The organism is Paenibacillus sp. CECT 9249 (assembly GCF_918697855.1).
GTDB lineage: Bacteria > Bacillota > Bacilli > Paenibacillales > Paenibacillaceae > MSJ-34.
Map to the genome: position 1 here is coordinate 57672 of NZ_CAKKLI010000013.1, position 57671 is coordinate 115342.

Below are 57671 nucleotides of genomic sequence, written 5' to 3' on the forward strand. Positions count from 1 at the left end.
AGAATGAGAACATTGTTCCGAATAGACTCATTCATGGCTACGGTTATGACGCTTATTTTGTTGCTCTTGAACAAGAATTCGTGTTTGAGGATATCGATGGCAGATGGATTAAAAGGTTATATTTTTAATGATGCGGAGCATTTGTCGACGGACATAAAGGAGAGGCTTACATGCAAGTGAAAATTAGCTTGACCGACGAAAGTACCAAATTCATCATAAACAATCTATACCCGTTATACTTGCATGATTTGTCTGAGATATGGGGATGGAAACCGAATCAATACGGTGTTTATGAAGACGATGACACGTTAACGTTGAGCGATCAAAATAAAGTTTTTGATATATGGTGGACGAAGCCGTCCGTACTATTTCCATACCTGATTAGAGTAGATAATATTCCGGCAGGATTTGCGTTAGTGGCGACGCCGCCATACACTCCTCATGGCAGTGATTATTATATGAATGAATTTTTTATATTAAGGCCGTACCGCGGCATGGGGGTGGCTCAAACCGCGGCGGTCCAAGTGTTTCACAACCACCGAAGTTCTTGGGAGTTGCAAACGAATCCAACGGAAAAGAATACGAGGGCGCAATCTTTCTGGAGAAAAACAATTAGCAAATATACTTCCGGATCATATCAAGAAGATTTCACAGAAACCGAAAATAACGGATATATGTTAATGTTCAGATTTAATAGCCCATCTTAATGCTCTTTGGATCATGCGGATCAATCGTAAGTTGTCTATATTGACCAGCACGATTCCGCCGATGATCACGATTCCCCCGATCACAGATAACAAGGAGATCGGCTCATGGTACAGGTAGGCGCCCAGGGCGAGGGCGATGAGCGGCGAAATATAGAGCCAGGTTGAGGGAAACACGGGATTCGTTTTGGCTACGAGCCAATAATAGATGGTGTGACCCGTCATCGAACCGGCGATGATTAAATACAGAAGCGAGAGCATCGCATTTGGAGCCAGCATCGATTCGAGGCGAACGTCTTCCGTTAGGAACGACAGAGCTAGCAGCAGACCTCCGCCATACATCATTTGTACCGCATTCAAGGCAATGGGCGAGGTATCCTGGAAGCGTTGTATGACGCGACGGGAATATAACGTGCCGGCAGCATAAGAAATTTGGGCTAACAAGATGACGATGCATCCGAGCGTCCATAGTCCGTTGAATGTGACGGCAATATCGGGCAAGAGCAGCAAGATCACGCCGGCCGAACCTGCGAGACAACCGGCCCAGGAGCTGCGGGACAGCTTTTGGCCTGAAATGCGGGTTTGAAGCAGCAGTATGAGGAGCGGCGCCGTTGCCGACAAGACCGCCGCAATGCCGGAGCTTACATGCTGTTCCGCCCAATACAACGGCCCGAATACGCCGAAGGTCAATGCCGCGCCGGTCAGCAACAGCTCTTTCCGAAACAGAAGCGACAGCTTTGCCCTTCTTTTCGAGACAGCCATCCACACAAATAAAATACTTCCCGCCAGAAAAAAACGAATGCCTGCGGAAAAAAAAGGCGGCGCACCCGCATCGACTCCTACCTTTACAGCCAAAAAAGTGGCCCCGAAAATGAGGCACATGACAATATAATTGATCAGAATCATTTCTACTCCTCCTATCTTTTGCCTTATTATAAATACGAGGAAGTAGAACAGATGAAAAATAACAGAACAGATTCCGAAAATGTCCTTTATAATAGTGGGGAGGAGGCGGGGCCTGTATGAGAAGCAACGATCTTGCCCATGTTCATTCGGATAAGCTGTTCGAACAAGTTTACGATTATATTCTGGAACGGATCCGACGCGGAGAGTGGAAGGCCCACGAGAAACTCCCTTCGATTCGAACGTTGGCGGCGGAACTCCATGTGCATCGGCTCACGGTGTTCAAAGCTTATCAAATGCTGAAAGGAAACCGGGCCGTATATGTAAAGGATAAATCCGGTTATTATGTTCAACCAGGCGGCAGTCTGCCCGTTGAAACGCAGCACGATCCGATCGTCTCGGCTTTCGTGCAGGAAAGCGGCCTCTCTGAAATTCATCAGGTGCAAGCCGTGTACCAATTTTCCAAAGCGCTGCTCGATCCGAATCTGTTGCCGAATCATTATTTTTCGGAATATGTGAAGAAAGTATTCGATATGTATCCCAAAGTGCTCGGCACCTATTCTACCGTCCAAGGAGATTTGGAGTTGCGGGAAGCTTTGTGCCGTTATTTTACGGATCATTATCGGTTCTATTTGTCTGCGGATGAACTGTTGATCACATCGGGAGCGCAGGAGGCGATCGACCTGATCGCCAGAGTTCTGGTCAAAGCGAGGGATGTCGTTTTGCTGGAGCGCCCAACGTACGCCCCCGCGATCGATGTGTTCCGAAGACAAGGCGCCCGGATGATCCCGGTCGAGATCGACCGGGACGGGTATCCGCTGGATTGGGTGGAGCGGCTCATGCAAACCTATAAACCGCGTCTGTTTTATCTCAATCCTACCTTTCACAATCCGACAGGTTACACGGTTCCGGCCGAGCAACGAAAGAGATTGGTAGAGCTCGCGCATCAATACCAATGTTTACTGATCGAAGACGATCCTTGTCCGGATATTTATTTTGAACAAAAACCTCCCTTGCCGTTTTTTGCCTACGATACGGCGGGATATGTCATTTATATTCGCAGCTTCAGCAAATATATCGCTCCGGGTCTGAGTATTGCCATGGTCGCATGCCGCCCGTCCGTTATGAAATACGTTGTCAAAGCGAAAGCATTATCCGATAGCGGGGCGCCGCTCTTGAACCAGAAAATCTTCTTGCATTATTTCTTCTCGGAACGGATGCAGCAGCATTTGGCAAAGCTGCGGACCGCCCTGGCGATTCGCAAGGAAATTATGGAAGACGAATTGTCGGCCGCCGGTTGGCAATGGTCCAGCCCAACGGGGGGATTTAATTTATGGATCAGGCTGCCCGAGTCGGTCCCGGTAGATACGCTTTTATCCAAGAGCATGGAGCAATCCGTTTCCTTCGTACCAGGCTCCATCTGCGATCCGCTCAGGTCCTATCAATCATGGATCCGATTGAGCTATTCCTATCTGAATGAACAACAGTTGCGGGAAGGCTTGAAACGATTCGTCAGCTTGTATCGTTCGTTGAAGTAGACGATTCTCTCAATAAGCGGCAACGCTAAACGGATGAAGCGTCCCTTTGATGGCGAACGACGCTTGACCGGTTTCCTCGGATACGACAAGGACGAGCGCATCGCATCGTTCGGTCAGGCCGATGGCCGCACGATGCCTTGTCCCCAATTTACGATCCGTTACGATCATATCGGTTAACGGGAGGATATTGGCAGCGGACACAACCGTTTCGGAGCGAACTAAGACGGCGCCGTCATGCAGCGGGTTTCCCGGATAAAAGATCGATTCGACGAGGGGATGGGATAACATCCCGCCAATCGGAACGCTGGAGCGAATAAGCGAATCAAGCGGATCGTTGCGTTCCACCACAATTAGGGCGCCATGCCTGCGTTCGGATAAGTTGCGGACGCAAATTGTCAAATCCTCGTATTTGGAGGTGTATGGGGATAGATAACATTTTAAGTAAAACGAAGCCGCCGTCGTAACAATATCTGTCATCACGGTTTTCATGCTTTCGAACTCTTGAAGGAGACATATGTTTTCGTTATTCAACCGATCGATATTGCGCTGTGCCAATGAAGATATTTCAGCAAGCCGGTTTAATAAATGTTCTTTTAATAAGGAAGTATTGCAATTCTGATTAAGCATCTGCCGAAACCTCGATTTTTCAAAATTAAGTTGTTTTCATGTTTCCCATAAGGGATCCCTGCAATACGCTTTGCCGTATTTCAAGAATGGAGAGGACAATCCATGAAAATCATGATCATTGCAATTAGTCGCGAAGGAAAGATGGATTATAGATGGGCATTACGGAAGAACATTGGACTTTAGAATGGAGGCAGCGGATGTTATTATTTTCTTTGATTTGTCGCCGTTGATTACGACATACAGAGTCATTAAGCGCAGACTGCAATATCATGGCAAGACAAGACCCGACTTGAATGAGGGCTGTCCGGAGTCGATTGATTGGCAATTCATGATGTACTGCTGGAATTTCAGGCGCGACAAAAGGCCCGGTATCACGGAGAAATTAAAACAACATTCAAAGGACAAACAAATCATTCTTATTCGAACCCCTAAAGAAGCCAAATTGTTATTGCGTGACATAACGAATAGCGGGTGCCGCTCTTTCGAAAGGGCCGATGTGTCGGAAATCATTGGACAGAAATAATGTTTTGTTCCCAATAAGTTCCCGCAGGACAAGCGGGGGAAGCCTGCATATACACGATGTTCACAGTGCAATCTAATGATTGAAACCAAACTGTAGGAGGAACATACTGTTATGCAACTGGCGGTACACGAGGCGCAGGATTTGCATGAATTGGCAATGAGCTGCGTGAATTCCATTACGAATATGGCCTGTTTTATGAGCCAGGCGCAAGATCCCGAATTAAAATCGATCTTGGAAAAACATTTCCCGCAACATATTCAAGATTACAACATGAAGGTGGAATACTTGAGTAAACCGGAAGGGGCAACGTCTACATTACCTGTTCCCAATATTCAGCCCAACCTTCAGTCTTTTACGCAAGCCCCGATCAATCCGGTACCGGTAACCCCGAGAACGACGGTTCAACAATTTAATGATAGGGAAATTGCCACCGCTTATTTGCTTACATTGAAGCGTTCCGGCAAAGATTACGCATGGGCGGCCATGGAAATGAGCAATCCCGAAATAAGAAGCTTTCTGGAAGATGCGTTCCGGATGTGTTCGCATCATGCATACGATGTTTGGCAATGGATGGTGAAGAAGGGATTCTACCCGTTGGAAGCCGCTTCGCCGACAACGCTCAATACGCTGGGCGGATTTTATCAAGTGGTTCAGGAACCCGCTGCCGTACACTAATATGTAATGATCAAGCCCTCTTTGATTTGGAAAAGGAGGGCTTATTTTTTTGTCTGTGCTATAATAATTTGTGTTGGGATTGCATCCTTTTGGAGCCGATACCCGACATGCGAGTTACATATGATTGCCACACAATCCGTGCTTTGATTCCGCAAGTGAACAAAGACTAAGGAGGAGATGCAAAATGTCCAAAACGATGGACTGGTTGCACGAAAAGAAACGAAACGCTCAGAAGATTACCATGCTTACGTGTTATGACTACCCTACCGCAGTATTGCAAGACCAAGCGGGATTGGATGTCATCTTCGTAGGCGATTCTTTGGGCACGAACGAGTTAGGTTACGATCATGAAGTTTCGGTTACTTTAGACGACATCGTTCATCATCTTAAGGCTGTCCGGAGAGGAGTCAAGCATGCATATTTGCTGGCGGATATGCCTTACAGGACGTATGAGAATGCCGATATGGCTTTGGAAACGGCACGGAAGCTGCTGTTTCACGGCGCCGACGGCGTGAAGCTGGAAGGGATGCAGGAAGAGATTATATCCTATTTGCACCAACACCGGATTGAGGTTTGGGGGCATCTCGGACATACCCCTCAGCATTATGAAACTGCGGTTGTTCGGGGCAAGACATTTGCTGCTGCCCAAAGTTTGGTGGAAGGCGCGATTGCATTGCAAGATGCGGGCGCTCGTATGATCGTACTGGAGCTTGTACCTGAAGAACTGGGCAAGGTCATTACCGATCAACTTATGATCCCTACCATCGGGATTGGCGCCGGCAGATTTACGGACGGGCAAGTGCTTATCGTTCAAGATATGCTAGGAATAACGCCGCGTCATTTCCGTCATTCCAAGAATTATGGCAATGTAGGCGAAATCATGCTTCAGGCGTTTCAAACCTACGCCGATGAGGTGGAACGCGGCCGATTTCCGCAAGCTGCAAACATACGGAATATGGAAGCAATAGAGCGGGAGAAATTATTGCATTATTACCAAAGCGAATAGGAATTCTAGCCTTTTAGCTCCGCTGAGTGCGGGGCTTTTTAATATAAAGAAGGAGACCTTCTTATTTCCAAGGCGATCCGCGCGAACCTACGCTTCTCAGCTTGGCGCTAAACGAAACTGCCAATCCTTATTGGGCTCGAAACGAAGGCTTTCCCAACCTAACGAAAGTACGAATCGTTATTCATTGGAAATCGGGCGTCTCAGCGCCTTTTCCCCTCATTAGCGTGTTGTAGTTTCGTTACATCCGGGGACAAGGCGATTTACAGGCGAATAGCGTGTCTACGTTTCGTTAGTCCGCCCGGCGGGCTGTCAGCCGTATTATGAAAACCACGACAAGCAAGGCGTGCAAACCAAACCGTTTGCACGCCTCTTCGTATGTCAACGGCGTTACGTCGAGCTGCGGATAACCAATTCCGTCGGCAGGATGACTCTCTTCGGAAGCATCGTATTTCCGTTGATCCGATCAAGCAGCAGGTCGACCGCGACCATGCCGATTTCCTTGGTCGGCACATTCACCGTAGATAACGGAGGATTGTAAAACTTCGAAACTTCAATATTGGACAGTCCCATCACAGCCACTTGATCGGGCACGGAGATGCCGTTGTTATATAAACTGCTGAGGGCGGCCATCGCCATCAAGTCGCTTGCTGCGAAGAAAGCGGTGGGCAAATTTTTCGTTTCGCATAATCGATTCATCTTCTCGATACAGAGCGTTTCGTCCCACATGCAATCGATAATCCAGTCGGGATTTACCGACAATCCGGCCGCATGCATGGTGGAATAATAGCCCCGATAGCGTTGGCTGTCCTTAATGTTTCCGTTCGATCCGCTCCCGCCTATAAAACCGATCTGCGTATGTCCTCTTTCAATAAGATGCTCTACCGCCATGGAAGCGACGCTGTAATGATCGTAGCCGACATTATCGATATCCCAACGTTCCGTGTCGATGCCGACGATATACGGAACCTGCTTGCGCAAATACTCGTAAGTTTCCGTATTAAGCGATTCCATCAGAATCAGGCCTGTAATGGATTCGTTGAACGTGTTATATAAAATCTTCTTATCGTCCAATTCGGGGCCCGTCCGAATAAAAGCGATGTCATGCCCTTGGCTGAACAACCGCTCTTCCGCACCGGACAAAATAGACATAAAGTAAGGATCGTTATATTTATTTTTGGTAACGCTTAGGACGCAGCCGATCTTGATGTTCGTCTTGGAAGCGGACGAATCGTTGTTCGCTGCCTGGCGTTTGACGCTTGAGCTTACCCGATAGTTCAGTTGAGTAACAGCTTGCCAAACTTTGGCGCGGGTTTCCTCCGTAATTTTGTACTTGGAATCGTTATTTAACACTCTCGAGACGGTGGCGGTGGATACGTTGGCCAACTTCGCGACATCTCTAATGGTACTCATGAATCGGTAAACCTCCTTTGTACATGTTACATCATAACATAATAACGCAGTGTTACATGCCGAATTTTTCGGCCAAAACGTTACATGGTACTTTTTATGTAACAAGTACATGCATTATCATTCTTTTGTTACGTTGATGAATCACGATATGAGACAATTGGAAAGCGCTTGATTTGCGTAAACAAGGCGAGTTAGCGCCGATAATCTATATTTTTCCTAAAATAAATCTAGGAAATAACTAAATTGTGACTTGCAAGTTTAGTCATGGGTGTTATAATTACATCATAAAGATTACTAAAATTAATGTAACAAATAACGTAACAAAACTCAAGTGTCCTAAAGAATGAAACCTTAGGAGTGAGTAAAACAATGAAAAAAACAGTCACCGTTTACCCCGTAATCGTAGACCGCCTCATCAGCAATCCAGGCATCGGTTTTACGGCGGCGCCCGGATTAATGAACGAACTCGATGATGTATATGACAATCGGGGAGTGAAGCAAGCAAAATATAAATTCACTAAAGATAGTAAAACCTACAATCATCCTGATTGTAAAGTATTTTTCTGCAGCGCGCGCTGGAAGGACGTTGAGGTCGCGAAAGGCGTCTACAGGTGGGAAGTGTTGGAGGAGAAGTTGGACTACGCCAAATCGCTTGGCTGCACTGCGGTTGTACGCTGCTCGCCGTACGCATTAAGCGAAGACGACGATATTCCGCAATGGTTTCGCAAGGATTATCCGGATGAACCCGAGTTCCCTTTTTGGAGAATAGATCCGGGCACAACGCCGTACGTCGAATATTGGGCCGATTTTATTAGAGCGTTTGCCGAACGGTTCGACGGGCATCCGGTGATCAGCTCCGTCGATATGACGATCGTGGGAGCGTGGGGGGAAGGCGGCGGAACCGAATTTCTCGAGCCGGAACAAATCCGGCGGATTACGGACGCCTATTTGGACGGATTTAAACTCACGCCTTTGCAAGCGCTTTTGCATGACCCGATCTCGATCAAGATCATTACCGATCGCAAGGCCAAAGTAGGCTTCCGCGTAGACTGCCTGGGAGATATGGGCGGTTTTCACGGAGAGAAGTGGTCGCATATGACGGATTTCTATCCGCAAAATATTCAAAACTTTCAGATGGGTGACGCATGGAAAACCGCGCCGGTTCTATTTGAAGCTTGCTGGCACATGAACGACTGGTATCTTCAAGGTTGGGACATTGATTATATCATTGAGGAATCGCTGAAATGGCATATTTCGTCCTTTAACAACAAAGGAACGATCGTACCGGAACCGTGGAAAGAGAACATAGAACGATGGCTGAAGAAGATGGGATACCGCTTTGAGTTAAGGAAATTTACTTACGATGCCGAAGCGAAGGCAGGCGGGGAGTTGCGCGTTGAAGGCCTGTGGGCGAATGTAGGGGTCGCGCCGGTCTATAACCGCTATCCGCTTGTTGTCAGGCTTGCAGGAAACGATCATACTTATACGCTTTCTAGTACGGAGGATATTAGGGGATGGTTGCCGGACCAAGATATCCTTTGGGCAGAAACGTTCACTCTTCCGGCTGAGATACGGGAAGGGGAGTACCGTCTGGAGATCGGGATCGAGACCGGCGTGAAAGAAGTCGGAAACGTGAAGCTTGCGATCGAAGGGTATCGGGACGGTTATTACCCGATGGGGAACATCGCCGTTAAAGGGGGATGAGAACGAAAATGAAGGCGCGGTTGAATTACAAGGAATACATTGCCTATTGCGGGTTCGATTTTGTGCCGGAAGGACTCGAAGAAAAGTATCGGAGCTATGAGTCGGATGGCAGAACCGAACTGATTCCGCGCGATTTTCTGGCCGGTCTGTTCGCCCGGTATCAAATCCCTGAAGATACGCAGCAACGGCTCGTTCGTGGGATCGAGGCCATAGAGAAAGATACGGTATTATTTCATTTTACGGCATTTTTAGTGGAAGATATGTGTTCCGCGCGCAATCGGTGCGATGAAGATTTCTATACGAATATGACCCCGGCTTGCATGAAGGAGAATGGGGAGCTATATTCCTTCCTGTTGCTTCTCGCCTGCATTGTCCCATCCATGAACTTGTTGGAAAAGCGGGGCGTTCCCAAGAAGTATTACGAGGACATTCCGCATCCGTTTTTGAAAGCGCAATTCGAACGGCTCGTTCATCACGGCGATCCTAAAGTCCGTGATTTCCCGTGGGTCATGAATTTTTATACATGCTCGATTTTTTTGTTAGACCGATTTCTCTTTATCCCGTGCCGTCTCGAAGACGATTTCACGATGTTCCGTCACAAGAAGACGCAAGAAGTGATTGCGCTGGGGCATGCCGGGGAAGATTTTCGCAGCGATGGGCAGAGGAATGGAATCAATGGCGTTTATGACGCCGGGGGCCTCTTCAAGACAATATGGAAGGAAGACGCCCGCCGCATCGTTGCGCATCGGATGAATCCAATGGGATTTGTGGAGCGGGAGACGGTTTCCATTGACAAGGAAGAATGGGAAGCGGTGCTGAAGCCGGGGGATTGCCTCTTGGCGCTGCACATTCCATCGGGTCCCGGCTATACTCCGGACAGGTTGAGAACTTCAATGGCGATGGCCGTTGAATTTTATACTACGTACTTTCCCGAGCTAGCCGTGAAGGGGTTCTGGAGCCGAAGCTGGCTGTTCGATCCAAGGCTTTCCTTGGTATTGGATCAAGAGAGCAACATCGTACGGGTGCAAAGGCAAGTTTACAATTATCCGACGTTCGAAGGAGACGGCATGCTGCGTTATGAGCTGTTCGGCGGCTGGGACGCCGATCCTGTCGGCAAGTCCGGCGAATATACGACTTCATTGCAAAAAGCGGCGGCGGAATATATGAAGACGGGCGCGCGGTTTAATACGATAAGCATGATTGTGTTGAAAGAAGAGGTTGGGCAAATAGGAAGCATGCCTTATATTACAGCCGCCGATATCGAGAAATTCGGGCTCATCGTTGACAGCCATATGCATGGGAGGAAGCCGAATGTGTAAATGTCAATATTCATTGGAGCGCTATGAGAAGTATAAAACGGTCAAAATCCGGCCCAGACCGTTGCCGAGGACGCCGGACAATAGCGGAAACGGGAAGTTGGAGTACATCTCATTTGCGTGGAAAGACCTGGAGGCAAGTCGGGGAGAATACACGCTCGAACAGATTGGGAAATCGCTGGACAACGCGAGGAATCCAATCCTTATCCTCAGTCCGGAACCGCCTTCATGGGTGAAAGATCGCGCGGAAGACTATTTTGCCTCCTTCGTAAGGAAGATCGGGAGCTATATCGGTACGGACGGTCGGCTTGCGGGCGTTGTGATCTCGACTCTGGCCGACAGCAAAGAGGAATGGAATGCATACATGGATTCGTTTGAAACCGTGCCTGTTCTTGCCGATCTGCATCATGGCAGACTGATCCGCTATTTGCAAGAACAGAACCGGGAATTCGGTCTGTTGGTACGTTGCGGCGAGAACAATTGGATCGATTGCTGCGAGGCATTTGCGCGGCAAAACTTGCAGCATATATGGAAAACCCAACCTGTCGTTCTTCATATCACCGATCAACATTGCGGCCCTCATATTCGACGCGAGGCGCAGCGCTGGCATGCATGCCTGTCTAATCAGGATATCGGCCTTGGATATGATCTACAGTTGCGAAGATTGACTTTCCCGGAAACGGTTTCAAGCGGGGGAAGCTTGCCGCTTCGTTTCTGGTTTGTGAACGCGGGGAGTTCGAGGATCTATAAGGAATTCGATCTATCGCTCTTGCTAAAGCAAGGGGACCTATCCTATGAGATCCCTATCCATGCGGCTTCGCATTCATGGTTAACCGGCGATCTCGTCCATAACGAGATCGTACCGTTGCCGGATATGCAGCCTGGAACGTATACGGTAAGTCTGGGGCTATTTTTCAAAGATCGCTCTTATATCCGGCTTGCCATACAAGGGGAAGAAGCGGGCGGATATTATGAGCTGGGTACTGTGCAGGTGGAAACGACAGGCGAGGATCCGTTCTCGAATATTTGGGATACCTACTATCCGGAAGGATACTATCCATTGGAAGATCCTCAAGTTCCGGAACAAGATTAGAGACATTAGAGCAGGACAACAAATCGCACCTGGAGGGGAATTGACTTGAAACTAGCATTAATCGGCGCAGGGCAAAGAGGCATGATTTACTCGCAATACGCTCGCGAAAGAGCTGACATCGTTGCGATCGTCGAACCCGACGACGGGAGAAGAGAAGCCGCGGCAGACGCTTTTCAGATTCCTTTGAACAACCGGTTCAAAACAGTGGAGGAATTTTACCGTTTGGGCAAAATCTGCGACGCTGTCATCATCGCTTCGATGGACAGAGATCATTATGCGCAAACGATGGAAGCCCTTGAACTGGGGTATGACATTCTTCTGGAAAAACCTATATCTCCGAGTCCGGAAGAATGTTTGCGAATTCAACAGAAAGCGAATGAAAAAGGCCGAAAAGTCATCGTATGCCATGTGCTTCGGTATACCAATTTCTTTGCTGAAATCAAAAAAATAATAGACAGCAACGAACTAGGAAGGATCGTTACGATTCAGCACAATGAGAATATCGGCAATTATCATATGGCGCATTCGTTCGTCAGAGGGAATTGGAGAAGAAGCGATTTGGCCAGCCCGCTCATGATGCAGAAATCATGCCATGACATGGATATTCTGGCCTGGCTCGCGAACAGCGAAGCGAAGCGCATCTCTTCTTACGGCGACTTGACCTTCTTCAGAGAAGAGAATGCGCCGGCGAATAGTTCGGACCGGTGTTTGACTTGCCAAGCTGCCGCCGATTGCCGGTTCGATGCGCGGAAAGCCTATCTGCCGGTAAGAGGACAATGGCCGGCTACAACCGTTGCGAGCGACCAATCGGAAGAGGGATTGTTGAAAGCGTTGGAAACGAGCCCTTACGGTCGTTGCGTATTTCGATCCGACAACGACGTATGCGACCATCAAGTATCCATCATCGAATTTAAAAACGGCGTGAAGGTGACTTTCAATTTAAGCGGATTTACGAATCATATGAACCGCACCATCAAAATTATGTGCGAGCACGGGGAAATTAGAGGCAACGATAGTTTAAATGTCATTGAAGTAACCAAGTTCGCTTCCAATATGGTTGACAGCGTGGAACAACGAATTATTCATCCGGCTGCCGTATCCGGCGGACATAACGGCGGAGATGCGGGATTGATGGAGGATTTCCTCCACTTGATGGAAACGGACGACAACGATAGCCGATCCTCCATCGACAGATCCGTGGAAAGCCATATTATGGCTTATGCGGCCGAGCAGGCGAGAATCGCAGGCACCGTAATCGATATCGATCAATTAAAAGAACAACTGCGAGAACACATCAAAGCAACCGCTTAATTTATTACGGAAAGGTAGTGGTACGGTTGAACTCGACTGTCAAAGACCTCCCTGCTCCAACTGCTAAGAAGCCCAAGGGTTTTCTTCATGAAATCGCGAGAAATAAAATTTTGTATCTGATGTGCGTGCCCGGACTCATTATTTTAATTATGTTCAACTATATCCCCTTCGCGGGGATATGGATGGCATTTACCGATTTTAACGTAGTAGACGGCATATTCGGAAGCAAATTTGTCGGACTGAATAACTTCAAATTCTTTTTCGCCGAAAACATGGGATGGAAAGTGACGTACAACACTTTAATTATTAACTTTTTCAGCATTATCTTCGGCATTCTCATCCCGGTAAGCATTGCTGTCTTATTAAACGAAATCAGGGTCGCCGCATTTAAAAAGATCACCCAGAGCATGATGTTCTTCCCTTACTTTTTGTCATGGGTCGTCGTAGGGGCGATTATTTACGGCATCTTCTCGTCGGATATCGGCGTTCTCAATAATATGCTCAAGATGTTCGGGATGGAGCCGATCAGTTGGTATTCCGAACCCAAGTATTGGAAAGCGATTATCATTTTGGCCAGCGTGTGGAAGTGGAGCGGTTATAACTCGATTATTTATATGGCCGCCATGGCGAATTTCGACAGCAGCTTGTATGAAGCGGCGAAGGTGGACGGAGCCAGCAAACTGCAGCGCATCATGTACTTGACGGTACCGATGTTGAAACCGACGATGATTGTGTTAACCTTGCTGAGCGTCGGGCGAATCTTCTACGGCGACTTCGGCATGATCTACGGGATTGTCGGCAATAACCCGGTTCTAGGCGAGGCGGTAAGCGTTATCGACACCTACGTGTATTCGTCTATGCGTTCATTGGGCTTTTCCTATGCTACCGCGGTCGGATTGATGCAGTCCGTGATGGGATTGATTCTGGTTACCGCGGCCAATCGTACTGCCAAGAAATTAAATGACGGGGAGGGGCTGTTTTAACGATGGATCAAAATAAATCGCTCGGCGATAAATTGGTGACGGTGATTGCATACGTTTTTATCGGTTTTTTTGCTATCGCTTGCCTGTACCCTCTCTTGTTGACGGTCAGCGTGTCCTTTTCATCGGAACAGGTTATAGCCAAGAACGGGTATTCGATTATTCCTCAGAGCCCGAGTTTTGACACCTATAAATATATTTTTATTCATAGCGGAACCAAAATTTTGCGCTCTTACGTTGTGACGATTTTTGTAACCGTTGTCGGGACATTAGGCGCCTTGTTGATCACAAGCATGATTGCGTTCGCCATCTCGATCAAAAAATTGAAATATCGCAACATCATCGCGTTTATCTGCAATTTTACGATTATTTTCTCGGCGGGCTTGATCCCTTGGTATATCGTTAGCGTGAATTATTACGGGTTGAAAAACAGTATGATGGCATTGATTTTGCCCGCCATATTCAGCGTCTGGAACATGTTTCTGATGCGCACCTACTTTTCAAGCATCTCCCCCGCGCTTTACGAAGCTGCGGAAATCGACGGAGCCAACTATTTTACGATTTTCTTCAAGGTAGCCCTGCCTTTAAGCACGACCCCGCTGTTTACGGTCGGTTTAATGTATGCGCTGCAATATTGGAACGACTGGTGGCATGCGCTGATCTTTATTAACAATCGGGACTTATTCCCGTTGCAATATTATCTCTTCAACATATTGTCGAACGTCAATGCGATCAGTTCCGGCCGGGTTCCCGCAGGCGCTGCGGGCAATCTCACGCTGCCGGCGGAAACGGTCAAGATGGCGGTTACCGTCATTACGATCGGACCGATCATTTTCCTGTATCCTTTCGTGCAAAGGTTCTTCGTTCACGGGATTATGGCCGGCGCAATCAAGGAATAAACGGAATATGGCAATGCGCCTATTCAGGCCTTTGACATAGATAAAGAGATTCATAATGAGGAGGGTGTTCAATGAAAACAAAAAAAAGGTTGACGATTGCATTGATTTTGCTGCTGCTGACGGTATCGATTCTGGCGGGTTGCGGAAAATCAGGCGAGGAAGGGTCGGGCAAAGGCGATTTGCAAACCCTTACCATCTTGTACCCTGGCGAGGAAAACGACCGTTTCAGAGAATTTCTCGATAACGAATTTGCCGAGAAGATGGCTGCCGATCTTGGATTAAAGGTGAATGTGACCTTTGTGCCATGGTCCCAATATTGGGAGCAGAAAGATATCGTACTCGCCGCGAGCGAACCGATCGACTTGTATTGGGACGGTCTTCCCGATCTGGCCGCGATCGTGAACAAGAAACAAGCGATGCCTTTGGACGATTTAATTCAACAATACGGTCAGGATATGCTGAAAGTATTGCCGATGGAACATTTGAATGGGGCCATGATCGACGGCAAAATCTATGGCATTCCTTCCTCGTACGCACCGTCTTCCGCTATGTATCAGCTTGTGAATGTGCGCCAAGACATTCTGGAAGCCGTCGGTATGACGGACTTGAACACGCCGGACGATTTGAAGGAGTTCGCCGTCAAAGCAGCCGAGAAGTTTCCTGAAATGAAAGGACCGGCAGATGTTATCTTTAAACCGTTAACGAGATATTTTGCCGACGAACAGTATAGCTGGATTGCAGTAGAGGATTTAGTCGTTTTTGGAGAAGAAAGCAAGAAAGCTTACAGTTATTATGAAACAAAGGCGTTCCAGGAAGTAGCCAAATTCAACCGGAGCATGTATAAAGACAAATTGTACACCGAGGATCTGACCATTAAATACAATGAAAGAGACACCAGAATGCAAACAGGCTTATACCTTTGGGTTGAAGGATCTTTAGGCAAGGAAATGGAAACGATCGAGAGCGTAAGAGCAAATGCGCCGCAAGCGAAACTGCAAACCTATCTGCTGGCGGAAGACAAGCCGCGTTATGTCAACTCGACAGGGGGAGAAGTGCTCGGCATACCGATGACGGCGCCGAACCCGGAAGGCGCGATGAAGTTTATTAACTGGATTTATAAATCTCAGGAGAATTATTTGTTTGCGCTGTATGGCGTGGAAGGCAAAGATTACGAGATTGTAGACGGAAGAATCAAAAAGCTCGTTCCTGACGAATTCTTCTACGAATGGATGTTTAGAAATCAGAACTATCAACTGTTCGCGCCGGACGTAGATCAAGAAGCGATCGATAAATATAAAAGCTGGGACGAGAAAGCGATTATCTCCGATTCCTTGGGTTTCCGTTTCAACAATGAGAACGTGAAGGATGTCGAAAACGCGCTTAAACAAGTCGTAGGCCAAGAAATCGCGGCATTGCGATCCGGTTTTGTAGATTTTGATACGGAGTATCCGAAGGCGATCAAGAAATTGAAAGCGGCAGGCATTGACAAATATGTAGCTGAAGTACAGCGTCAATTAGATGAATTTTTAGCTAAAAAATAAGGATAAACTTTGACTGTCGGGGAATCATTCCCGGCAGTCTTTCGGTTTGAACGGAAATAAACCGCTGGAATTCCCCCGATTGCAGACCGCGCGTCCCGCCCTGGGACGCAACATCATACAAGAATCCCCCCTAATCTTTGTACTATAATAAGAGCAGATTGACCGAGAGAAGGTGCAAAGATTTGTCTTATGAAGTTCGTGAAATTCGCTACGATCCGGATATCGGAATTGAAGCGTATCGTTTTCAAGGCATTATGCAGAAGTTTCCCAATCATTTTCACGACTATTATGTGTTGGGCTTTATCGAGCAAGGGAAACGCCATCTAATATGCAACAACGAATCGTACGTTATTAACAGCGGCGACGTTGTCATTTTCAATCCTCATGATCCGCACGCTTGCGAACAAATCGACGGGAAGACGCTGGATTATCGCTGCCTTAATGTCAAGCCGGATGTCATGCGCAAATATGCGCTCGAAATTACGGGAGCGGAGAAATTGCCGCGGTTTGCCCCGACGGTTCTCTATCAAAGCGAGTTGGCTGGCATCCTTCGCGATTTGCATCGCATGATTGCGAACGAACAACCCGATTTTCAGAAGGAAGAACTGCTATTGCTGCTGATCGAGCAATTGTTGGTCGATTACTCGGACGCGGAAGCCTTCGATTCCTTCCGGGAGCCTCGTCCCGAAATTAGAACGGTTTGCGATTATTTAGAAGCGCATTACCCCGAGAACATTAAGCTTGACCGGTTAAGCGAACTAACGGGACTCAGCAAGTATCATCTGTTGCGTTCCTTCACGAGACAAACAGGAATCTCCCCTTACAGTTACCTGAGCACAATCCGGATTAACAATGCCAAGAAATTGCTGGAATCGGGCATATCGCCCGGGGAAGCGGCCTTCCGCTGCGGCTTTAGCGACCAAAGCCATTTCACGAATTTTTTCAAGAAACTGATCGGCCTGACTCCCAAACAATATAGCAGGGGATTCGCGAGCGGCCAAGAGGCGGGAAGGTTGGCGCATCATGACAACAGATAAGCGCAATATGACCGCAGGTCACCTGTTAGCTTTCATGACGATCTTGATCTGGGGAAATACGTTTATCTCCACGAAAATTTTATTGGTTGACTTCACGCCCGTGGAAATTTTGTTTTTCCGGTTTCTCATCGGGTATGCGGCCTTGCTGCTGATCGATTCGCAACCGATCCGATTCCGTTCCTGGCGAGAGGAAATGCTGTTCATCGGCGCAGGTCTTTGCGGCGTTGCTCTGTATTTCTTGCTGGAGAACGCAGCCCTTGCTTATACGCTTGCCTCCAACGTAGGCGTCATTGTTTCCATTGCTCCGTTCTTTACTGCGGTATTGGCCCACTTCTTTCTGGAAGGGGAGAAAGTAAACGTTCAATTTATGATCGGATTTGTTATGGCGCTCGCGGGTATTATGGCGATCGGCTTTAACGGCAGCGTTCTGCTGCGTCTGAACCCGGCCGGCGACATTCTCGCCTGCCTGGCGCCCGTCGTTTGGGCCGTTTATTCCGTATTGATGCGCAAGATTAGCGCGCTAGGGTATCCTACCGTAAGATGCACCCGCAAAGTGTTTTTTTACGGGCTGTTGTTGATGGTGCCTGCGTTATTTCTATTTCCGTTTCGTCTGGGGCCGGAGCGATTCTACGACCTCTCGAACGCGTCAAACCTTCTTTTCTTAGGTTTGGGTGCGTCGGCATTATGTTTCGCAACCTGGAACCGGGCGGTCGGAATTCTTGGAGCCGTAACGACAAGCATATACATCTATATCGTGCCTGTCATTACGGTCGCGTCTTCGGCGTTGATTCTGCATGAAAAACTCACATGGGCGACATATCTGGGAACCTTCCTAACGCTGGCCGGTTCTTACATCTCCGAACGCAGCCGCAAACGGCGGGGAAATCGCGACGCTCGTCATGCCGCTCAGGCGGCTTCCGACAGAATATGAGAAGGGTAAGGGGCGATGAGGGAGAGGGCGCCCTATCAAAATGGGGGTTCTCCTCGGGTAAAAGTTGATTCCATTCTAGTTAAGCGGCATAGAATATTTCATAGAAATGTTCGCATTCCCGAAGGAGGGGTGAATGCTTACCCGCAAGAGGAGTGATCGTATGAATCAACTATTATGGATGGCCGTCGGCGCCGGTGCCGTTCTATCGATCGAAGGGCTGTATTGGCTGTATTGGAGATATGTAGGATCTGGTTCTGTGAGAGATTATATTAACGAGGATCAGGAGCCCGAAGGAGATTATCGGATTTTACGCAAAATAAAAACGCCCAACCAGCGGATCGCTCTTGTCGAATATCGCGGCCAAATGTGGATTTACGGCAACGGCGACGTGATGTTCAGCACTACGGAGGATGAGAATATGTATGCCGAAGCGATGGTGCACATTCCGATGGCAGCGGCGGGCAAGCGGAACAAGGTGCTGATCATCGGAGGGGGCGGCGGCGTCACGACCCGCGAGGCGCTCCGATACTCTGAAGTGGAGGAAATCACTGCTGTCGATGTCGATGATGTCATGTTGGAGTTCGGCAAACATTTGGAAGCGATGGTCCGATTTAATCGGGGCTCGTTGAATCATCCCAAAGTGAGGACCGTAATTGAAGACGGGAGAACATTTATAGAAAACACCCCGATGAAGTGGGATGTCATTGTAATCGACGTGCCTGAACCGACCGGTCGATATCCCCGGTTATCCCGCCTTTTCAGCGTAGAGTTCTACCGCCTCTTGAAAGAACGATTGGAACCGGAGGGAGCTATCAATATCGCCTGCTCCACTTCCTTCTGGATGCCCGAATACTTCTGGTCCATACAAGAAACCCTCAAAAAAGCAGGCTTCCAGGTGCTCCCGTTCCATCACTTCGTACCGGAAGACGGCGAAGACTGGGCTTTTTGCCTGGCAACAACATCCCCTGTAGACACGGACGGCTTGCGTATGCTCGTTTCAACGGAATACTTGACCCCGGAACGATTGAAAGATATGTTTTACATGCCGTTTTATTTTGCAAACGGCCAGAATCAAGGCGATATCCAAACGGACGATAACACGGTGCTGCTCGATATCGTAAGCGAAGCGGATTACGAACAGGATGGCAACCGGAAAGAATACAATTGAATGGGTGGGGATGGATTCCTTACAAGGAGTACAGCCTACCCAAGGTTGATGCAAAACCTTTAGCCTGAATTTTTTGCGAGGGGTGATCGTTATCCGTTATTCCAAAAGAGAATTTGTATTTTTCTCTACAGCATGCGCGGTTACAATTTTGCTCTTTTTTCTGATCGATATGATGACATTTCGGTACAAGGAAGGCGGTACGGTTTCCGGCAATGGAAATCCGGCGCTGATCGTTATCATTGTGACCGTGCCCGTATTTTTGTTGTTCGCGATACTGCTATTTCGATGGACTACATATTTGTTTCGTAGAATGGAGCGTCGCAAATATTACCTCCTCTTTATGATTGTCGTTTTGTTGGCTGTTTCGATGTACGGAGAGATGACGGTTCTAATGCGTCAAGCCGGACTCGTCATCCCCGGAGTCTGCGGCCCGGCCAGAGAGCAATGGAGCCAGTTGGGGCAAGAGGCGCCCGAGCTGTAATGCGCATATTGCGCACTGGCGATTGCATTAACTTCTACCGCCCTGCTCCTCAAGTTCGAGGACACAGGAGACGCTAATTGCATTAGCGTTGCATCGAGCGTATTGCTGCTCTTCAAGCCCGAGGAAGCGTTTTTTCTGCCCTCTTCTGTGAAAATCCCCCTCGCTCAGATGCTAGAAAGCCAGGGTTTATTACATACGGAGCGGGATTGGATTGCTGCATGCAGTTCTGAACGATCGTTTGCCGCAGAGGTTATGGAAGCTGTATAGCGTGCTGGCAAGCGATTCTCGTGGGGTAAAAAAGGTAAAGCCTGCGATCAGAGTCCACTTCATCATACCGCTGGCGGCTGACGATCCGCCCGAGCGGGCTAACGAAACTGATACACGCTAATCGCCTGTAAATCATCATGTTGCAATGTCTAACGAAACTCAAGCACGCTAATGAGGGGGAATAGGCGGTACAATCGCCGATTTCCAATGAATAGCGATATGTACTTTCGTTAGGATGACAACATCTTCAATTGGAGCCCAATAAGGATCGTTAGTTTCGTTTGCGAGCCAAAAGTTTCGTCAGCGCCAAACAAGGAGCGCAGGTCCGCGCGAGCGCCTTTGAAATGTAGGGGGAGGTCTCCCCTTCTATATGCGCAATAAAGCCAGTACCATCAACGGTAGCGAATGATGAAGCAGACTCCATTGCGGGTTTTCGAAGCTATCAACTTCTCGATGCAACGCCATTGCATATTGCGGAAACTTCATCCTTTTGGGGCGAAGTTTTTTCTTTGGCCAAAACGAATTTTATGGAAAAATTTGTAGCCTGCGGGTATGATGATTACGCGGCCTTTTATGCTGCCGGTTGACGTAGGGTGGAAATGAAAGGGGAGATCCATCATGCTTCTTGGGGAAATATTCGTATGGCTGATCGGTGTTTTCGGATTCTTCGCCATCTTGTATCAAGTGATCCAATCCGCGATCGATCAGTCCAAAATGGCCAGAAACATTCAAGATATAAGAGACATGCTGCATCAGATGAAAAACGAAAGGGCGGAAGCCGTCAAACAGGCAAGCGCCTTAGCAAATGAATCTGAAAAATTCGAGGAATGCCCCGGATGCGGGAGGAAAGTGAAACGGGATGAAAGAATCTGTCCGGAATGCGGGCTAACATTGATTGATTCGTAACATGGAATGGGGTGGCAAAAAAACTATCCTCCACAACGAACATGATGTTCAGTATAATATCATTGTATTGAAATGAGAAAGGGTGACCTTAAGCCGATGAAGTACTAATCCTATTCGAACAAGCGAAAAACGTGTTTACGTTTTTTCCGGATAGGATTTGTGCGGGCTTTTTTATATACTCATTAGGTTTCATGCGTTTATCTTCATCATAAAGGCATGATCCTTGTTTAAGTATTGCGCCTCCTATCCGGGAACAACGGATAAGGAGGTTTTTTAATGTCTCATCGTGAATTCGGGCTGGAGGGGCCGGCTTCTACCAAATATGACCGGCTGCGCCGTTTCCTTGCGTCCGGGAATGAACCGAAGTTTCGATTTACGCAAATCGCGCAAGCAATATTCAAGCATAAAATACATGATTTCGAGGACATAACGGTGTTGCCGAAACCGTTGAGACAGTCGATCGTTTCGCAATTCGGAAGCGGCATGCTGAATATTAAACCCGTCGTTCATACGCCTTCGCCGCAAGCGGATAAAGTCTTATTCGAAATTCCAGGGGGCGACAAAATCGAAACCGTCGCCATGAAATATCGCGCCGGCTGGGAATCGTTTTGCATTTCTTCCCAATCGGGCTGCGGTTTCGGCTGCAGCTTTTGCGCGACCGGGGCGATCGGCCTGCAACGAAATTTGACGGCCGACGAAATTACGGATCAAATTTTGTACTTCTTATTGCAGCGCCGTTCGATCGACAGCATTTCCTTTATGGGGATGGGAGAAGCTCTTGCCAACCCGCAAACGTTCGGCGCAATAAGAACATTGACCGACCCCGAGCTATTCGGCATCAGTTCCAGAAGAATCACGATCTCCACCATAGGCATTATTCCGGGAATTCAAAAGCTGACCAAGCAATTTCCGCAAATCAACCTCACCTTCTCTCTTCATTCCCCTTTTCAAGAACAGAGGAGCGAGCTCATGCCTATAAACAACAAATATCCTCTGGCGGATGTGCTGGAGGTTCTGGACGAACATGCCCAAATAACAGGCCGAAAAGTGTACATTGCGTATGTATTGCTGCCCGGCGTCAACGATTCTGCGGATCACGCCCAAGAATTGATCGCGATTGTGAAGAAAAGGCCTAGTTACAAGCAGCTGTATCATGTGAATCTCATACGTTACAATCCCGCCATGGGTGCGCCGGAACAATACGGGCGTCCGGATCAGCGCGCCGTGGATGTTTTTTATCGTCAATTAACGAAAGCGGGAGTCAAAGTAACCGTACGCCAATCCTTCGGCGTAGAGATCGATGCGGCATGCGGGCAATTGTACGGCCAATATGAAGCCAAGCAACAGCGGCGCTGCAAATAAAGGAAACGAGAAAATGAAGGGGGAGTGCCATAACCATGTTGGATTGTATACGCGTCTTGCTTGTTATGGACGATGATCCTAGGTTTACGGAGCTTCTATCTTTATTGCGTAGAGAACCGGGGTTCGAGGTATCCGTTACCAATTTGAACGAAGTGAAACAACATGTCGCGCGAGGGACGGCAGACGTTATATTGCTCAGTTCCTCGCAGCATTCCTTATTTTATGCGGGGTTGAAAACGGCGGGCGAGCTGTTGCGGCAAAATCCCGTCAAAATTATCGTGTTGACGACGATCCATGAAAAAGAGGCTGTACTGGACGCATTCACCGCAGGAGTCTTGAATTATTTGCTTAACAAGAGCTACAGAGACATTCCGGCGGCCATTCGAGAGGCGCATCTCAACCGCAGTTCCCTTCATCCGGATGTCGCGGCGTTACTCCGTCAGGAAATTAAACATTTCAGACATGCGGATATGCAGCAGAGACTAACCCGTACCGAAAAACAAGTGCTGCATCTGCTTGCGGAAGGCTGCACGAGAACGGAAATATCGGAGACGCTGCAAGTGTCCCCGAATACGGTCAAATTTCATATGCGGAATTTAATTCAAAAGATCGGCGGCGCCACGGGGAAGGAAGCCGCGGAACGAGCCAAACGGATGGGATATTTGTAGCGCACCCCTGCTTCGAAGATAATAGGAATAACCTATAGAATTAATAGATTTTATATATTTTAATTATAGGAGGAGGTGTGAGATAATACGGGCAACAAATATAGGAGATGATGTAAATGAGTTCCAACCATGCTTGGCAATCCGGATTGTACGACAATAAATTGGGGTTCGTATCCGAACTGGGCAAAGGCGTGGTCGAATGGCTCGATCCGCAACAGGGGGAGCGCATTCTCGATTTGGGATGCGGAACCGGGGATTTGGCCTATGCCATTTCAAAGGCGGGAGCGAATGTGACCGGCATGGATCTATCCGACGCAATGATCGAAAAAGCGCGGGACAAATACCCGGACATCCGGTTTATAACGGGCAATGCCGAACAATTTCAAGTTGCCGAACCGTTTGATGCCGTCTTTTCCAATGCCGCTTTGCACTGGATGAAGAACGCCGGACAGGTGGCGGAATGCGTATGGCATGCGCTCAAGCCGGGCGGAAGATTTGTCGCCGAGTTCGGGGGACGGGGCAATGTGGAGCAAGTGGTAAAGGCGATCGGAGCCGTGCTTGAGGAGAATTACGGCATCGACGCTTCCGGCCTCCATCCGTGGTATTTTCCGAGTATCGCCGAATACAGTTCATTGCTGGAACGGCAAGGCTTCCATGTCGCGTACGCCGTTCATTTCGACCGTCCCACTCCATTGCCCGATGGCGAGGAGGGACTCCGGCATTGGCTGAGCGGATTTGCCGGAGGCTTCTTCGAATCGTTCGCGGAAGAGGAGCGAAGCAAAGCCTTCGCGAACATTGCCGCCAAAGCCCGGGACGATTTGTTCCGGGACGGTAGTTGGCGCTTGGACTATAAGCGGATACGAATCAAGGCTATCAAGCCTTCATCCCGCGCAGCGATATAATCATTTTCGAACGAACGTATTGACCTTCTCGTTGCGTCAACGTTTATTCTCGACTTATCACATGCAACGGGTTGAGGAGGACTACGGAAGATGAATACGCTAATGATCAAAGATGTCATAATCCTGACGATGAAGGAGGATGAAGCTCCGTTTCGCGGGGATATACTCATCGCGGGGGATACGATTCGGCAGATCGGGCCCGGCCTCGCCGCCGAGGCGGACGAAACGATCGAAGGTCAAGGCATGGTTGCGATGCCTGGCCTGATCAATGCGCATCAACATACGCCGATGAGCTTGCTGCGCGGCTTCTCCGACGATTTGAAATTAATGGATTGGCTCGAGCGGAAGATGCTCCCCGCCGAGGCGAACATGACGCCGGAAGATATTTATTGGGGCTGCAAACTGTCGATGGCGGAAATGATCAAGTCGGGCACGACCGCATTTGCCGATATGTACATCCATATGGACGAGATCGCTGCCGCGGTAGAAGAAGCCGGTATGCGGGCATCGTTGTCGCGGGGGCTCGTCTTCCTGCAGGACGACGGAGGGCAGCGATTGCAGGAAGCGCTCGGGCTGGTCGAACGATGGCATGGCAAGGCGAAGGGAAGAATTACGACGATGCTCGCCCCGCACGCGCCGTACACTTGCCCGCCGGAACCGCTCAAACGCGTCGTCAAGCTGGCCGAAGAGATGAATCTGCCGATTCATATCCATTTGGCCGAGACGCAGGAAGAGGTCGTTTCCATCCGTGACAAATATGACGAGACGCCCGCGCAATATTTGTATAATGCCGGTCTCTTTGACAGGACGCATGTGCTGCTGGCGCACGGCGTGCATCTCACCCGGCGCGACATCGGGCTGCTCCGGGGCATGCGCGGAGGGGTGGCGCATAATCCCGTCAGCAATTTGAAGCTGGGCTGCGGCATTGCTCCGGTCGTCGAGATGATGCAACAAGGCATAACGGTCGGCCTTGGAACCGACGGCGCCGGCAGCGCCGCCACGGTCGACATGTTCGAAGAGATCAAGGCGGCAGCCTGGCTGCAGAAGCTTGACTACGGCGATCCGACCAAGCTGCCTGCCGCTCAGGCGCTGCGCATGGCAACGAGGGAGAGCGCAGCCTTGCTCAACATCGATCGCGAAGTAGGGACGCTCGAAGCAGGCAAGCGCGCCGATCTGATTCTCGTCGACATGAATAAACCGCATTTGCAGCCGGTTCATCATGTCGAATCTCTCCTTGCCTACAGCGCGGGCGGGGCCGACGTGGATACGACGATTGTCAATGGCAAGATCCTGATGAGACGCCGGCAATTGCTGACGATGGACGAAGAGGAATTGCTTCGGCAAGCTGCCGTCCGCGCCAAACGAATCGTGGCGGGAGTATGAACGCCTCGAATATGTGGAATCGCTGGACGGATATATCACCCCTCTCGGCGGAGACGAATATCTTTTTTTACGACCCGGGGCCTATTCGAACGGGAAACGGGCGGCTAACAAAACGATTCCTCTGGCCAAAGACGCCAAAAAAACGTACGGAACCATTTTGAGCCTGGGGATCGGATTCGGCGCGTCGGGCAATGAAGCGGGAACGAACGCCCGCAAAGCGTTGCGCAAATCGAAGGAGGCGGGCGGCAACGTTTGTTTTATCGTCCGCGAAGATCAAACGCTGACCGGGCCGCTAGAAATGGCCGACTCGATGCAAACCGTGCTCTCGCCAACCCGCGCCGAATTGATCAAAAAAGCGGAAGACGCCGGAATGACAAGCTCCTATCTCAGCAAGCTTCTGAATCATATGGCGCGTTGCGGCAAGACGGAGTACAACGTTCACGAGTTGGCGTCGGTATTGCAAATTAGGGACCGAAGCGCGCATCGTCTCATTCTGCTATGGATGGATAACGGCTTGGCCGAAATCGCGGGCATGGAAAAAGTGGCGAAGGGCCGGCCACCCAAGCAGTCCAAAGGCGATGAACCATCCCCTTATTAAAGACTTTGCAACGTTTATGCCGCAACGCGGACAGAGGATCCCTTATTTGGCGAAAATGCCCCTTTTGGGCAAGTTGAAGGACAGAGAATTCGTTATCTGTGACAAATCGTCTTATTTGGGGCCTGTTCCGAGTCAAATAAAGGAACGCGTGTCCTTCAAACGCCGAAAAAACGCTCATTTATCCAATTTAACGGAAGCTGTGTCCGCCAAGTCAGACGAAGACGCAGTTTTGCGCATAAACCATTCGCAACGCGGACAGAGGATCCATGATCTGTGTAAACGGTCTTATTTGCATTAACGTTGCATTCTCTTTTTCAAACAAAAAGGTCTTTGCAACGCTAGTTGTCATTTGACATATAGCTCTTCATTACCGCACTCGCCGGTGAGAGGGGCTTTTTTTGATGTTTCGACACGGATAACCCCGTCCGGAGGCGTTATTTAAAGATGATTAAATGACTTGTCTTTATATGTTTCAGGAGGCTATGATGGAATCAAGATGCTATGGAAAGGGGAAAAACGAGATGAAAACGGTTGAGGAACTGGAACAAAAATTGGCGGCTCCTTCGCAAGCGTTAATCGACGACATCGGCGCGATGGACGGCGATCTTGTCCTGCTTGGGGTTGGCGGTAAAATGGGACCGAGTATGGCGAGACTGGCTGCGAACGCGATTCGTAAAAGCGGCCGGCCGAAACGGATCATCGGCGTATCGCGCTTCTCCGACGAAAACGTGCGCAAAGAGCTTGAAGCGGCGGGGGTCGAAACGATTTCCTGCGATCTGCTCAACGACGAAGAATTGAAGGCGCTTCCAGAGGCGCGCAATGTGATTTATATGGTCGGCAATAAGTTCGGGACGACGGGCAGAGAGCATTTTACATGGGCGATGAACGCTTATCTTCCCGGCAGGATTCCTCCGGGGCCGATCGGGGAATATGCGCAATCTTGCCTGGGACGCGAGCGGATTTTCGAATATTATGCTCATAAGAAGGGAACCCCGATGATGTTCTATCGCTTGAATTACGCCATCGATATGCGCTACGGCGTGCTGCTGGAGATTGCCAAGGCGGTTAACGAAGAGCGGACGATCGATCTGACGATGGGCTATGCCAATGTGATCTGGCAGGGAGACGCCAATGAAATGGCGTTGCGCTGTTTGACGAAATGTGCGAATCCGCCGCAAATCGTCAATATTACGGGACCGGAATCGATGTCTGTACGCTGGGCCGCCGGCGAATTCGCCAAACGGCTCGGCAAGGAACCGCGGTTTGAGGGGACGGCATCGGAAACGGCGCTGCTGAACAATGCTTCCAAATCGCATCAGTGGTTCGGATACCCGCGGGTATCGCTGCTGCAAATGATCGAGTGGTTGGCGGAATGGATCAGGGCCGGGGGAACGACCTGGAATAAAGCGACTCACTTTCAGGAAAGAGAGGGGAAATTTTAATGACGTTTCGGAAAACGCTCACGTCCGAACAATCGCAAGCGCTGCATGACGGACTCGTCATTCCCGCCCATCCGCTCGCGCTGGACGCGGACCGCAAGCTGGATGAGAGACGCCAACGCGCGCTCACTCGTTACTACATCGCCTCGGGCGCCGGGGGGGTTGCCGTTGGCGTTCACTCGACGCAGTTCGAAATTCGCGAACCGCAGCATAATTTGTATGAGCCGGTGTTGCGCATGGCTGCGCAAGAAGTGGACCGGGCGAAGCCGGATCGCCCTTTCCTGAAGGTGGCCGGCCTATGTGGGCCGACCGAACAAGCGATGCGAGAAGCGCGAATCGCGGCGGAGCTCGGATACGACGCGGGACTTCTCAGCATGGGAGGCTTGGCGGACTGGAGCGAGGAGGAGATTCTCGAGCGGACGAGACGGATCGCGGAGACGATGCCGGTGATCGGATTTTATTTGCAGCCTTCTGTCGGCGGCCGGATCTTCACTTACGAGTTCTGGCGGGCATTCGCGGACATTCCCAATGTAGTTGCGATCAAGATGGCGCCTTTCAACCGCTACCAAACGCTCGATGTCGTCCGCGCCGTGTGCCATTCGGGCAGACGGGACGAAATTGCTCTGTACACCGGCAACGACGATAACATTATCATCGATCTGCTGACGACATACCGGTTCGAAGTCGACGGAACGACGGTGGAAAAAAGCATCGTGGGCGGCCTGCTTGGCCACTGGGCGGTCTGGACCGAGAAGGCGGTGCGGCTGTTGGAAGAAATGAAAAAAGTGCGGGGCCGGAACGAAATATCCAAAGAGTGGCTTACCCGCAACGTTCAGGTGACGGATTGCAACGCCGCTTTCTTCGATCCCGCACACCGATTCGCGGGCTGCATTCCGGGCATTCACGAGGTGCTGCATAGACAAGGGCTGCTGGAAGGAACGTGGTGCCTGAATCCGGAAGAAACGATGTCTCCGGGGCAGGCGGAGGAGATTAGCCGCGTCTATGCGCAATACCCGGATTTGAACGACGACGATTTCGTCGCCCGGCATCTCGGGGATTGGTTAGCGGAGCCGGACCAATAACGTCGGCTCCGGATGGAATGGAAATGGAGGGGGAGTATGCGTTTCAAAGATGTGTTCTCCATAATCGGGCCGAGCATGATCGGACCGTCGAGTTCCCATACCGCCGGCGCCGTTCGGCTGGGCCGCGCGGCCAGGCGCATTCTGGGCGGAATGCCGGAGCGGGCCGACATCCTTTTCTACGGTTCGTTCGCATCGACGTATCGGGGACATGGAACGGATCTGGCACTGGTGGCCGGTTTGCTTGACTTGCAGGCGGACGACGCCGGAATCAAAGACGCGCTCGAACTGGCCGAGGAAGCGGGGATGTCGGTAAACATTACGGCGTCCGCGCTTCGGCCCGCGCACCCGAATACCGCCCAAATCCGCTTGCGTCGCGGAGAGCGGGAAGATACGGTTACGGGCTGTTCCATTGGAGGCGGCAATATCGAAGTGATCGGCGTCAACCGTTTCGACGTCAAGTTTACCGCGAGTTATCCGACTTTGTTGATCTTTCACGGCGACCGCCCGGGCGTGATCGCCGAGGTGACCGATGTATTCAGGCAGGCCGGCGCGAATATCGGTTACATGGAAGTCGACCGGAAATCGCGAAGCGGCGATGCCTTGACGGTGCTTGAGATGGATGGACCGATTTCCGGTTTATGGACGGAGCGTATACTTCGATTGCCGGATGTGCGGCGCGTTTGCCTGATCGATTTGGCGGCGAAGGAGGAGTGAGGTGGGCATGAGATTTTCAACGTTGGAAAATATCGTTGAGCTTTGTCATCAAGAATCGGTCTCAATCGGCCAACTGATGATTCGGGAGCAAGCGAGGGAAAGCGGCAAGAGCGAGAGCGAAGCGTTCGCCCAAATGGCGGCTTATTATCAAGTGATGAAGGAAGCGGTGCGAAAAGGGCTGGAGGAGGATACAACGTCCCGAAGCGGTCTGACCGGTTTGGATGCGCAGCGCGTACGCACCTATATGGAGTTGGAAGCTCCTTCATTGGGCGAGGCGGCGTGCAGGTCCATGGCTTACGCTCTCGCCGTATCCGAAGTGAACGCTTCGATGGGACGAATTATTGCGACTCCGACCGCCGGATCTTGCGGAATCATTCCCGGCGTGTTCGTTAGCGCGCAGGAACGGTTCGGCTGGGACGACGAAAAGATGGTTACGGGCCTGTTTAGCGCCGGAGCCATCGGATACGTGATCGCCAACAATTCGTTTGTGTCCGGTGCCGAGGGAGGCTGTCAGGCGGAAGTAGGATCGGCGATCGGCATGGCGGCAGGCGCATTGACGGAACTGCGCGGGGGAACGCCGCGGCAGGCGGTGCACGCCGTCGGACTGGCGCTCAAAAATTCGCTCGGCCTCATCTGCGATCCGGTGGCCGGTTTGGTGGAGATTCCATGCGTCGTGCGCAACGGCTTCGGAGCGGTCACCGCTTTGGCGGCCGCGGACATGGCGCTGGCCGGGGTACGCAGCGTCATTCCTTCGGACGAAGTGATCGGGGTTATGCTTGAAGTCGGCAGCGCCATGCCCGAGAAACATCGGGAAACGGCTCAAGGCGGTCTGGCGCAGACGCCGACCGGCCGGCAATTGATGAAGCGGTTGTACGGGACGCGACCGCGTAATAAAGAAGGGGACACAACATGAGCTTGCTTGCTCGCGGCCGACAATTGCTTAAGAATTAATTGCATTCCGCCGGGCGCATCGTTGTTGGCCGCGATTGCCAAATCGCGATTGGTATGACGAAACGAATGAAAATCGGTATCGTCTCTCCGTTAGCCAATATGCGAATTGGATATTGCCGCAGACTGTTGCATGTATTCAGGCATATAAATGACTTGTTTCGTCAGTCTCGATTCCTCTGCCGCGAAAGCCATCATATGGCTTTGCAGAGATGTGGCGGCGGTTGTCAGCGCTTTCCCGGCGCCGTCGCCGCGGACAAGAGCGAGAAAGTCTTCGACCAGACGATGATCGCCTCCGCCGTGGCCGACATGCCCTCCTTGAACGTGTAACGAAATCGTCTCGGTGAATCCCGTTTCGAAGTATGTGACCTCAATTTCGTTTTTTTCCATCGCGCCGCGAATTTCGCCTTTGGTTCCCATTAATTTGATCGTTCTGCCGCATTCGTTGGTGAAAGCGCTCATCGTGAAAGCGGCCGTTATTCCTCCCGCAAATTCCATGTTGACGACTTGATGATCCACCACATCATTGTCGCAATGGTAGACGCATCTTCCGTACGGCCCTTCTTGCAGCGCTTTCAGCCTGCCTTGGTAGCTTACATCGTTCGTGATCGTCGAAGTCGGCCAGTCGACCCGATCCGTCAGATAGATTTTCGGCGCGTAATAGGCGCAGCTTTTGGCTGCAGGACAACCGTCTAGGCAGCGGCTTGGCGCTCCTTCCGGAGCATTCTCGGCAGTGAAATGCTTGAGGGAACCGAATGAGGATAGATACGTGCATTCGCCGCCCGCCAGCCACAACAAAATATCGAGGTCATGGCATGATTTAGCCAGGATCATCGGACTGGAATCCGCCTTTTTGCGCCAATTTCCTCTTACGAAGCTGTGAGCCTGGTGCCAATAACCGACATTCTCGTTATGTTGTATGGACACGAGATCTCCGATCTTCCTTTCGTCGAGCAGTCGCTTAATGGTTCCGAAAAAGGGCGTATATCGGAGCACATGGCATATGGAGAAAATCCGATCGTACTTTCTTCCTTGCCCCGCCATTTTCACACATTCGTCAGGGGTCGTTGACATCGGTTTTTCCAGCAACACATGATAGCCCGCCGCTAACGCCTTCATAGTCGGATCGAAGTGCATTTGATCTTGCGTGCAGATGAATACGGCGTCGGCAAGTTGGGGCCGATCGAGCAAGGAATCCCAATGGTCGAAGCATAGATCGTCGGCAATGCCGTGCGCTTCCTGGAATTTCATCCGCCGCGGCCGGTCGGGATCGGCAACGGCGACAACCTCCATTTCCAACGGATGCCCGATTGCATATCCCGCATACACTTCGCCGCGTTGGCCGGCGCCTATTACGGCAACTTTAACTTTTTTCATTACGCCACCTCTATGGTTTTTGACGTTGAATTTGACTTTGATTATAAACCTCTCCCCTGCTTTCGTCTCTATACATCTTTGCTCATTTTATAGCACAATATTGCTAAATTTATTTTGATTGGGACGTTTAGATTTTGAGTGTTCTTTCGCGTTATGATACAATTTTGCTATTAATTTCTGAAATGCAGCTTGGGGAAGCGAGGTGGGAGCATGGAACGATTGGAGAGCTTTCAAGAGTTTCCGATCACGAGTCAACATATTTTTTCGTACAAAATGTTATACCAAACCGGACAAACCTTCCCGTCCCATTATCATAACGACGTATTCGAGATCATTTATATGAAGCGGGGGAGCCTGGACTTTCTGATCGGCGGGCAAACCGTGACCGCTTGTGAGGGCGATCTCCTGTTCATTCGCGAGGGCGAGATCCATGAAGGAATCAGTTTTGACAGGAATTCCAGTTACTATACGATACTATTTAACCGCGGGCGCTTGGTGAAATCGGACTTGACGAACTCGGAGCTCGCGCCGCTGCTGACTTACGATATCAATATTCCGTCTATGCTCAGCCCCGGGGATCCTCAGTATAACACCGTCGCGGAGATTGTTTTCAAAATTGTGGGCGAATTCGACTTCAGGAATAGCGGATATGAGCTCGCCATCAAGTCGTATCTTTTTTTGTTGATGATTGCGATGACCCGGTTTTCTCCGATTTCGCAGAAAAGGTTGAAGACGCGCGAAATGGAACGAAAAAATCTGGAGAAGTTAAAAGAGGTGATCGCCTATATCGAAGATGACAGTACGGATCACGCGACCGTAAAGCGCGCGGCCGAAATCGCCAATATGAGCGCTTACCACTTTTGCCGGGTGTTCAAAGCGACCGTTGGCAGGACGTTTATCGAATACGTGCAACTCCACAAAATGAATAAAGCCGAGGAACTGATCAGAACGACGGATTGGACGATGACGAAGATCGCCCAAGCCGTGGGGATCGATAACCCCAATTATTTCAGCAGGCTTTTTCGCAAATACAAAAACGACACCCCGGTCCAATACCGAAAAAAATATGTTTCGGAAAATTAGCAGTAACGTTGCATCCAACATCTACATTTCGAGGGAGACCCGCGCGGAACTACGCTCCTTGTTTGGCGCTAACGAAACTGACAATCCATATTGGGCCCGACGGGGCGTCAGCCGCCAGCGGTATGATGAAATCGGATCTCATTGCAGGAATTCGCATTCGCCACGCGTCAAATCTCGGTTTCCTTTCCTTGTTTCCGCCGATCCAGGCCTCTTCTTCTTTTTCCCCCTTCTGTCGAAATCCCCTTGCTTCAGGATACGGAATTATAGCAAACAGAACTATAAACGATAATTACAACGCCATAAAAGCGTGTTAGGTGCAGCGGCTCGGCGGCAAGTCCGACAGGTTCCCGGGCAAATCATCGTTCAGGAGTTCAAGCAGCGATTCAATCGGGCTGTCTGTATTCTGAACGAAGGGGATTTCCACAAAAGGCTGAAAAAAACGCTTCACCGGCATCGACAAGCTCGCCCTTATTCTCCCGTCAGTTCAACTCCTCTTTGCATTGTCCTGCGCCCGCTCCCATCATCGTCTAAAAAAATAGATGTCAATAAAAATATTGACAAAATGAACCGGTGCCAGTATCATCTCTTTAACATACATAAATATATAAAAAATATCTAAAATCGTGGAGGGAATAAGGAAAGATGGCAAATAATCAAATGAAAATAGGAATTATTTTGGGAAGCACCCGTTCAGGGCGGGTAAGCCCGCAGGTCGGGAAATGGGTGCAAGAAATCGCCGACCGGCGCGGGGATGCGGAGTACGAAATCGTCGATATCGCGGACTTCAACTTGCCGTTCTTGGGGGAATCGAGCGATCAAGGGCAAGAGAACGCATGGAAGAGTAAAATCGCGGAATTGGACGGGTATGTTTTCATTACGCCCGAATACAATCACAGCATCACCGGAGCTTTGAAAAATGCGATCGACCTGGCATACGCGGAATGGAACAATAAGGCGGCGGGCATTATTAGCTACGGCGCAACGGGCGGGATACGCGCGGCCGAACATTTGCGCGGCATATTGGGGGAATTGCAAATTGCGGACGTTCGCACGCAACCGGCGCTTTCCTTGTTTAACGATTTTGAAAACTACACTACGTTTAAGCCGGCGGAATTGCACGAGAAACATGTCAATGATATGTTGAATCAAGTGATTGCCTGGTCCGGCGCATTGGCGCCGCTTCGCCGCTAACCTTTTCCAAGACAACCGGTCCCGGACTCCAGGTCCGGTTTTTTTGCGTGGGGCGAGGGGCCCGGCTTGCGGGTATTGCGGAAGGCGGGAAGCGCAGGCGGGTTTCTTTGCGGCGGATGAACGGTCAGAGCCGTTCGAAAATATTCGATGTTGACCTTCACGTATACGTTATACTTTATAATGAGCGGGAGGTGATAACGATGTACAGCATCGGCGAATTGGCTAAAATCGCCAATATTAGCAGGCGGACGCTGCATTATTACAATGAGATCGGCTTGCTGAGCCCGACGAAGATAAAGAATAATTTATACCGTTATTACGATGAAGGCGCATTAATGAAATTGCAAAAAATATTGCTGCTGAAATCGCTCGGATTTACATTGGAACAAATGAAAGAGGTGTTCGTCAAATCCGGGCAAGCGCATAAGGAAAACGAAAGCTGGATTCAATCGTTGGAAGAGCAAATGGAGTGGATCGAGCGGGAGAAAAACGAGCTGGTCCGGAAACAATTATTGCTTCAAACGACGATTCACGCGATCCGGATGAGCGGCAAAATCGAAGTCCGGGAGATCAACGGCTTAATTCAAGCTTTGCAAGGGAGGGAACTGGATAACGGAGCGGTACGCCCCGTCTTCTCCAGGGAGGATTTTACGCAAGAAGAGATCGAAGTTTTATCCGGGTTGCCTGTGCTGGGCAGTTTCGACCCGCGCGCGGAACGATATGTCGAATTGATTGGCGCTATTCGCTCGAACATGCATTTGTCCCCGGTTTCCCCCGAAGCGCAGCGGCTTGCCGAACAGTTATATCACTTGGCGCTTGAATTTTTTCAAGGAAATGCAGCCCTGTTGGATAAATATTGGAGCCGGATCGTCCCCGAAGCGGGCGAGACGTCGCCGGTGTACGGCCATGACCGCGAATTGGCCGCTTATATTGAGGAGATGATCGAGTATTTCGTTCAGGACGAACAGGAAGACAGAGCAGGGCGGGAGTCCGAATGAGAAGGAGCTTGCTCATTCATCTATCGTTATTTGTCGTTGTGCAGCGCCTGCGAAGCGCGAGTCGGCGGTTACGCGCGCCGAAGCCCCCCGGAGAGTCATGGAACGCCGTTATAATCCATGGTTCTGCGTAAGCCTGTGGCTGTTGGCGCAAGCTTTGGAATCCGTTCCGCTCGGCGTCGCATACGCGGTCTGGACCGGGATCGGGACGAGCGGAACGGCGACCGTCGGTATCCTGTTTTTCCAAGAACGCATTACTCTGTTGCGGATCGTTTGCATCGCCGGCATCGTAGGTACGATTATCGGGCTAAGGCTCACCGTACGAAACCGTGATGCTATTGGCCTGTAATGTCCGGGTTCTCGCGCATCATCCCCTCGGCGGCTTCCCATAACCGGGGCAGGAAGCGAATGACATCCTCGGCGCGGCGCAGGAAATCGTCGGCAGATGCGATGCCGAGGTCGGCGACGATCGCCTCGAAGTCGGGAGCGAGCTTGCGCTGCAGTTCCGCCGAGGCGTCGGCCGCCAATATGTTGTGGCAGCGCGCATAGGTCGCCGCGATCCAGAAGACCGCTTCGCGATGAAAGCCTGCGCGGATGAGTTCCCGGCTTCCGTCGATGGCAATCGGGCGCGCGGCGGCGGTAATATCTGTGCTGAAGACAAGCGGCGTCTTGGCCGCGGCGGCAGCGACGTCGAAGGTCCGGGCGAGACCGTCGAGATGATGTTCGACTCGATCCGGAGTCAGATGAGCGCAGCCGAGCAGTTCGAGCAGCTCGGGGTACAACCCGGCACGGCCGTATTCCGCCAGCACATCGCGTACGGCGAGGTAGCGGAGCCGCACGGTTGGGTTGCGAAGCGCGGCTACAAGCAGAACATGCGTTGTGACGCCGGTCGGGAACAGCCATGACGTCACCCGATCATGCAATGGCGCGGATATATCGATGGCACGGAGCCCGCGCTCGACCCTTTGCCGGGCGTTCTCGCAGCGGCGGCGCACCCACATCCGCTCGGCGAAGCGGCGCGACACCTCAGCTTGCAATTTGTGCAGTTCGCCGGTAGGATCGGCAATGATGGTGTTCGCGCGGAAACCGCCGGCCAGATGATAGTTTGCAAGAACTTCTTCGACCGAAGAGAGCTGTTTCCAGGAAATATAGGTGCCCTCGATCAGTGCGCCGCGATAGACGAACTTTCCGGGCTTGGGCGGCGGTTCTTCTAATGAGCTGACAAGAACGACATCAATGTCGGAGGATGCCGGCAGCTCCGCGTCATCGGACAGGCCGACCGTCGAGCCGCTGAAATACGCCCCCATAAATCCCTCTTCCAAGCTTGCGCAACGCATGACCCAATCGGATGCCGCAGCCCGTGCGGTACTTGCTTTCATGGAAATCCCCCTTTTTAATGAAATAAATTCCTCATCATTTAAAAAAATCCCCGTTGCATCATAACGGGGATTTCTGTCGCTTAGTTTTCCAGCAAATATTTTTCCAACTCGTCGATCACTTGATTGGCGCAGAGGACGCCGCCGGATGTGTTCCAGACTACGTCGTCCACTTTGAACGCTTTGTTGTTTTTCACCACGTTCAAGTTTTGCCATAGCGGATCTTTGGTCCATTCTTCCTCGAGCTTGGACGCTTCGCCGTCGCCCGTCTCATAAGAGAAGTAGAACAGAATATCGCCATCCATTTCCGGGATTCGTTCGCGTGTGACTTCATCGGCGAATTTGTCTTGATCTTGCGATTCCGGTCTGGCGACTCCCAGTTCCTTCAAGATGGAGCCGAGGAACGTATCGTTATACATGATGCGGACGCGTCCCGGCATGAAACGAACGACCGACACTTTCGTATTCAATTTGTCGCCGACGTTTGCTTTAAACTGGTCGACGCGTTTATCGTAATCGGCGAGAATTTGTTCCCCTTCGGCCTTTTTGTTCAACGCTTCGGCATATAGCATGAAATTATCTTTCCAGTCGCCCCGCGGCTCTTCGACGAATACGGTCGGAGCGATCGCCGACAGTTGCTGGTATATTTTCTCGTGACGGAATTTCATCCCCAGAATCAAGTCCGGTTTCAGCCCGACGATCGCTTCCAGATTCGGCTGCGATTCCGTTCCGACGATCGTGACGCCTTCCATTTGTTTCTCTACAATATGGTAGAAGGATGTCGGATCCGTCCAGGAGCCGACTGCTCCAACAGGCTTGACGCCCAAAGAAGCCAACGTTTCCACCCCTTGTGCCGTAAGAACGACGACGCGCTTCGGCGTGCCTGGGATCGGGGTTTCGCCCATCGCATGCTTGACCGTGTATGACGCTTCCTCTTGGTTTCCGTTATCGGACGCTTGCTCCGCCGGCTTGCCCGTCGCAGGTTGTTCCGCTTGCTGACCGCCGCAGCCGGTCATGATAAGGATAAGCGCCAGCATTAAGGCAATAAATGCTTTCGTGTGATAAGTACGTAGTGACATGCCTTGTTAACCCCTTCGCAATGAGAATGAGAATGATTTTCAATAAACTAGACTTATGCTACAACCATTTAATTTAAAAGTCAAGCGTAAAATTGATAATGATTCTCAAATTCATTGACAATCGATTCGTTTTGTCATTACACTGGTATTTGATAATAATAGATAGAGGGATTTGAGATAGAACCGAATTCGAGCTGGGGATGATCATAAGAAATGAAAGGTTTACTGCATAATCGCGTACTGAAACTAACCGGATTGGGAATCCTATTCCTTCTGCTGCTATATTTAAGCTACGCCAGTCTTGTCTTCGGAGTCATCGATACGAATTGGAACACAGTCATCGATGCGTTTACGCGTTTCAACGGTTCCAACGAACATATCGTCATTACGGATGTCAGAGTTCCCCGCGTACTGAACGCGCTGGCGGTCGGAGCCAGCCTGGGCATCGCCGGAGCGCTTCTGCAAGCGTTGACGCGCAACCCGGTCGCCGATACCGAATTGTTCGGCCTGAACGCCGGCGCCGCCATGTTCGTCGTATTTGCCGTGACGTTCGTCGGTATTAGCTCGTTATCCTCGTTCACCTGGATCGCCTTCCTGGGAGCGGCGGTCAGCGGCTTGATCGTTTACATGCTCGGTTCGCTTGGCCGCGACGGAATGACGCCGGTCAAGCTTATTTTGGCGGGAGCGGCGATTACCGCCTTGGCCGGTTCGGCGCGTCACGGCATGCTCGTGCTGAACGAGAAAGCGCTGGACGAAGTGCTGTTCTGGCTGTCGGGTTCGGTTGGCGGCCGCAAATTGGAATACTTGCAAGCGGTGCTTCCTTATATGATCGCCGGCTGGGCGGCCTCTTTCGTCCTCGCGCGCCCGATCCAAATTTTGCTGATGGGCGACGATGTGGCCAAAGGATTGGGGCAGCGCACGATTATGGTAAAAATTGCCGCCGGCGCGGCGATCGTCCTGCTCTGCGGCAGTTCCGTCGCGGTTGCGGGACCGATCGGTTTTGTCGGCTTAGTCACGCCGCATCTTGCCCGCTATTTGGCCGGGCAGCGGATGTTGTGGATCTTCATATATAGCGGTGCGCTCGGTTCCGCCATTCTATTGTTGGCCGATATCGCGGCCCGGTTTATCGCCATGCCGGCCGAAGTGCCGATCGGCGCCATGACCGCGCTCATTGGCGTTCCGTTCTTCTTCTACGTGGTTCGAAAGGGGATCAACCAGAAATGAAATCATACGCTACACTGCGGGGCCGCAAAGGTACGTTCTCGTTGCTTATTCATAAAAGAACTCTGCTGCTCACCTTGCTGTTCGCATTGCTGGTCATTGCGGCCGCGGTCGTCAGCCTGGGCATCGGCGAATTGAAAATTCATCCGGTCGACGTCTTGAAAGTATTCGCAGGCATGGGGACGGAACAGAACGAAATCGTCGTGAAGCAATTCCGGCTGCCGCGGGTGCTCGTCGCAATCTTGGTCGGCGCTGCGCTTGCGGCGGCCGGCGCCATCATGCAAGGCATCGTAAGAAATCCGCTCGCTTCGCCCGATATTCTTGGAATAACAGGAGGGGCGTCCGTAACGGCTGTCGGCTTCTTGCTCTACTTCGATACCGTCAGCATCAAATGGCTTCCTCCGGCCGCGTTTGCAGGCGCGACGTTGATCACGCTTGTCATTTACGCGCTGGCATGGAAAAAAGGAGTGTCTTCGCTGCGGCTGGTCATGATCGGCGTAGGCATGAAAATTGCGGCCAACGCGGTCATTACGATCTTGATCATGTTTAGTCCGTTTATTTTGCAAAATAAGGCAACACTATGGTTGACGGGCAGCATATACGGGGTGGACTGGAACGATGTGCAATTAATTGCTCCGTGGATCGTCATCTTACTATTGCTGGCATTGCTGATGACGCGGCGCGTAAACGTCCAGCAATTGGGGGATGAAATCGCGACAGGCGTCGGAACGCGAATTCAATTCGACCGGTTTGCCTTGCTCGTCATTTGCGCCGCGCTTACCGGAGCGGCCGTTGCCGTCGGCGGCGAGATCAGCTTCGTCGCTTTGCTCGCGCCGCATATCGCCAAGCAAATGACAGGCCCGTCCTTCGGCGGAGCGATGCCCTTGTCTGCCTGCGTCGGCGCGTTGATCGTCGTCGTTGCCGACTTGATCGCAAGAACCGCCTTTTCGCCGATTGACGTCCCGGTCGGCGTCTTTACGTCGGCGGTCGGCGCCCCGTTCTTCATTTATTTGTTATATCGAAATCGCAAGCGATAACCGAAAGGAGCAGAACGTATGCACGCCTTGCAAACTAGGCAGTTAACTTTAACCTACGGAGAACAGAATATTATCGAAGGCCTCGATTTGCATATTCCTATCGGGGAGATTACCGTGCTGATCGGCAGCAACGGCTGCGGGAAATCGACGCTGCTGCGCTCGCTGGCGCGGCTATTGAAACCGAAGGAAGGCGTGATTTTGCTCGACGGGAAAGCGATTGCCAAACAGTCGACCAAAGAAGTGGCGAAACGTCTCGCCATTTTGCCGCAAGGCCCGAATGCGCCCGACGGGCTGACCGTATTGCAGCTTGTCAAGCAGGGCCGCTATCCGCATCAAAGCTGGTTGAAGCAATGGTCGGAGGAGGACGAACGGATGGTGGCGAAGGCGCTCGAGGCGACCAAGCTTACCGCGCTTGCGGATCATCCGCTCGATTCGCTGTCGGGCGGCCAGCGGCAGCGCGCCTGGATCGCGATGACGCTGGCGCAAGGGACGGAGACGATACTGCTCGACGAACCGACGACGTACTTGGATATGTCCCATCAGATGGAAATTCTCGATCTGCTGTTCGAACTGAACTCGGCAGAGAAGCGCACCATCGTCATGGTGCTGCACGATCTGAACCTCGCTTGCCGCTACGCCCATCACATCGTTGCCGTCCATAATCGAACCGTGCATGCCGAAGGAAGGCCGGAAGAGGTCATGACGGAACAATTGGTGCGCACCGTGTTTGATATGGAGTGCCGGATGATCCTCGATCCGTTGTACGGTACTCCGATGTGCATTCCTTACAGCAAATGCTTCCCGCTGCCGGAGGGGAAGGCGCAGCATGGCAAGGGAAGCGAAGCCAAGACGGCCATTCATTCCTCATAGCCGCAAGCTGCTCAATGCCCGCCGCTTTTCCGGCAGGCATTGTTCATGTCGGCCGCTCCGCATCCTCCGGGACGATCCATTCGCGCGACCATTTCTCGATCTCCCGGATCATCGGCTTCAGCGCATATCCTTTGTCGGTCAAGGAATATTGGATGCGGACGGGCGTCTCCGGAAACACCTCGCGCATTACGATTCCTTCCTGTTCCAATTCCTTCAACCTTTCCGATAACAGCCTTCCGCTAATCGGGATGGCCTCTTCAATGGCGCCAAACCGTTGCGGACCGGCAAGCAATTGGTGCACAATCAATACGGTCCAACGTTTGCTCAACATCTGTATTCCTTTTTCCACAAGAGGGCATAATGATTGCGGCTCCATTGTAATTTCACCTCGCTACGAACCAAGTATACCTTAGCCTTAATCTAGTTACAAAATAAAATTTACACACTTGACAGTATTAATATATTATTTTAAACTAACTTACAAAAAGTAAACAACTTGAAAAATTAGGAGGTAGATCAATTGAGCTCCGCAACCTCTACGATACATCCCGGCCTAGAACTGGGCGAAGTCCAGCTTAAAGTCAGCAATCTCGAACGTTCCCTTGCCTTTTATCAACATGTTGTCGGTTTGCGCATCTTGAAACGAGAGGGCAATCGCGCTCATCTTACCGCTGATGGGCATAAAGTTTTGGTCGTTCTGGAAGAAGTGCCGAACGCTTCGATTACGCAGCCGAGAACCGCAAGCGGGCTGTACCATTTCGCCATTCTTGTGCCTACGCGCCAAGCTTTGGGCGTTGTTTTGCGCAGACTGATCGATCTTGGAATCCACATCGGCCAAGCGGATCATCTAGTCAGCGAAGCGCTATACATTTCGGATCCCGATTACAACGGGATCGAAATATACCGCGATCGTCCGCGGGAGGATTGGCCGCGGGACAAGGACGGGCAGATTCGGATGGCTACCGATCCGATCGACTGGGAAGGGCTGCTGCAGGAAGCGGCCGGCAGTTCGAGCGAGACGGCGGCGTTGCCGCCCGATACGAAGATCGGGCATATGCATTTTCACGTTAGCGACATCGCGGAATCCGGCCGATTCTATTGCGACGTGCTAGGATTCGAGTTGATCGGAAATTATATGCGGCAGATGGGGGCGCTGTTCGTGTCCGCGGGCGGGTATCATCACCATATCGGCTTGAATGTTTGGGCCGGGGCCGGAACGCCGATGCCGCCGGCGAATGGAACCGGGATCGGTTATTATACGATCGTGATGCCGGACGAAGCCGAATTGAAGAAGCTCCTCGACCGGATCGGCCGCGCGGGAATAGCGGTGCGGGAACATGATCAAGCGTGGTTCGTCACGGATCCTACAGGCATTGAGATCAAGTTGATCGCATCGCAAAAATGAGAATTTGCTGAAAAGACAGTAACTGCATTGGTCAGGCTGTCGATAAACCCCGTTTTCCGCAAAGAGGGATGTCCTAAACCGAGTACGGACGCGCTTTTCTATTCATAGTTTTTGTTTAAAAGCACTTTTTCAACAGCCTGATTGATCCGTTTGCTCCATCCGTCAAAGACTCATTTTCTGTTTGATTGGACAATGACATGCAGTTTGAGTCAATTTCAGAGAATACCGCTGCACCGCTGACGATTCGTCGAGCGGGCCAACGAAACTTAAACACGCTAATCGCCTGTAAATGACCCTGTTGCCGGTGTAACGAAACTAGAACACGCTATTGAGGGGAAAAAGGCGGTAAAACGGCCGATTTCCAATGAATAACGATTTGTACATTCGTTAGAATGACGTCGTCTTCATTTTGAGCCCAATAAGGATTGTCAGTTTCGCTAGCGCCTAGGTCCGCGCGGATCGCCTTGAAAACAGGGAATGATCTCCTCTATATGCGCAATAAAGCCAGTTACATCAACGGAGGAGAATGATGAAATTGACTTTTTTGCAGGAATTCGTCTTCGCCACGTCGAGTTGCCGGCTCATCACGCATGACCATTTCCATGAACTCCAATCCGCAGCCTTCTTCGACGCAACGTCGGTGCAGGATCAGAGCTCAAATCGCGATTTTGGTATGATCGTTCGCACAAAATCGACTGCCTCGATCTGGACGCCGCTCAATGTGATGACGTTTCATACACATTCACAGGATCAGTATTGCGAGGCAAAGCCCGAAGTCAAATACGGAACGACTTCGGGCTGGCTTCTATTACGCACCCGCGCCGCGTTTCATCGGCGCGGGTCGTTTGGTATGGCGCTGCGACCAATAAGCCAAGCTCATCGTGGCGAGCAGCAGCAGGCCGGTCGCCCAGAACACGGCGTGAATGGAGAACACGCCGCTGATGGCCCCGCCGACGATCGGGCCAAGCATGCCGCCGAGTTGGTTGGCGGTCTGGTTCAAGCTGAAGGCTCGTCCGCGGAACTCGCTTTCCGTCGTCCGCACGACCAGGCCGTTCAGCGCCGGGAACACCGCGCAGAAGAAAATGCCGTACGCGAACCGGATGATGGAGAACCACCAAATGTTGTGAAACGGAATTTGAAGCAGCGTTCCGATGCCTCCCGCCAGCAAGCCGATGAGCAATATTTTATGGAAACCGATCCGGTCGGCCAGCTTCCCCCAGCGGGGAGCGAATATAATGCTGGCGACCCCGACCAGCGAGAAGACGATGCCCGCGGCGAGCGAGGCGTCTCTCGCCGGAATGCCGAGCTCGACGATGTACAGCGGCAGCACCGGTTCGATCGTCATCACCGAGAATTGGGTGCACAGCGTTAAGACGAGGATGACGATGAACGGTTTGTTTTGCGCCGCCAAACGAATCGTGTGGCTGATCGCGCCGCTGTCTTTGCTCGGCACGAACGATTCCTCCTTAACCCAAAAAATGATGAGCATCGTCGCAAGAAAGCAGAGCACGCCCGCGCTGCCAAAAGCGACCCGGTTATCGAAAATCTTCGACAACACGCCGCCCAGCATCGGCCCCATAATGCTGCCGGTTGCGGTAGCCGTCGACATCATCGATAAAGCGTAGCCTACCCTTCTCTCCGGCGTGTTCGTCCCTACGAGCGCGATCGCCCCCGGAATGAAACCGGACAACAGGCCTTGCAGCAGCCGCAGCGCGAGCAGTTGAAACGGATTGGTCACGAATGCGGTCAGCAGATAAATGACGCACAGTACCAGGCCGGCCCGGATAATCATCGGCTTGCGCCCGTATTTGTCCCCAATGGCTCCCCAGAAAGGAGACGATACCGCCCCCGCCAGAAAAGCGCTGCTGAACAAAATGCCGGACCATAGTTCAATATGGTCTTTCACGCCGATTTGGATCAGAAACAGCGGCAAGAACGGGATAACCATCGAGAAGCTGGACGAGACGATAAATGAGCCGAACCATAATATCCATAAGTTTTTCTTCCACGTTTCCATGATCTTCACTCCAAGCCGAACACATTTGTCCCACCTATTATACCTCAATCTTCCGTTTTTTTCTTTCCATTCCGAATCGTAGAGCCATAAGGACCGCCGAAAGTTCATTTCCCGGGGAATCGTAAAGGACGCTATTTGATAAGGTAGATGCGAAAGATAGAGCGGTCAAAGAGCCATCTCGGATAAGAGAAAATTTATGTTGCCAAAAAAACTGTTATTGCATATAATGAAAGAAATTTTACTTCAATAATTATTGTTATATACATAATTAAACTGTATTTACAACAATAAAAGTTGTTGATTTGTACTCAACAAAAAATCAACAAAATTCGAAGCGTAGAAAGGAGAGAAAGGTTAACGTGAGCATTGAAATCGATTTTTCCGATCATTCGAAATTGAATCGAATATTGACCACCAATATCGACGATTTTATTCATATTGCGAAAGCGCTCTCGACAGAGCTGCGCATCGAAATGTTCAAAAGCCTGCTCGAAAGGCCGATGAACGTGGTGGAAATATCCGAGAAATTCAATCTTCCCGCCTCGACAGCCGCCATTAACATTAAAAAGCTGGAGGATGCGGGACTCATCAAAACGGAAATGATTCCCGGAACGAGAGGGACCCAGAAAGTATGCGCAGCCGTCTTCAGCAGAATCGTTGCCGACTTCTCTTACTTCAATCCGCCGCCCTCCGATCATTGCGCCACCGTCGCTCTGCCGATCGGCCATTACGTCGATTCGGACGTCCTGCCGACATGCGGCATGTTGAGCGAGACGTCGATTATCGGGGAAATGGACGAGCCGAGATCGTTTTTTGAACCGGAGCGCATGAACGCACAGCTGATCTGGTTTCGCAAAGGTTACTTGGAGTACCGTTTTCCGAATCGGGCTCCGCGCGGATCGATCATTCGCCAATTGGAACTGACGATGGAAGTTTGTTCGGAAGCGCCGCTCCATAATCCGGACTGGCCTTCAGATATAACATTATGGATGAATGGAAAGGAGCTGGGTACTTGGACGAGTCCCGGAGATTTCGGCGGAGAGCGCGGTCTGCTGACCCCGTCCTGGTGGGGCGTCGAGAATACGCAATACGGTCTTCTCAAAACATGGCGCATTAACGCGGACGGATCGTTTATCGACGGAAGGAAAATTTCGGATACGCGAGTGAGCGCATTGCATGCGGACGAGCAATCGACTATTACGGTTCGGATCGGGGTAAAGCCCGACGCGCAGCACGAAGGCGGAATCAACTTGTTCGGCCGAAAATTCGGAAATTATGAAACCGATTTGCAAATGAGAATTTATTACGAGCATGAATGATCCAAATTAATAACATCATAGGAGCGTGTTATTCATGGTACATCGGATGGAATATCCCAGGCCTCAGTTTGTAAGGGAAGATTGGGCCAATCTCAACGGCACATGGCAGTTCGAATTCGACGACAACAATGTGGGCGCAAGCCGGAAATGGTATACCGGCGATTCCTTCTTCACCCGCAAGATCGAAGTGCCTTACGCTTATCAGACGAAATTGAGCGGAATCGGCGATCCTTCGTTCCATGACGTCGTTTGGTACCGCCGCGAATTTACGGTGAACGAAGCGTGGAAAGGCAAACGCGTCCTATTGCACTTCGGCGCCGTCGATTATCGCGCATGGGTATATGTGAACGGGCAATTTGTCGGCACGCACGAAGGAGGCAACGTTCCGTTCCATTTCGATATTACCGATGAATTGACTTGGGAACGGGAACAGGTTACCGTTCGGGTCGAAGACCCGTCCACGGAGGAAACGATTCCCCGCGGCAAACAATTCTGGATCGAGAAGCCGGAGGCGATTTGGTATACGCGTACGACTGGCATTTGGCAAACCGTATGGCTCGAAGCCGTTCGGCCGACGCGGATCGAGAAAGTGAAGTATTACCCGAACGTCGACACGGGAGAAGTTGCGATCGAGTGGGAAACGACGGGCGATTACAAAGGGAAAGAGGCCGAAATCAGGATTTCCTTCAAAGGCGAGCTTGTCGCTTCGGATCTGGTCCGGCTGCAATCCGCGTATACGAAACGGACGATTCATGTATTCAATCGTCATATTTTCCGGACGCCGTACCATCATAACGGCTGGACGTGGTCGCCGGAAACGCCGAATTTATTCGACGTCACATTTCTATTGAAAGATGCCGACACGGAATTGGATCGCGTTCAATCCTACTTCGGCATGCGCAAAGTTCATATTGAGAACGGCATGGTCTATCTGAATAATAAACCTTATTATCAAAAGCTTGTCCTCGATCAAGGCTATTGGCCGGAAGGTCTTCTGACGGCGCCGAGCGACGAGGATTTGAAGAAAGATATCGAATTGGCGAAGCAAATGGGCTTCAACGGCTGCAGAAAGCATCAGAAAGTGGAGGATCCGCGTTTCCTTTATTGGGCGGACGTCTTGGGGTATATCGTATGGGGCGAATGCGCGTCATCCCCTTCTTACAGCGAAGATGCGGCCGCAAGATTAACCAGAGAGTGGATCGAAATCGTAGAGAGGGACTTCAACCATCCATCAATTCTCGCTTGGGTTCCGCTGAACGAGAGCTGGGGCATTCCGATGGTGCGCAGCTCCGGCCAGCAGCAGCATCACAGTTTGGCGATGTATCATTTAATCCATTCCTTGGATACGACGCGGCTTGTCATTTCCAATGACGGTTGGGAGTTGACGAAATCCGATATTTGCGCGATTCACAATTACAATCACGGGGCTCCGGGAGAGACGGGGAAATACGAGTATTACAAACAATCGCTCTCTACCAAGGAAGACCTTCTGAAATCCCAGCCGGCGAAACGACGCATTTACGCGAACGGATTCGCACATCAAGGCGAGCCGATTCTATTGACGGAATTCGGGGGAATCGCCTTCAAGATCGGCTCCGAAGAGGGATGGGGATACACTTCCGTCTCGAACGAACAAGATTTCGTGCAAGAGTACCGCAGAGTCATCGAGGCCGTGTACGCTTCGCGCGCGATCCACGGATTTTGCTATACGCAGTTGACGGACGTGGAACAGGAAATTAACGGCTTGTTGACGTACGACCGGAAGCCGAAATGCGATTTGAACGAGATTCGAAAGATCCATGGCATGTGGAATCAAGAAATCGTCGAAGCGTAATAGCGGGGAAGGAGCCTGAGAACGATTATGAAACTAGGATATCGGACGGGGCGCACCGTAACGGCGGACCAAATTCACGCGCGCGATCCGTTCGTGTTTCCATAGGAGAAGGACGGCAAATAGTATCTGTTCGGCGCAACGTTTGCGGACGGATGCGGAACTGGCGGAATAGCAGGTAGTGTTGAGAAGAGAGAGGGTTATGGGAGTATGTTGTACTAAATACAACATTTCGGACCCTTTTCATACGGACACGGCGCCAATGTTGTAATTAATACAACATTTGAGGGGCAAATGTAGGGAATGATGCCCTTCGTGTGCTTCTATGTTGTAGAACGTGCAGCATGCAATGCCACCCCGCCCCTTAACATACTTAAATGTTGTAATTTATACAACCTGCATCAAGAGGTTATCCTGGAATATCGGGCGGAAGGATAGGATGCGCGACGAAACTAGACGAAACTAATAAACGGAGGAGACGAACCAGAAGGTCCGCTCCTCCGTTTTCCCTTTATGCATTGCGCTTCGTTGCCTTCACTGCAGCCAACTGCTTGTCGGGTGCAGAGGCGTTTCTCGAGCCGTAATATTCCGCGAATACGTCGGCGATCGCTTCCGCCGCATGCAAGCTTTCCTGCAGCGTATTGTTCGTGCCCCCGATTTCCATCAGCAGACTGCCGGGGGAAAGCGACTGGTTATATTCTCCGTTCCCTTGATGAACGCTTTTGGTAAGAATGCCGCGCGACAATCCCGGATACTTTTCGTTTAACAGTTCGTTCAACGCTTCGGCGAACGCTTTATTCTCCTCGTAGCCGGCATGGGCGGTGCCGATGACGAACAGAATGCGCGCATACGATTTGCCGTCGATCGTCGCCGTCGTTTTCTCGCGCGGAACGTTGGCGTCGCGATGAATATCGAAGAAGTAGCTAAGGGAAGGGTGCTCCTGCATCGCTTTCTCGACCGCTTTGCGGGATACTTTGTACGATTGGGAGAAATTCAAGTTTTCCTCTTTCAACCGCTTCGTAATATCCTCTTCTCCGGCTAAGGCCGGGATGCCTTTCTCCTGCAAAAGCTGGCTTAAGTGTTTTCCGACCAACGTAATGTTCACTTCCGGGTCGTCGACGGAAGTTCCTTTTGTGTTGCGTGCGATATTTTTCCATGATTCCTGATTATGAGTATGATAGATATACAATGCCGGCGCGAATTCCGCGTCCGTGATCGCGGGCGGAATCGCAATTCCGTTTCGGCTCAGGAAGTCGGTTTGTACGACCCAGCTTGCGACATAAGCCGTGCTTTGGTCGGGGAGAGTAACAAGATACCAATCCCCCTCCGTCTCGACGATCGGATACGTTTCGCCGGGCTGCGCTTTGCCGGTAATGTCGTACTCGGTTCCCGGCCCGCTGCGTAAATTGGTCACGTCGACAATATTTACGACCGTTGCCTGATTCTGAGGCGTGTCATTGCCCGCCGCAGGCTGCGTTTCGGTAGAGTCGGCGCCTGCCGGTTTCACTTCGGCACTCGCCGGTTTGGCCTTCTCATATTCTATGTATTGGTGGAATACCCAGCCGGAACTATCGTCCGACAATTTGATTTTCACCCATTCCTCTTGCGTGTCAAGCACTTCGTACTTCTTCGACTTTCCGATCTTTTCGACGATCGATGCGGTTAAATTCGGCTTCGTACGTACATTCAGCCGGTCTACCGTGCTTCTGGCATATGCGGCTTTGACTTCTCCTTGGATATCGGGTTGAATGATAAAGGCTTTTTCCTGCAATACCGGGCTCGAGGCATATGCCACATTCATCGTGCCAATCAACAGGAAAGAGCTAACGGCTGCGCTTAGTAGTTTGTAACGTAACAAATTGCTCCCTCTCCCTATGTCAATAATATCGTCTATACATTTCGACATCGATTGGCGAAATCCCTCCTATCAAATCGAAACGTGACGTAAGACCTATGACCGGAGGCTTGTTCGTGCGAAAGCGGTCCGAATCGTGCCCGGATCCGGCTTCATTTGGATTCGGGGCTCCACTCTTGTTATAATTGAACACGACACCCTCGACTGCCGAAAGGAGGAGCCGTGGATGGAAGCAATCGCTATTCAACGATGCGTCGAAATCGTCAGGGAGATCCGCGACGGGAAGAAGCGGATCACGGAATTTTCATTCGACATGCATCTGTATCCGCATCAAATCGCCGTGAAAGACGAGCAAATTACCCTTTCTACGGTGTACGATATTTCTTATCGGACCAATCGCGGCGCCGATGCGATCGGATTTCTCTATTTGCATACGAACCGCGGCGTGCGGACATTTTATGTGAGGGAACATCCGGCTTCGTTTATAGATGCCTATCAAAAACTGAAAGACAGCCGCTCGTAAGAAGCTTGCGATGATCGATTCAATAGGGTCGATAGGCGCAGGCTTTTTTTTGATTTTTAGCAATTCCGTAATTTCATATTGACTAATTCCGATAAAACAAATAAGATTTATCGGTATAAGGGGTTTGAACGAATGAAGTCGAAAATCGTCGTACGGGGGTGATTGCGTGAAATTCAATTTCGACCATCTGGTTCACCTGGTTAAGGAACCTGAGCGTGCGCTTCGGGAATTAACGCAGATCGGACTTGTCGGTTCGATGGGCGGAGAGCACTCGCAGTGGGGCTCGTTCAATTCATTGTGCTATTTCGGTTTAAGCTATATCGAATTTCTCGGGATTAACAGGCCGGAAACGGCGTTGAAAGTCGACGACAACGAACTCATTAAGGAAGCCGTAAGGGAGCTTCCAGGGAACGAAGGCTTGTCGACGATCGCACTGCGCACGAACGATATCGAAGGAGCGGCCGAATATATTCGTAAGCTCGGGAGAGTCGTGAAAGGACCCTTCCCCGGAAGGCGGACCCGCCAGGACGGAAGTATCTTGGAATGGTCGATGTTTTTTGTGGAGCGTCTCGCATCCGATGAAAGTTTGCCGCCTTTCTTTATCGATTGGAAGCAATCGGATCGAGAGCGCGAACAAGAGCTGAAGCAACGGCAGTTGATTCGGGAGCATCCGCTCGGCCCCGTCCGGTTGCAGGAAGTTCTATTTGCCTCACAATCGCTAGACGCAACCGTCGCAACTTGGAGCGCACTGTGCAATCTGGAACCCGAACAACCCTTTGACGATCCGGAGATTGCGGCGCGCTGCATCAAGCTTCGCCTTCCCGGGGGGGATTTGGTGTTCTGTTCCCCGACGGGTCCCGGATTGACCCGGCAGCGTTTAAGTGCGAAAGGTCCCGGCCCGTTTCTCGTCCGTTTCGAGGGCGCGGAGGCGAAGCAAACGAAAGACTTGTTTGGAAGCGAATATCAATTTCACTAAAAGGAGCTTATTAGAATGAGAGCAGCTTTAATTGTCAAACATGGAGACCGCAGCAACGTTGTCGTTGGACAATATCCGAAGCCTCAGCTTCAATCGGGGGAAGTGCTGATTGCCGTCAAAGCTTGCGGTTTGAATCATTTGGACATATTCGTACGAAGAGGAATTCCGGGAAGAACGCTGGAGCTTCCGCATATTTCCGGAGGAGACATTGCCGGAGAGGTTGTTGAAGTCGCCGGCGACGTGCAAGGAGTGAACCTCGGGGATCGCGTTCTGATCGATCCGCTCATCAACGGGCAGGCTTTGGGCGAAGACTTGACGGGAGGGTTGTCCGAATACGCCAAAGTTCCGGCGGCGAACTGCATTCCGATCCCGGAAGGCATCTCCTTTGAAGAAGCCGCTTCGCTGCCGATCGCTTACGGTACCGCCTGGAGAATGCTGATTACGAGAGGGCAATTGAAAGCGTCCGAAACGATCCTGATTCTGGGAGCGAGCGGAGGGGTTGGTACGGCTGCCGTCCAAATCGCCAAACTGACCGGAGCGACCGTCATTGCCGCCGCAAGCTCGGACAGCAAGCTCGAACAATTGAAAGGCTTGGGTGCCGATTATTTGATCAATTACGCTAAAGAGGATTTCTCCAAGGAAACTTGGAACATTACCGGGAAAAAGGGCGCCGACGTTATCGTCGATTATACCGGTAAAGAAACGTGGCCGAAGAGCATCAAAGCTACTAAAGTTGGAGGAAGAATCCTTACTTGCGGAGCCACAACCGGTTTCGAGGCGACAACGGATTTAAGATACGTTTGGGTAAGGGAGATTGCTATATTAGGTTCGAACGCATGGGAGCGCAGCGATCTGGAAACATTGTTGAGCTTGGTGCAAGAGGGCAAATTGAAGCCGATTATCGACCGCGTGCTTCCGCTCGAAGAGATTCAAGAAGCGCACCGGATTATTGAGGAAAGGGAAATCTTCGGAAAGGTGATTATAAAGCCGTGAGACCTCAATCGGGAAATTTCGGAGAGCTGTTCCATGAAGCGGTGCGTCGCGTTCCCGATCAAATTGCGTTAATAGCGGAAGGCGTCTCCGTAAGTTACCGGGAACTGGAGCGGCGTACGAACCGGGCGGCGAACCTGTTCCGGTCTTATGGCGTCGGTCAAGGCGACAGGGTGGCCCTGTTGTTCCCGAACGACTATCGCTTCATCGAAATCTGTTTCGGATTGATGCGAATCGGCGCAGTGCCGCTGCCTTTGAATATGAAGCTCGATACGGGCGCTCTTTCTTATATCGTGACGGACAGCGGAGCAAAGCTGCTCGTCTATCACGAATCGTTGGCGGATAAAGCGGTTCATGTGAAATCGCCTCATGTAACGGAACCGAGGGTGTTTGTCGGCGATCAGCCGATGAATCAAGAAGGCGGTTTCCCCGCCGCCATCGACTACGAGAAGGAAGCTTCCCGCATGCCGGACGAGTTGACGGTTGAACGGATGAAGGACGACGATCTTTGTTTCTTGCTGTACACTTCCGGATCTACCGGAAGGCCGAAGGGCTGCATGCTGACTCATGGAGGGCAATGGTGGAATACGGAAGCAAACTGCGAGGCGCTTGGAATCGGAAGCGGGGACCGGTCTCTTGTCTCGGTTCCTCTGTACCATAAGAACGCGATGATCAATGCCGTGAAGCCGTGCCTGTTCAAAGGGGCGTCCCTCGTCATTTTGCCTGGGTTCCAGCCGGAAGATGTCGTTCGCGCGATCGAGCGGTATGAGGTGACCTATACGACCGGGGTCCCGGCCATGTATAAAATGATTTTGGCCTATTGCAAGGAATATCCGGGCCACCGTCTGCCATCCTTGAAATTTCTCGTATGCGGATCATCCGAAGTTCCGGAGGAACTGAAGCTGGAATTGCAGGACACGTTTCAAGCCGAAATATTGGAAGCTTACGGCCTTACCGAAGGAGGGCCCCAGGTGCTTGCGTCGCCTCGTTCGGTGCCCGGACGCCAAGGCTCGTCGGGCTTGCCCGTTCCGGGATGCGAAGTAAGAGCGGTCAGTACGGACGGGGAAGAACGCCCGCTTCCACCGGGCGAAATCGGAGAACTGTGGGTAAGAAGCCCTGGAGTAGCGAAAGGCTATTGGAATTTGCCTGAAGCGACGCGCAAGCGAATCACTCCCGACGGGTGGCTGAAAACGGGCGACCTCGTCCGGTTCGATCGGGACGGGTACGGTTATATCATCGGCCGCCAGGACGATATGATCAACATCGGCGGGGAGAAAGCGTATCCGAAAGAGATCGAGAACATTCTGTCGCTTCATCCCGATATCGCGGACGTATGCGTGATCGGCATGACTTATGACATGAAAGGATACGCCCCTGCCGCATTTGTAGTGAAACGTCCGGGTTCCGCCCTGTCGGAGCGGGAGGTCAAGGACTTCTTTCTGGAGCGGGGTCCGGCTTACGCCCATCCGCGCAAAGTCCTTTTTCTCGAACGCCTGCCCTTGTCCGGTACCGGCAAGGTCGACAAAGCCGCATTGAAAACATTATTGCAGACCGTTCAACGGTAGAATCGGGAACGGGGGAAGGAATGAACATATGAGTATCGATACAGAGCGTTTGCTATCTATTTTGAACCGTCCGCGGTACCATCAGTTTTTGGGATTGGAGCTTGTCGAGGCGAAGGAAGGATATATTAAGCTCCGTTTGCCGTTTCGCGAACAATTTCTGGGAGACGAGTCCGGAACGTATATTCATGGAGGCATCCTGGCTTCGCTCATCGATATTGCCGGAGATTTCGCCTTGATTACGCTCCACAACCGGGGGCTGCCGACGGTCGACCTAAGAATCGATTATTTGAGGCCCGCCCGCAAGGAAGATTTGTATGCGATCGCCACGGTCGTCAAAAACGGGCGTTCGTTAGGGATCGCCGATATTGCCGTCGAGAACGTCGAAGGCAAGCAAATCGCTGTAGGACGAGGGCTGTACAGCACCGCACAGGCTTAACAGATATGCGCTATACATGGGGAGGAGCATGAACATGAACAACAAAACGTATGGAATCGTCGTTTCCGTCCTGCTGGCCTTGACTTTGGTCGTCTCCGCCTGCGGCAGCCCTGCCGGTTCCGCCGAGAATGGCGGCTCTTCGCAGGAAGATATCGTACTGTCGGTGGCCGGGCCCATGAGCGGCGACGGAGCGGAGTACGGCAAGGCCTTCAAGGAAGGGGCGGAATTGGCGGTTTCCAAATATAACGATCAAGGCGGATATGGAGGAAGAAAAGTAAGGCTTGTGTTCGGCGACGACAAGAACGATCCCAAAGAAGCGGCCAATGTTGCCCAGAAGCTCGCATCGGACTCGAAAGTGCTCGCGGTGATCGGCCATTGGAGCAGTTCGGCCACCTATGCCGGCATTCCGATATACGAGCGCAACCAAATTCCGATGATTACGCCGACGGCTTCGCATCCGGATTTGACCAAAGAGGAAACGAAGTGGATTTTCCGAAGTTCCACGACACAGGACATGGAAGGGGAAAACTTGGCGGATTATGCGGTAAATATATTGGGCAAGAAAAAAATCGCGGTGCTGTACATCAACTCGGACTGGGGCAAGTCCAACGCCGACGCCTTTAAACGGTTTGCGGAGCAATTCGGGGCCGAAGTGGCTGTCTTCGATTCCTATCCTCCGGGACAAAACATCGACTATACGTCCGCGCTCACGAAAGTGAAAGGGGTCAATCCCGACCTTCTATATTTGGGAAGCTTATATAACGAAGGGGTTCTCATTATTAAACAAGCGAAAGAAATGGGGATACAGGCCGATTTCATGGGCGCTTCTCCGTTCGACTCCGAAGGTTTCCTGCAAGCGGGAAGCTCGGTGGAAGGCGTATATCTGGACTCTTTGTACTTCCCGGAAGCCGAAGATGAGCGGGTGCAGACGTTTGTAAAAGATTTCCGGGAGATGTTCAACCACGAAGCGGGGTACTTCAACGCATTGGCTCACGATGCCACGCTGGCCGTCCTGGAAGGACTGGATAAGGGAGGCCCGACGCGGGAAGGCATTCGGAACGAGATGGAGAAACTGAACGGTTTTCCGGTCGTGACCGGGGAGATCAAGTTTGACGAGAAACGAGACGATGTCAACAAGCCATATTATAATCTGGTAGTCAAAGACGGAAAGTTTGTGCTTCATAAATAAACCTTCGATGCCTGCTCTTTTCTTGCGGTCGGCGGGCATCCTTGTCGAATGGGGAGTTTGGCATGATTATCGTTGAACAACTTATCAACGGCCTCGCTTTGGGAGGCGTCTACGCCCTCATTGCATTAGGTTTTACTTTAATATTCGGGGTTCTTCGTTTATTTCATATTTCGCACGGCGATGTGCTGATGTTCTCGGGATATGTGTTAATTTCGATCGTGATTTTCGGGTTCGGCCATCTGCCTTTCTGGCTTGTTCTCTTACTGGCGATGGCCATTGCCGCCGTATTGGGAATCGGCGTGGAAAGAATCGCTTTCCGCCCTTACCGCAAGTCGGAAGCCATTATTCCTCTGATCAGCGGCATCGGGGTATCGCTCATATTGCAAAATTTGGCCATGATCATTTGGGGACCGGGCCAAATCAACTACCGTCTGGAAGTGGGCATCGGCAATTTGAACTTTGGAGGCCTGCAAATTACCGGCATCCGGGCGGTCATTCTCGTCTCCTGTATCTTGATTATGGCGGCGTTCAACTACTGGCTGTTCAAGACGCGGACGGGACGGGCGATCCGGGCGACCGCCAGCGACCCTCAAACCGCCAGCATGATGGGAATCCGTCCCGAGTGGATCATTATTATTACGTTTGCCGTCGGCTCTTCGTTGGCGGGAGCGGCTACGGCGCTCATGGGCGCCTTGTACGGCGCGATTTATCCCGGACTCGGATTTTCCATGGGACTGAAAGCATTTGCCGCTTCCATCCTGGGCGGATTGGGGAGCATGACCGGAGCCATCGTCGGCGGATTGCTGCTGGGCGTGCTGGAAGTATTGACGGCGAGCTATATTAACGTAGCCTATCAAGACGCGATTGCGATGGCGATATTGATTGGGGTTCTGCTGCTGCGTCCGAACGGCATTATGGGGAAATCGGTGGAGGAGAAACTATGAACAGGAAGAAAATTGCCGCTATCGCGCTCATTGCGCTTCTTCTGCTTTTCCCCCTAGTCGTCAATGATATCTATATTCAAAGAATTGCCGTCATATCTTGTATTTTCGCGATTCTATCTCTCGGTTTAGGGGTTTTGGTAGGACAGGTCAAGCTGGTGTCGGCCGGCCATGCCGGTTTTTTCGGCATCGGCGCCTACACTTCCGCGCTGCTGACCACGCGTGCGGACCTGCCTTTCCTGGTCGGCTTGATCGGTGCGATTCTGATTACCGCACTCGTCGGCTTTCTGTTCTCTATTCCGGTGCTCAGGCTGAAAGGCCATTATTTGGCGATGGCTACGCTGGCGTTCGGCATTGTCGTGCAGATGGTCCTGCTGAATTGGGAGACGCTGACGAACGGGCCTAACGGCATTCCGGGCATCCCGTTCCCTTCCCTGTTTACGCTCGAAATAAGAACCGACAGAAGCATGTATTATTTTTGCTTCCTATTGCTGCTTCTCGTCTTGTTCGGCCTATCGCGCTTGTACCGTTCTCCGGTCGGACGGACGTTTCGCCTGATTCGGGAAGACGATATCGCGGCCGCGACGCTCGGCGTCCACGTCGTCCGCTATAAAGTCATCGCTTTTACCCTTTCCGCGGGACTGGCGGGGATGGCGGGCAGCTTGTTCGCCCACTATATGACTTATATCAATTACGATACCTTCAGTCCGTTGGAATCTTTCATGATCATGGCTATGGTCGTAGTCGGAGGCATGTCCACTTTGCTCGGCCCTGTCGTCGGAGCCGTTCTGTTGTCTTCCATTCCTGAGCTGCTAAGGGATTTGGCCGACTACCGGATGCTCATATACGGGCTCGTATTGGTCGTTGTGCTGTTGTGGAGACCGCAGGGGATTCTCGGCAAAAAAGGATCCTAAACCTTGTACAAGTAGGGGATGAATACCATGAACAATATCATTTTAAAGGCAGAGGGATTATGCAAATATTACGGCGGAGTGCGGGCGGTCGATCAATTTTCCTATGCTTTGGAAGAAGGGAAGCTCATCGGCTTGATCGGGCCGAACGGCGCGGGCAAATCCACGCTGTTCAATTTGCTGAGCGGCGCGGTCAAACCGACCCATGGAACGATTGAAATCGGCGGGGAAGCGGTCCATGGCAAACGGCCCGACGAGTTTTCCAGAAAAGGCGTCGCCAGGACGTTCCAAAATTTGCGGTTGTTTAAGGGCTTGTCCGTGATGGAAAATGTGCTTGCCGGATTTCATCAAAGCTCGGATTTGAGCATCGTTCGCGGGATTCTAGGCTTGCCGGCATTTCGCCGCAAAGAGAAAGAGACGGAAGAGAAAGCGAAATCGCTGCTGGATTCTTTCGGATTGTTGGGCAAAAAGGACGAACCGGCCGTAAACCTGTCTTACGGCGATCAGCGAAGGCTGGAAATCGTAAGGTCGATGGCCGCTCAGCCGCGGATTTTATTCCTCGACGAGCCGGCCGCCGGAATGAACCCGTATGAAAGCCGCCAACTGGTCGAACTGATTCGGCAAATCTGGGAAGATCGCCGTTTGACGGTCGTGCTGATCGAGCATGATATGGATGTCGTGATGAGTTTGAGCCAGGAGGTGCTCGTGCTGGATTACGGCAAATTGATTTTCCACGGAACGCCCGATGAGGTGAGAAACAGCGATATCGTCCGCGAAGCTTATCTGGGAGGTGATCTGGATGATTGAGTTGGAACGGCTTACGGTCGCGTACGGTTCTGTCGTGGCGGTAAGGGAAGCGAGTCTGCGCGTGGATCGGGGAGAGATTGTCGGCCTGATCGGTCTGAACGGAGCCGGGAAATCTACAATTATGAACAGCATTTCCGGCCTGGTGCCTCCTACATCGGGCAAAATCATGTTTCAGGGCAACGACATTACCGGCACTCCGCCTTCGGCGGTGCCTCGCCTTGGAATCAGCCATGTCCCGGAAGGCAGAAGGATCTTTGCCGATTTGACGGTGGAGGAAAATTTGTATGTTGGCGGATATCGTCATGGCCGTGAGAAACTGTCCGGAGACTTGCGGAGGGTGTATGAGCTTTTTCCGCGGCTGCTGGAGCGCAAAACGCAGCGCGCCGGGAACTTAAGCGGAGGAGAGCAGCAGATGCTGGCCATCGGAAGAGCGCTCATGTCTCGGCCTTCGTTTCTTATTCTGGACGAACCGTCGCTCGGCTTGGCACCTCTGGTCGTCAAGCAGGTGTTTGAACTTATTCGGGAAATTCATAGGGAAGGCATGACGATTCTCCTTGTGGA

At 51.2% G+C, this 57671-nt stretch carries 55 protein-coding genes and 1 pseudogene (1 of these 56 only partly in view); 46 read left to right on the forward strand and 10 right to left on the reverse strand.

Features of this window, described 5'->3' with window-relative positions; translation table 11 throughout:
• The first annotated feature begins 170 nt into the window (after window positions 1-170).
• Window positions 171-707 carry a GNAT family N-acetyltransferase gene (locus tag LQ229_RS12110; RefSeq protein WP_216539291.1) on the forward strand — a complete coding sequence of 179 codons (537 nt, stop codon included), beginning with the start codon at window positions 171-173 and terminating at the stop codon, window positions 705-707.
• Here the strand turns inward: LQ229_RS12110 and LQ229_RS12115 are convergent.
• The gene (locus LQ229_RS12115) at window positions 678-1610 is read right to left on the reverse strand and encodes an EamA family transporter (protein ID WP_216539293.1); all 933 of its coding nucleotides are present in this window, start codon (window positions 1608-1610) and stop codon (window positions 678-680) included. The genes LQ229_RS12110 and LQ229_RS12115 overlap by 30 nt on opposite strands.
• 116 nt (window positions 1611-1726) lie before the next feature.
• On the opposite strand from LQ229_RS12115, the gene LQ229_RS12120 reads away from it, so the two are divergent.
• Window positions 1727-3145 (forward strand): PLP-dependent aminotransferase family protein, encoded by a 1419-nt coding sequence (locus LQ229_RS12120; RefSeq protein ID WP_216539294.1) that lies wholly within the window; start codon window positions 1727-1729, stop codon window positions 3143-3145.
• 9 nt (window positions 3146-3154) lie between these two features.
• On the opposite strand, the gene cdaS is transcribed toward LQ229_RS12120, so the two are convergent.
• Entirely contained in the window at window positions 3155-3772 is a 618-nt protein-coding gene (gene cdaS / locus LQ229_RS12125) for a sporulation-specific diadenylate cyclase CdaS (RefSeq protein WP_216539295.1), read from the reverse strand.
• A gap of 184 nt (window positions 3773-3956) precedes the next feature.
• Here cdaS and LQ229_RS12130 point away from each other — a divergent pair, with 184 nt between their 5' ends.
• The 3 genes from LQ229_RS12130 to panB all read left to right on the forward strand — a co-directional run bounded on the left by LQ229_RS12130 (window position 3957) and on the right by panB (window position 5976).
• Complete coding sequence (locus LQ229_RS12130; protein ID WP_230191855.1) at window positions 3957-4295, forward strand: hypothetical protein; 339 nt, start codon at window positions 3957-3959, stop codon at window positions 4293-4295.
• A 111-nt stretch (window positions 4296-4406) separates the two neighbouring features.
• Complete coding sequence (locus LQ229_RS12135) at window positions 4407-4970, forward strand: spore coat protein (protein ID WP_216539296.1); 564 nt, start codon at window positions 4407-4409, stop codon at window positions 4968-4970.
• Window positions 4971-5154: 184 nt separating this feature from the next.
• Window positions 5155-5976: a 3-methyl-2-oxobutanoate hydroxymethyltransferase gene (gene panB, locus LQ229_RS12140; RefSeq protein ID WP_216539297.1), complete on the forward strand. Its 822-nt coding sequence runs from the start codon at window positions 5155-5157 to the stop codon at window positions 5974-5976.
• A 387-nt stretch (window positions 5977-6363) separates the two neighbouring features.
• Here the strand turns inward: panB and LQ229_RS12145 are convergent, their stop codons facing one another.
• The gene (locus LQ229_RS12145) at window positions 6364-7386 is read right to left on the reverse strand and encodes a LacI family DNA-binding transcriptional regulator (RefSeq protein WP_230191856.1); all 1023 of its coding nucleotides are present in this window, start codon (window positions 7384-7386) and stop codon (window positions 6364-6366) included.
• A 369-nt stretch (window positions 7387-7755) separates the two neighbouring features.
• On the opposite strand from LQ229_RS12145, the gene LQ229_RS12150 reads away from it, so the two are divergent.
• The 21 genes and pseudogenes from LQ229_RS12150 to sdaAA all read left to right on the forward strand — a co-directional run bounded on the left by LQ229_RS12150 (window position 7756) and on the right by sdaAA (window position 30081).
• A complete protein-coding gene (locus tag LQ229_RS12150) occupies window positions 7756-9090 on the forward strand; it encodes a DUF4832 domain-containing protein (protein WP_230191857.1) in 1335 nt (444 codons plus the stop codon).
• Window positions 9087-10409 (forward strand): acyltransferase domain-containing protein, encoded by a 1323-nt coding sequence (locus tag LQ229_RS12155; RefSeq protein ID WP_230191858.1) that lies wholly within the window; start codon window positions 9087-9089, stop codon window positions 10407-10409. Before LQ229_RS12150 ends, LQ229_RS12155 begins: the two co-directional genes overlap by 4 nt.
• Complete coding sequence (locus LQ229_RS12160; RefSeq protein WP_230191859.1) at window positions 10402-11499, forward strand: DUF4832 domain-containing protein; 1098 nt, start codon at window positions 10402-10404, stop codon at window positions 11497-11499. The genes LQ229_RS12155 and LQ229_RS12160 overlap by 8 nt, the downstream gene beginning before the upstream one ends.
• A gap of 45 nt (window positions 11500-11544) precedes the next feature.
• On the forward strand, window positions 11545-12810 hold the full coding sequence (locus LQ229_RS12165; RefSeq protein ID WP_216539301.1) for a Gfo/Idh/MocA family oxidoreductase: 1266 nt from the start codon (window positions 11545-11547) through the stop codon (window positions 12808-12810).
• A gap of 119 nt (window positions 12811-12929) precedes the next feature.
• Window positions 12930-13793 carry an ABC transporter permease subunit gene (locus tag LQ229_RS12170; RefSeq protein WP_230191860.1) on the forward strand — a complete coding sequence of 288 codons (864 nt, stop codon included), beginning with the start codon at window positions 12930-12932 and terminating at the stop codon, window positions 13791-13793.
• A 2-nt stretch (window positions 13794-13795) separates the two neighbouring features.
• Window positions 13796-14689, forward strand: a complete 894-nt coding sequence (locus LQ229_RS12175; protein ID WP_230191861.1) for a carbohydrate ABC transporter permease — start codon at window positions 13796-13798, stop codon at window positions 14687-14689.
• A gap of 71 nt (window positions 14690-14760) precedes the next feature.
• Window positions 14761-16230, forward strand: a complete 1470-nt coding sequence (locus LQ229_RS12180) for an ABC transporter substrate-binding protein (protein WP_216539303.1) — start codon at window positions 14761-14763, stop codon at window positions 16228-16230.
• A 182-nt stretch (window positions 16231-16412) separates the two neighbouring features.
• Entirely contained in the window at window positions 16413-17267 is an 855-nt protein-coding gene (locus LQ229_RS12185) for an AraC family transcriptional regulator (protein ID WP_230191862.1), read from the forward strand.
• Window positions 17254-18198 (forward strand): DMT family transporter, encoded by a 945-nt coding sequence (locus LQ229_RS12190; RefSeq protein WP_230191863.1) that lies wholly within the window; start codon window positions 17254-17256, stop codon window positions 18196-18198. The genes LQ229_RS12185 and LQ229_RS12190 overlap by 14 nt, the downstream gene beginning before the upstream one ends.
• A 160-nt stretch (window positions 18199-18358) precedes the next feature.
• The gene (locus LQ229_RS12195) at window positions 18359-19366 is read left to right on the forward strand and encodes a spermidine synthase (protein WP_230191864.1); all 1008 of its coding nucleotides are present in this window, start codon (window positions 18359-18361) and stop codon (window positions 19364-19366) included.
• Window positions 19367-19739: 373 nt separating this feature from the next.
• Window positions 19740-19847 (forward strand): annotated as a pseudogene (locus LQ229_RS12200) (hypothetical protein); the annotation flags it as partial.
• An 885-nt stretch (window positions 19848-20732) separates the two neighbouring features.
• On the forward strand, window positions 20733-21020 hold the full coding sequence (locus LQ229_RS12205) for a zinc ribbon domain-containing protein (RefSeq protein WP_230191865.1): 288 nt from the start codon (window positions 20733-20735) through the stop codon (window positions 21018-21020).
• A 276-nt stretch (window positions 21021-21296) separates the two neighbouring features.
• Window positions 21297-22382 carry a Cfr family 23S rRNA (adenine(2503)-C(8))-methyltransferase gene (locus tag LQ229_RS12210; RefSeq protein ID WP_230191866.1) on the forward strand — a complete coding sequence of 362 codons (1086 nt, stop codon included), beginning with the start codon at window positions 21297-21299 and terminating at the stop codon, window positions 22380-22382.
• 35 nt (window positions 22383-22417) lie between these two features.
• A complete protein-coding gene (locus LQ229_RS12215) occupies window positions 22418-23050 on the forward strand; it encodes a response regulator transcription factor (protein ID WP_216539311.1) in 633 nt (210 codons plus the stop codon).
• Window positions 23051-23166: 116 nt separating this feature from the next.
• A complete protein-coding gene (locus LQ229_RS12220) occupies window positions 23167-23952 on the forward strand; it encodes a class I SAM-dependent methyltransferase (RefSeq protein WP_230191867.1) in 786 nt (261 codons plus the stop codon).
• A 90-nt stretch (window positions 23953-24042) separates the two neighbouring features.
• Window positions 24043-25335 (forward strand): amidohydrolase, encoded by a 1293-nt coding sequence (locus tag LQ229_RS12225; protein ID WP_230191868.1) that lies wholly within the window; start codon window positions 24043-24045, stop codon window positions 25333-25335.
• 13 nt (window positions 25336-25348) lie between these two features.
• Entirely contained in the window at window positions 25349-25933 is a 585-nt protein-coding gene (locus LQ229_RS12230; RefSeq protein WP_230191869.1) for a hypothetical protein, read from the forward strand.
• Between the two features lie 521 nt (window positions 25934-26454).
• Complete coding sequence (locus LQ229_RS12235; protein ID WP_230191870.1) at window positions 26455-27375, forward strand: epimerase; 921 nt, start codon at window positions 26455-26457, stop codon at window positions 27373-27375.
• On the forward strand, window positions 27375-28454 hold the full coding sequence (locus LQ229_RS12240) for a dihydrodipicolinate synthase family protein (RefSeq protein WP_230191871.1): 1080 nt from the start codon (window positions 27375-27377) through the stop codon (window positions 28452-28454). The genes LQ229_RS12235 and LQ229_RS12240 overlap by 1 nt, the downstream gene beginning before the upstream one ends.
• 36 nt (window positions 28455-28490) lie before the next feature.
• Window positions 28491-29168, forward strand: a complete 678-nt coding sequence (sdaAB, locus tag LQ229_RS12245) for an L-serine ammonia-lyase, iron-sulfur-dependent subunit beta (protein ID WP_230191872.1) — start codon at window positions 28491-28493, stop codon at window positions 29166-29168.
• A 7-nt stretch (window positions 29169-29175) separates the two neighbouring features.
• Entirely contained in the window at window positions 29176-30081 is a 906-nt protein-coding gene (gene sdaAA, locus LQ229_RS12250) for an L-serine ammonia-lyase, iron-sulfur-dependent, subunit alpha (protein WP_230191873.1), read from the forward strand.
• Window positions 30082-30209: 128 nt separating this feature from the next.
• On the opposite strand, the gene LQ229_RS12255 is transcribed toward sdaAA, so the two are convergent.
• A complete protein-coding gene (locus LQ229_RS12255) occupies window positions 30210-31493 on the reverse strand; it encodes a Gfo/Idh/MocA family oxidoreductase (protein ID WP_230191874.1) in 1284 nt (427 codons plus the stop codon).
• A 210-nt stretch (window positions 31494-31703) separates the two neighbouring features.
• On the opposite strand from LQ229_RS12255, the gene LQ229_RS12260 reads away from it, so the two are divergent.
• A complete protein-coding gene (locus tag LQ229_RS12260) occupies window positions 31704-32576 on the forward strand; it encodes an AraC family transcriptional regulator (RefSeq protein ID WP_216539319.1) in 873 nt (290 codons plus the stop codon).
• Between the two features lie 310 nt (window positions 32577-32886).
• Here LQ229_RS12260 and LQ229_RS12265 read toward each other — a convergent pair whose 3' ends face one another.
• Window positions 32887-33036 carry a hypothetical protein gene (locus LQ229_RS12265; RefSeq protein WP_230191875.1) on the reverse strand — a complete coding sequence of 50 codons (150 nt, stop codon included), beginning with the start codon at window positions 33034-33036 and terminating at the stop codon, window positions 32887-32889.
• A gap of 182 nt (window positions 33037-33218) precedes the next feature.
• Here LQ229_RS12265 and LQ229_RS12270 point away from each other — a divergent pair, with 182 nt between their 5' ends.
• The 3 genes from LQ229_RS12270 to LQ229_RS12280 all read left to right on the forward strand — a co-directional run bounded on the left by LQ229_RS12270 (window position 33219) and on the right by LQ229_RS12280 (window position 35111).
• On the forward strand, window positions 33219-33767 hold the full coding sequence (locus LQ229_RS12270; protein WP_230191876.1) for an NAD(P)H-dependent oxidoreductase: 549 nt from the start codon (window positions 33219-33221) through the stop codon (window positions 33765-33767).
• A 200-nt stretch (window positions 33768-33967) separates the two neighbouring features.
• Complete coding sequence (locus LQ229_RS12275; RefSeq protein WP_230191877.1) at window positions 33968-34765, forward strand: MerR family transcriptional regulator; 798 nt, start codon at window positions 33968-33970, stop codon at window positions 34763-34765.
• Window positions 34766-34862: 97 nt separating this feature from the next.
• A complete protein-coding gene (locus LQ229_RS12280; RefSeq protein WP_230191878.1) occupies window positions 34863-35111 on the forward strand; it encodes a multidrug efflux SMR transporter in 249 nt (82 codons plus the stop codon).
• On the opposite strand, the gene LQ229_RS12285 is transcribed toward LQ229_RS12280, so the two are convergent.
• Together LQ229_RS12285 and LQ229_RS12290 are read right to left on the reverse strand one after the other, a co-directional pair.
• The gene (locus LQ229_RS12285; protein ID WP_230191879.1) at window positions 35098-36141 is read right to left on the reverse strand and encodes a hypothetical protein; all 1044 of its coding nucleotides are present in this window, start codon (window positions 36139-36141) and stop codon (window positions 35098-35100) included. The two genes, LQ229_RS12280 and LQ229_RS12285, sit on opposite strands and share 14 nt — an antisense overlap.
• Window positions 36142-36221: 80 nt before the next feature.
• On the reverse strand, window positions 36222-37217 hold the full coding sequence (locus LQ229_RS12290) for an iron-siderophore ABC transporter substrate-binding protein (protein WP_230191880.1): 996 nt from the start codon (window positions 37215-37217) through the stop codon (window positions 36222-36224).
• 213 nt (window positions 37218-37430) lie between these two features.
• On the opposite strand from LQ229_RS12290, the gene LQ229_RS12295 reads away from it, so the two are divergent.
• From LQ229_RS12295 to LQ229_RS12305, 3 genes are read left to right on the forward strand one after another with little or no spacing between them, the layout of a single operon-like run.
• Complete coding sequence (locus tag LQ229_RS12295) at window positions 37431-38441, forward strand: iron ABC transporter permease (protein ID WP_230191881.1); 1011 nt, start codon at window positions 37431-37433, stop codon at window positions 38439-38441.
• A complete protein-coding gene (locus tag LQ229_RS12300; RefSeq protein ID WP_230191882.1) occupies window positions 38438-39475 on the forward strand; it encodes an iron ABC transporter permease in 1038 nt (345 codons plus the stop codon). The genes LQ229_RS12295 and LQ229_RS12300 overlap by 4 nt, the downstream gene beginning before the upstream one ends.
• Window positions 39476-39493: 18 nt before the next feature.
• The gene (locus LQ229_RS12305; RefSeq protein ID WP_230191883.1) at window positions 39494-40345 is read left to right on the forward strand and encodes an ABC transporter ATP-binding protein; all 852 of its coding nucleotides are present in this window, start codon (window positions 39494-39496) and stop codon (window positions 40343-40345) included.
• A gap of 43 nt (window positions 40346-40388) precedes the next feature.
• Here the strand turns inward: LQ229_RS12305 and LQ229_RS12310 are convergent, their stop codons facing one another.
• On the reverse strand, window positions 40389-40721 hold the full coding sequence (locus tag LQ229_RS12310) for a winged helix-turn-helix transcriptional regulator (protein WP_216539331.1): 333 nt from the start codon (window positions 40719-40721) through the stop codon (window positions 40389-40391).
• A gap of 144 nt (window positions 40722-40865) precedes the next feature.
• Here LQ229_RS12310 and LQ229_RS12315 point away from each other — a divergent pair, with 144 nt between their 5' ends.
• Window positions 40866-41750: a VOC family protein gene (locus LQ229_RS12315; RefSeq protein ID WP_230191884.1), complete on the forward strand. Its 885-nt coding sequence runs from the start codon at window positions 40866-40868 to the stop codon at window positions 41748-41750.
• Window positions 41751-42558: 808 nt separating this feature from the next.
• On the opposite strand, the gene LQ229_RS12320 is transcribed toward LQ229_RS12315, so the two are convergent.
• Window positions 42559-43767 (reverse strand): MFS transporter, encoded by a 1209-nt coding sequence (locus LQ229_RS12320; RefSeq protein WP_216539333.1) that lies wholly within the window; start codon window positions 43765-43767, stop codon window positions 42559-42561.
• Window positions 43768-44126: 359 nt separating this feature from the next.
• Here LQ229_RS12320 and LQ229_RS12325 point away from each other — a divergent pair, with 359 nt between their 5' ends.
• Both LQ229_RS12325 and LQ229_RS12330 read left to right on the forward strand, forming a co-directional pair.
• Complete coding sequence (locus LQ229_RS12325; protein WP_216539334.1) at window positions 44127-45086, forward strand: helix-turn-helix domain-containing protein; 960 nt, start codon at window positions 44127-44129, stop codon at window positions 45084-45086.
• Between the two features lie 34 nt (window positions 45087-45120).
• Complete coding sequence (locus tag LQ229_RS12330; protein ID WP_216539335.1) at window positions 45121-46920, forward strand: sugar-binding domain-containing protein; 1800 nt, start codon at window positions 45121-45123, stop codon at window positions 46918-46920.
• A gap of 508 nt (window positions 46921-47428) precedes the next feature.
• Here the strand turns inward: LQ229_RS12330 and spoIIP are convergent.
• Window positions 47429-48775 carry a stage II sporulation protein P gene (gene spoIIP / locus LQ229_RS12335; RefSeq protein ID WP_230191885.1) on the reverse strand — a complete coding sequence of 449 codons (1347 nt, stop codon included), beginning with the start codon at window positions 48773-48775 and terminating at the stop codon, window positions 47429-47431.
• Window positions 48776-48998: 223 nt separating this feature from the next.
• On the opposite strand from spoIIP, the gene LQ229_RS12340 reads away from it, so the two are divergent.
• The 10 genes from LQ229_RS12340 to LQ229_RS12385 all read left to right on the forward strand — a co-directional run.
• On the forward strand, window positions 48999-49295 hold the full coding sequence (locus tag LQ229_RS12340) for a hypothetical protein (RefSeq protein ID WP_216539337.1): 297 nt from the start codon (window positions 48999-49001) through the stop codon (window positions 49293-49295).
• Between the two features lie 166 nt (window positions 49296-49461).
• On the forward strand, window positions 49462-50271 hold the full coding sequence (locus LQ229_RS12345) for a VOC family protein (protein ID WP_216539338.1): 810 nt from the start codon (window positions 49462-49464) through the stop codon (window positions 50269-50271).
• A gap of 15 nt (window positions 50272-50286) precedes the next feature.
• Window positions 50287-51264: a zinc-binding dehydrogenase gene (locus LQ229_RS12350; RefSeq protein ID WP_230191886.1), complete on the forward strand. Its 978-nt coding sequence runs from the start codon at window positions 50287-50289 to the stop codon at window positions 51262-51264.
• Entirely contained in the window at window positions 51261-52826 is a 1566-nt protein-coding gene (locus LQ229_RS12355) for a class I adenylate-forming enzyme family protein (RefSeq protein WP_230191887.1), read from the forward strand. The genes LQ229_RS12350 and LQ229_RS12355 overlap by 4 nt, the downstream gene beginning before the upstream one ends.
• A 28-nt stretch (window positions 52827-52854) precedes the next feature.
• Entirely contained in the window at window positions 52855-53262 is a 408-nt protein-coding gene (locus tag LQ229_RS12360; protein WP_216539343.1) for a PaaI family thioesterase, read from the forward strand.
• A 34-nt stretch (window positions 53263-53296) separates the two neighbouring features.
• Entirely contained in the window at window positions 53297-54451 is a 1155-nt protein-coding gene (locus LQ229_RS12365; protein ID WP_230191888.1) for an ABC transporter substrate-binding protein, read from the forward strand.
• Window positions 54452-54513: 62 nt separating this feature from the next.
• The gene (locus LQ229_RS12370) at window positions 54514-55395 is read left to right on the forward strand and encodes a branched-chain amino acid ABC transporter permease (RefSeq protein WP_230191889.1); all 882 of its coding nucleotides are present in this window, start codon (window positions 54514-54516) and stop codon (window positions 55393-55395) included.
• Window positions 55392-56306, forward strand: coding sequence for a branched-chain amino acid ABC transporter permease (locus LQ229_RS12375; protein ID WP_230191890.1), 915 nt, complete (start codon window positions 55392-55394; stop codon window positions 56304-56306). Before LQ229_RS12370 ends, LQ229_RS12375 begins: the two co-directional genes overlap by 4 nt.
• A 27-nt stretch (window positions 56307-56333) precedes the next feature.
• Entirely contained in the window at window positions 56334-57110 is a 777-nt protein-coding gene (locus LQ229_RS12380; protein ID WP_230191891.1) for an ABC transporter ATP-binding protein, read from the forward strand.
• A protein-coding gene (locus tag LQ229_RS12385) for an ABC transporter ATP-binding protein (protein ID WP_230191892.1) crosses the window boundary here: on the forward strand, window positions 57103-57671 show its 5' portion. Its footprint extends 142 nt past the window's final position; 569 of the gene's 711 nt are visible here — the first part of the coding sequence; it begins with the start codon at window positions 57103-57105; its stop codon lies off the right edge, out of view. The genes LQ229_RS12380 and LQ229_RS12385 overlap by 8 nt, the downstream gene beginning before the upstream one ends.

Coding starts and splice junctions, on each gene's coding strand:
- LQ229_RS12115 (WP_216539293.1), bottom strand. CDS start 1,610: ATGATTCTGATCAATTATATTGTCATGTGCCTCATTTTCGGGGCCACT.
- sdaAA (WP_230191873.1), top strand. CDS start 29,176: ATGAGATTTTCAACGTTGGAAAATATCGTTGAGCTTTGTCATCAAGAA.
- sdaAB (WP_230191872.1), top strand. CDS start 28,491: ATGCGTTTCAAAGATGTGTTCTCCATAATCGGGCCGAGCATGATCGGA.
- LQ229_RS12280 (WP_230191878.1), top strand. CDS start 34,863: ATGGAACGCCGTTATAATCCATGGTTCTGCGTAAGCCTGTGGCTGTTG.
- LQ229_RS12310 (WP_216539331.1), bottom strand. CDS start 40,721: ATGGAGCCGCAATCATTATGCCCTCTTGTGGAAAAAGGAATACAGATG.
- LQ229_RS12195 (WP_230191864.1), top strand. CDS start 18,359: ATGAATCAACTATTATGGATGGCCGTCGGCGCCGGTGCCGTTCTATCG.
- cdaS (WP_216539295.1), bottom strand. CDS start 3,772: ATGCTTAATCAGAATTGCAATACTTCCTTATTAAAAGAACATTTATTA.
- LQ229_RS12175 (WP_230191861.1), top strand. CDS start 13,796: ATGGATCAAAATAAATCGCTCGGCGATAAATTGGTGACGGTGATTGCA.
- LQ229_RS12320 (WP_216539333.1), bottom strand. CDS start 43,767: ATGGAAACGTGGAAGAAAAACTTATGGATATTATGGTTCGGCTCATTT.
- LQ229_RS12160 (WP_230191859.1), top strand. CDS start 10,402: ATGTGTAAATGTCAATATTCATTGGAGCGCTATGAGAAGTATAAAACG.
- LQ229_RS12235 (WP_230191870.1), top strand. CDS start 26,455: ATGAAAACGGTTGAGGAACTGGAACAAAAATTGGCGGCTCCTTCGCAA.
- LQ229_RS12365 (WP_230191888.1), top strand. CDS start 53,297: ATGAACAACAAAACGTATGGAATCGTCGTTTCCGTCCTGCTGGCCTTG.
- LQ229_RS12270 (WP_230191876.1), top strand. CDS start 33,219: ATGGCAAATAATCAAATGAAAATAGGAATTATTTTGGGAAGCACCCGT.
- LQ229_RS12225 (WP_230191868.1), top strand. CDS start 24,043: ATGAATACGCTAATGATCAAAGATGTCATAATCCTGACGATGAAGGAG.
- LQ229_RS12340 (WP_216539337.1), top strand. CDS start 48,999: ATGGAAGCAATCGCTATTCAACGATGCGTCGAAATCGTCAGGGAGATC.
- LQ229_RS12300 (WP_230191882.1), top strand. CDS start 38,438: ATGAAATCATACGCTACACTGCGGGGCCGCAAAGGTACGTTCTCGTTG.
- LQ229_RS12240 (WP_230191871.1), top strand. CDS start 27,375: ATGACGTTTCGGAAAACGCTCACGTCCGAACAATCGCAAGCGCTGCAT.
- LQ229_RS12285 (WP_230191879.1), bottom strand. CDS start 36,141: ATGAAAGCAAGTACCGCACGGGCTGCGGCATCCGATTGGGTCATGCGT.
- LQ229_RS12350 (WP_230191886.1), top strand. CDS start 50,287: ATGAGAGCAGCTTTAATTGTCAAACATGGAGACCGCAGCAACGTTGTC.
- LQ229_RS12180 (WP_216539303.1), top strand. CDS start 14,761: ATGAAAACAAAAAAAAGGTTGACGATTGCATTGATTTTGCTGCTGCTG.
- LQ229_RS12295 (WP_230191881.1), top strand. CDS start 37,431: ATGAAAGGTTTACTGCATAATCGCGTACTGAAACTAACCGGATTGGGA.
- LQ229_RS12360 (WP_216539343.1), top strand. CDS start 52,855: ATGAGTATCGATACAGAGCGTTTGCTATCTATTTTGAACCGTCCGCGG.
- LQ229_RS12305 (WP_230191883.1), top strand. CDS start 39,494: ATGCACGCCTTGCAAACTAGGCAGTTAACTTTAACCTACGGAGAACAG.
- LQ229_RS12370 (WP_230191889.1), top strand. CDS start 54,514: ATGATTATCGTTGAACAACTTATCAACGGCCTCGCTTTGGGAGGCGTC.
- LQ229_RS12205 (WP_230191865.1), top strand. CDS start 20,733: ATGCTTCTTGGGGAAATATTCGTATGGCTGATCGGTGTTTTCGGATTC.
- LQ229_RS12110 (WP_216539291.1), top strand. CDS start 171: ATGCAAGTGAAAATTAGCTTGACCGACGAAAGTACCAAATTCATCATA.
- LQ229_RS12255 (WP_230191874.1), bottom strand. CDS start 31,493: ATGAAAAAAGTTAAAGTTGCCGTAATAGGCGCCGGCCAACGCGGCGAA.
- LQ229_RS12135 (WP_216539296.1), top strand. CDS start 4,407: ATGCAACTGGCGGTACACGAGGCGCAGGATTTGCATGAATTGGCAATG.
- LQ229_RS12210 (WP_230191866.1), top strand. CDS start 21,297: ATGTCTCATCGTGAATTCGGGCTGGAGGGGCCGGCTTCTACCAAATAT.
- LQ229_RS12220 (WP_230191867.1), top strand. CDS start 23,167: ATGAGTTCCAACCATGCTTGGCAATCCGGATTGTACGACAATAAATTG.
- LQ229_RS12215 (WP_216539311.1), top strand. CDS start 22,418: ATGTTGGATTGTATACGCGTCTTGCTTGTTATGGACGATGATCCTAGG.
- LQ229_RS12155 (WP_230191858.1), top strand. CDS start 9,087: ATGAGAACGAAAATGAAGGCGCGGTTGAATTACAAGGAATACATTGCC.
- LQ229_RS12120 (WP_216539294.1), top strand. CDS start 1,727: ATGAGAAGCAACGATCTTGCCCATGTTCATTCGGATAAGCTGTTCGAA.
- LQ229_RS12190 (WP_230191863.1), top strand. CDS start 17,254: ATGACAACAGATAAGCGCAATATGACCGCAGGTCACCTGTTAGCTTTC.
- LQ229_RS12275 (WP_230191877.1), top strand. CDS start 33,968: ATGTACAGCATCGGCGAATTGGCTAAAATCGCCAATATTAGCAGGCGG.
- LQ229_RS12290 (WP_230191880.1), bottom strand. CDS start 37,217: ATGTCACTACGTACTTATCACACGAAAGCATTTATTGCCTTAATGCTG.
- LQ229_RS12375 (WP_230191890.1), top strand. CDS start 55,392: ATGAACAGGAAGAAAATTGCCGCTATCGCGCTCATTGCGCTTCTTCTG.
- LQ229_RS12170 (WP_230191860.1), top strand. CDS start 12,930: ATGTGCGTGCCCGGACTCATTATTTTAATTATGTTCAACTATATCCCC.
- LQ229_RS12150 (WP_230191857.1), top strand. CDS start 7,756: ATGAAAAAAACAGTCACCGTTTACCCCGTAATCGTAGACCGCCTCATC.
- LQ229_RS12145 (WP_230191856.1), bottom strand. CDS start 7,386: ATGAGTACCATTAGAGATGTCGCGAAGTTGGCCAACGTATCCACCGCC.
- LQ229_RS12330 (WP_216539335.1), top strand. CDS start 45,121: ATGGTACATCGGATGGAATATCCCAGGCCTCAGTTTGTAAGGGAAGAT.
- LQ229_RS12260 (WP_216539319.1), top strand. CDS start 31,704: ATGGAACGATTGGAGAGCTTTCAAGAGTTTCCGATCACGAGTCAACAT.
- LQ229_RS12380 (WP_230191891.1), top strand. CDS start 56,334: ATGAACAATATCATTTTAAAGGCAGAGGGATTATGCAAATATTACGGC.
- LQ229_RS12130 (WP_230191855.1), top strand. CDS start 3,957: ATGGAGGCAGCGGATGTTATTATTTTCTTTGATTTGTCGCCGTTGATT.
- panB (WP_216539297.1), top strand. CDS start 5,155: ATGTCCAAAACGATGGACTGGTTGCACGAAAAGAAACGAAACGCTCAG.